This is a genomic window from Micromonospora sp. NPDC002296 (genome assembly GCF_040296145.1).
GTDB lineage: Bacteria > Actinomycetota > Actinomycetes > Mycobacteriales > Micromonosporaceae > Micromonospora.
The window spans coordinates 1-55,482 of the sequence record NZ_JBEOWQ010000023.1; the positions used below are offsets into that span (position 1 = coordinate 1).

General features: G+C 73.0%; 55 protein-coding genes and 2 pseudogenes (1 of these 57 only partly in view). 39 read left to right on the forward strand and 18 right to left on the reverse strand.

Annotated features, from left to right (window positions below; translation table 11 throughout):
• Positions 1-196 precede the first annotated feature (196 nt).
• Complete coding sequence (locus ABT023_RS18610; RefSeq protein WP_350887079.1) at positions 197-880, reverse strand: hypothetical protein; 684 nt, start codon at positions 878-880, stop codon at positions 197-199.
• A 69-nt stretch (positions 881-949) separates the two neighbouring features.
• Between ABT023_RS18610 and ABT023_RS18615 the strand changes: the two genes are divergently transcribed.
• The 3 genes from ABT023_RS18615 (at position 950) to ABT023_RS18625 (ending at position 5,330) form a co-directional block, all read left to right on the forward strand.
• Positions 950-3,568 (forward strand): valine--tRNA ligase, encoded by a 2,619-nt coding sequence (locus ABT023_RS18615; protein WP_350887081.1) that lies wholly within the window; start codon positions 950-952, stop codon positions 3,566-3,568.
• 95 nt (positions 3,569-3,663) lie between these two features.
• Positions 3,664-4,935: a bifunctional folylpolyglutamate synthase/dihydrofolate synthase gene (locus ABT023_RS18620; RefSeq protein ID WP_350887303.1), complete on the forward strand. Its 1,272-nt coding sequence runs from the start codon at positions 3,664-3,666 to the stop codon at positions 4,933-4,935.
• Positions 4,932-5,330, forward strand: coding sequence for a DUF4233 domain-containing protein (locus ABT023_RS18625; protein WP_350887084.1), 399 nt, complete (start codon positions 4,932-4,934; stop codon positions 5,328-5,330). Before ABT023_RS18620 ends, ABT023_RS18625 begins: the two co-directional genes overlap by 4 nt.
• A gap of 64 nt (positions 5,331-5,394) precedes the next feature.
• On the opposite strand, the gene ABT023_RS18630 is transcribed toward ABT023_RS18625, so the two are convergent.
• On the reverse strand, positions 5,395-6,753 hold the full coding sequence (locus tag ABT023_RS18630) for a VOC family protein (protein WP_350887086.1): 1,359 nt from the start codon (positions 6,751-6,753) through the stop codon (positions 5,395-5,397).
• A 144-nt stretch (positions 6,754-6,897) separates the two neighbouring features.
• Between ABT023_RS18630 and ndk the strand changes: the two genes are divergently transcribed.
• Entirely contained in the window at positions 6,898-7,323 is a 426-nt protein-coding gene (gene ndk, locus ABT023_RS18635) for a nucleoside-diphosphate kinase (RefSeq protein ID WP_350887089.1), read from the forward strand.
• Positions 7,324-7,348: 25 nt separating this feature from the next.
• Here the strand turns inward: ndk and sigJ are convergent, their stop codons facing one another.
• Positions 7,349-8,278, reverse strand: coding sequence for an RNA polymerase sigma factor SigJ (sigJ, locus tag ABT023_RS18640; RefSeq protein WP_350887092.1), 930 nt, complete (start codon positions 8,276-8,278; stop codon positions 7,349-7,351).
• Entirely contained in the window at positions 8,227-8,667 is a 441-nt protein-coding gene (locus tag ABT023_RS18645) for a carboxymuconolactone decarboxylase family protein (RefSeq protein ID WP_350887094.1), read from the reverse strand. Before ABT023_RS18645 ends, sigJ begins: the two co-directional genes overlap by 52 nt.
• 248 nt (positions 8,668-8,915) lie before the next feature.
• On the opposite strand from ABT023_RS18645, the gene ABT023_RS18650 reads away from it, so the two are divergent.
• Positions 8,916-9,611, forward strand: a complete 696-nt coding sequence (locus ABT023_RS18650) for a lysophospholipid acyltransferase family protein (protein WP_350887097.1) — start codon at positions 8,916-8,918, stop codon at positions 9,609-9,611.
• Positions 9,612-9,687: 76 nt separating this feature from the next.
• Here ABT023_RS18650 and ABT023_RS18655 read toward each other — a convergent pair whose 3' ends face one another.
• Positions 9,688-11,322 carry a hypothetical protein gene (locus tag ABT023_RS18655; protein ID WP_350887100.1) on the reverse strand — a complete coding sequence of 545 codons (1,635 nt, stop codon included), beginning with the start codon at positions 11,320-11,322 and terminating at the stop codon, positions 9,688-9,690.
• Between the two features lie 246 nt (positions 11,323-11,568).
• Between ABT023_RS18655 and ABT023_RS18660 the strand changes: the two genes are divergently transcribed.
• From ABT023_RS18660 to ABT023_RS18695, 8 genes are all read left to right on the forward strand, one after another.
• Positions 11,569-13,560, forward strand: coding sequence for a TIGR03960 family B12-binding radical SAM protein (locus ABT023_RS18660; RefSeq protein WP_350887103.1), 1,992 nt, complete (start codon positions 11,569-11,571; stop codon positions 13,558-13,560).
• Positions 13,561-13,732: 172 nt separating this feature from the next.
• Entirely contained in the window at positions 13,733-14,446 is a 714-nt protein-coding gene (locus tag ABT023_RS18665; RefSeq protein WP_350887305.1) for a TIGR03936 family radical SAM-associated protein, read from the forward strand.
• A 138-nt stretch (positions 14,447-14,584) separates the two neighbouring features.
• Positions 14,585-17,719: an Rne/Rng family ribonuclease gene (locus ABT023_RS18670; protein WP_350887105.1), complete on the forward strand. Its 3,135-nt coding sequence runs from the start codon at positions 14,585-14,587 to the stop codon at positions 17,717-17,719.
• A gap of 119 nt (positions 17,720-17,838) precedes the next feature.
• On the forward strand, positions 17,839-18,351 hold the full coding sequence (locus ABT023_RS18675) for a hypothetical protein (protein WP_350887108.1): 513 nt from the start codon (positions 17,839-17,841) through the stop codon (positions 18,349-18,351).
• Positions 18,352-18,588: 237 nt separating this feature from the next.
• Positions 18,589-18,903 carry a 50S ribosomal protein L21 gene (rplU, locus tag ABT023_RS18680; RefSeq protein WP_328419425.1) on the forward strand — a complete coding sequence of 105 codons (315 nt, stop codon included), beginning with the start codon at positions 18,589-18,591 and terminating at the stop codon, positions 18,901-18,903.
• A gap of 11 nt (positions 18,904-18,914) precedes the next feature.
• Positions 18,915-19,172 carry a 50S ribosomal protein L27 gene (gene rpmA, locus ABT023_RS18685; RefSeq protein WP_350887111.1) on the forward strand — a complete coding sequence of 86 codons (258 nt, stop codon included), beginning with the start codon at positions 18,915-18,917 and terminating at the stop codon, positions 19,170-19,172.
• Between the two features lie 96 nt (positions 19,173-19,268).
• On the forward strand, positions 19,269-20,744 hold the full coding sequence (obgE, locus tag ABT023_RS18690) for a GTPase ObgE (RefSeq protein WP_350887114.1): 1,476 nt from the start codon (positions 19,269-19,271) through the stop codon (positions 20,742-20,744).
• A 106-nt stretch (positions 20,745-20,850) separates the two neighbouring features.
• A complete protein-coding gene (locus ABT023_RS18695; protein ID WP_350887307.1) occupies positions 20,851-21,300 on the forward strand; it encodes a GNAT family N-acetyltransferase in 450 nt (149 codons plus the stop codon).
• Between the two features lie 21 nt (positions 21,301-21,321).
• Here ABT023_RS18695 and ABT023_RS18700 read toward each other — a convergent pair whose 3' ends face one another.
• Positions 21,322-21,792: a DUF4383 domain-containing protein gene (locus ABT023_RS18700; protein WP_350887117.1), complete on the reverse strand. Its 471-nt coding sequence runs from the start codon at positions 21,790-21,792 to the stop codon at positions 21,322-21,324.
• A 193-nt stretch (positions 21,793-21,985) separates the two neighbouring features.
• On the opposite strand from ABT023_RS18700, the gene ABT023_RS18705 reads away from it, so the two are divergent.
• Genes ABT023_RS18705 through ABT023_RS18715 form a run of 3 tightly spaced genes read left to right on the forward strand, consistent with a single transcriptional unit; the run spans position 21,986 to position 23,920 of the window.
• On the forward strand, positions 21,986-22,789 hold the full coding sequence (locus ABT023_RS18705) for a hypothetical protein (protein WP_350887120.1): 804 nt from the start codon (positions 21,986-21,988) through the stop codon (positions 22,787-22,789).
• A 31-nt stretch (positions 22,790-22,820) separates the two neighbouring features.
• Positions 22,821-23,273, forward strand: a complete 453-nt coding sequence (locus ABT023_RS18710; RefSeq protein ID WP_350887123.1) for a phage holin family protein — start codon at positions 22,821-22,823, stop codon at positions 23,271-23,273.
• A complete protein-coding gene (locus tag ABT023_RS18715; protein ID WP_350887126.1) occupies positions 23,270-23,920 on the forward strand; it encodes a DUF3618 domain-containing protein in 651 nt (216 codons plus the stop codon). Before ABT023_RS18710 ends, ABT023_RS18715 begins: the two co-directional genes overlap by 4 nt.
• 28 nt (positions 23,921-23,948) lie before the next feature.
• Here ABT023_RS18715 and ABT023_RS18720 read toward each other — a convergent pair whose 3' ends face one another.
• Positions 23,949-25,046, reverse strand: a complete 1,098-nt coding sequence (locus ABT023_RS18720) for a glycosyltransferase family 2 protein (protein WP_350887129.1) — start codon at positions 25,044-25,046, stop codon at positions 23,949-23,951.
• A 189-nt stretch (positions 25,047-25,235) separates the two neighbouring features.
• Here ABT023_RS18720 and ABT023_RS18725 point away from each other — a divergent pair, with 189 nt between their 5' ends.
• On the forward strand, positions 25,236-25,640 hold the full coding sequence (locus ABT023_RS18725; protein WP_350887132.1) for a hypothetical protein: 405 nt from the start codon (positions 25,236-25,238) through the stop codon (positions 25,638-25,640).
• Positions 25,641-25,731: 91 nt separating this feature from the next.
• On the opposite strand, the gene ABT023_RS18730 is transcribed toward ABT023_RS18725, so the two are convergent.
• Positions 25,732-25,950 carry a DUF397 domain-containing protein gene (locus ABT023_RS18730; RefSeq protein ID WP_350887135.1) on the reverse strand — a complete coding sequence of 73 codons (219 nt, stop codon included), beginning with the start codon at positions 25,948-25,950 and terminating at the stop codon, positions 25,732-25,734.
• A 67-nt stretch (positions 25,951-26,017) separates the two neighbouring features.
• Between ABT023_RS18730 and pepN the strand changes: the two genes are divergently transcribed.
• The 8 genes and pseudogenes from pepN to ABT023_RS18770 all read left to right on the forward strand — a co-directional run bounded on the left by pepN (position 26,018) and on the right by ABT023_RS18770 (position 34,733).
• Entirely contained in the window at positions 26,018-28,531 is a 2,514-nt protein-coding gene (gene pepN, locus ABT023_RS18735) for an aminopeptidase N (protein WP_350887137.1), read from the forward strand.
• 72 nt (positions 28,532-28,603) lie between these two features.
• On the forward strand, positions 28,604-29,200 hold the full coding sequence (gene nadD / locus ABT023_RS18740) for a nicotinate-nucleotide adenylyltransferase (RefSeq protein ID WP_350887140.1): 597 nt from the start codon (positions 28,604-28,606) through the stop codon (positions 29,198-29,200).
• Between the two features lie 110 nt (positions 29,201-29,310).
• Complete coding sequence (gene rsfS / locus ABT023_RS18745) at positions 29,311-29,721, forward strand: ribosome silencing factor (RefSeq protein WP_350887143.1); 411 nt, start codon at positions 29,311-29,313, stop codon at positions 29,719-29,721.
• A complete protein-coding gene (locus tag ABT023_RS18750; protein WP_350887146.1) occupies positions 29,718-30,347 on the forward strand; it encodes a histidine phosphatase family protein in 630 nt (209 codons plus the stop codon). The genes rsfS and ABT023_RS18750 overlap by 4 nt, the downstream gene beginning before the upstream one ends.
• A 47-nt stretch (positions 30,348-30,394) precedes the next feature.
• Positions 30,395-31,252, forward strand: a complete 858-nt coding sequence (locus tag ABT023_RS18755; RefSeq protein WP_350887148.1) for a DegV family protein — start codon at positions 30,395-30,397, stop codon at positions 31,250-31,252.
• 421 nt (positions 31,253-31,673) lie between these two features.
• The gene (locus tag ABT023_RS18760; RefSeq protein ID WP_502890716.1) at positions 31,674-32,513 is read left to right on the forward strand and encodes a ComEA family DNA-binding protein; all 840 of its coding nucleotides are present in this window, start codon (positions 31,674-31,676) and stop codon (positions 32,511-32,513) included.
• Positions 32,510-33,352: pseudogene (locus tag ABT023_RS18765) on the forward strand (ComEC/Rec2 family competence protein); the annotation flags it as partial. The gene ABT023_RS18760 and the pseudogene ABT023_RS18765, both read left to right, overlap by 4 nt.
• A 16-nt stretch (positions 33,353-33,368) precedes the next feature.
• Complete coding sequence (locus ABT023_RS18770) at positions 33,369-34,733, forward strand: recombinase family protein (RefSeq protein ID WP_350887153.1); 1,365 nt, start codon at positions 33,369-33,371, stop codon at positions 34,731-34,733.
• 221 nt (positions 34,734-34,954) lie between these two features.
• Here the strand turns inward: ABT023_RS18770 and ABT023_RS18775 are convergent, their stop codons facing one another.
• On the reverse strand, positions 34,955-35,296 hold the full coding sequence (locus tag ABT023_RS18775; protein WP_350887156.1) for a hypothetical protein: 342 nt from the start codon (positions 35,294-35,296) through the stop codon (positions 34,955-34,957).
• Positions 35,297-35,454: 158 nt separating this feature from the next.
• On the opposite strand from ABT023_RS18775, the gene ABT023_RS18780 reads away from it, so the two are divergent.
• Positions 35,455-35,670 carry a hypothetical protein gene (locus ABT023_RS18780; protein WP_161691828.1) on the forward strand — a complete coding sequence of 72 codons (216 nt, stop codon included), beginning with the start codon at positions 35,455-35,457 and terminating at the stop codon, positions 35,668-35,670.
• A 64-nt stretch (positions 35,671-35,734) separates the two neighbouring features.
• Here ABT023_RS18780 and ABT023_RS18785 read toward each other — a convergent pair whose 3' ends face one another.
• The 3 genes from ABT023_RS18785 to ABT023_RS18795 all read right to left on the reverse strand — a co-directional run bounded on the left by ABT023_RS18785 (position 35,735) and on the right by ABT023_RS18795 (position 37,864).
• Positions 35,735-36,895: a hypothetical protein gene (locus ABT023_RS18785; RefSeq protein WP_350887159.1), complete on the reverse strand. Its 1,161-nt coding sequence runs from the start codon at positions 36,893-36,895 to the stop codon at positions 35,735-35,737.
• Entirely contained in the window at positions 36,895-37,113 is a 219-nt protein-coding gene (locus ABT023_RS18790) for a hypothetical protein (RefSeq protein ID WP_350887161.1), read from the reverse strand. The genes ABT023_RS18785 and ABT023_RS18790 overlap by 1 nt, the downstream gene beginning before the upstream one ends.
• A gap of 292 nt (positions 37,114-37,405) precedes the next feature.
• Positions 37,406-37,864: a helix-turn-helix domain-containing protein gene (locus ABT023_RS18795; RefSeq protein ID WP_350887163.1), complete on the reverse strand. Its 459-nt coding sequence runs from the start codon at positions 37,862-37,864 to the stop codon at positions 37,406-37,408.
• Between the two features lie 459 nt (positions 37,865-38,323).
• Between ABT023_RS18795 and ABT023_RS18800 the strand changes: the two genes are divergently transcribed.
• The gene (locus ABT023_RS18800; RefSeq protein WP_350887165.1) at positions 38,324-38,533 is read left to right on the forward strand and encodes a hypothetical protein; all 210 of its coding nucleotides are present in this window, start codon (positions 38,324-38,326) and stop codon (positions 38,531-38,533) included.
• 496 nt (positions 38,534-39,029) lie between these two features.
• Here ABT023_RS18800 and ABT023_RS18805 read toward each other — a convergent pair whose 3' ends face one another.
• The 4 genes from ABT023_RS18805 to ABT023_RS18820 all read right to left on the reverse strand — a co-directional run bounded on the left by ABT023_RS18805 (position 39,030) and on the right by ABT023_RS18820 (position 42,020).
• A complete protein-coding gene (locus tag ABT023_RS18805) occupies positions 39,030-39,305 on the reverse strand; it encodes a hypothetical protein (protein WP_350887167.1) in 276 nt (91 codons plus the stop codon).
• A 61-nt stretch (positions 39,306-39,366) separates the two neighbouring features.
• The gene (locus tag ABT023_RS18810; protein WP_350887169.1) at positions 39,367-39,720 is read right to left on the reverse strand and encodes a hypothetical protein; all 354 of its coding nucleotides are present in this window, start codon (positions 39,718-39,720) and stop codon (positions 39,367-39,369) included.
• 517 nt (positions 39,721-40,237) lie between these two features.
• Positions 40,238-41,605, reverse strand: a complete 1,368-nt coding sequence (locus ABT023_RS18815) for an AAA family ATPase (protein ID WP_350887172.1) — start codon at positions 41,603-41,605, stop codon at positions 40,238-40,240.
• Between the two features lie 202 nt (positions 41,606-41,807).
• On the reverse strand, positions 41,808-42,020 hold the full coding sequence (locus ABT023_RS18820; RefSeq protein WP_350887175.1) for a hypothetical protein: 213 nt from the start codon (positions 42,018-42,020) through the stop codon (positions 41,808-41,810).
• Positions 42,021-42,374: 354 nt separating this feature from the next.
• On the opposite strand from ABT023_RS18820, the pseudogene ABT023_RS18825 reads away from it, so the two are divergent.
• From ABT023_RS18825 to ABT023_RS18835, 3 genes and pseudogenes are all read left to right on the forward strand, one after another.
• Positions 42,375-43,997: pseudogene (locus tag ABT023_RS18825) on the forward strand (ComEC/Rec2 family competence protein); the annotation flags it as partial.
• Positions 43,998-44,120: 123 nt separating this feature from the next.
• Positions 44,121-45,101 (forward strand): DNA polymerase III subunit delta, encoded by a 981-nt coding sequence (gene holA, locus ABT023_RS18830; protein WP_350887309.1) that lies wholly within the window; start codon positions 44,121-44,123, stop codon positions 45,099-45,101.
• On the forward strand, positions 45,098-45,727 hold the full coding sequence (locus tag ABT023_RS18835; protein WP_350887177.1) for a hypothetical protein: 630 nt from the start codon (positions 45,098-45,100) through the stop codon (positions 45,725-45,727). Before holA ends, ABT023_RS18835 begins: the two co-directional genes overlap by 4 nt.
• A gap of 245 nt (positions 45,728-45,972) precedes the next feature.
• Here the strand turns inward: ABT023_RS18835 and rpsT are convergent, their stop codons facing one another.
• Entirely contained in the window at positions 45,973-46,239 is a 267-nt protein-coding gene (rpsT, locus tag ABT023_RS18840; protein ID WP_350887179.1) for a 30S ribosomal protein S20, read from the reverse strand.
• Between the two features lie 118 nt (positions 46,240-46,357).
• Positions 46,358-47,374 carry a phosphotransferase family protein gene (locus ABT023_RS18845; protein WP_350887181.1) on the reverse strand — a complete coding sequence of 339 codons (1,017 nt, stop codon included), beginning with the start codon at positions 47,372-47,374 and terminating at the stop codon, positions 46,358-46,360.
• A gap of 6 nt (positions 47,375-47,380) precedes the next feature.
• Here ABT023_RS18845 and ABT023_RS18850 point away from each other — a divergent pair, with 6 nt between their 5' ends.
• The 9 genes from ABT023_RS18850 to ABT023_RS18890 form a co-directional block, all read left to right on the forward strand.
• Complete coding sequence (locus ABT023_RS18850; protein ID WP_350887184.1) at positions 47,381-47,842, forward strand: DUF4240 domain-containing protein; 462 nt, start codon at positions 47,381-47,383, stop codon at positions 47,840-47,842.
• 76 nt (positions 47,843-47,918) lie between these two features.
• Positions 47,919-48,452 carry a DUF4240 domain-containing protein gene (locus tag ABT023_RS18855; RefSeq protein WP_350887187.1) on the forward strand — a complete coding sequence of 178 codons (534 nt, stop codon included), beginning with the start codon at positions 47,919-47,921 and terminating at the stop codon, positions 48,450-48,452.
• Between the two features lie 122 nt (positions 48,453-48,574).
• Complete coding sequence (gene lepA / locus ABT023_RS18860; protein WP_350887189.1) at positions 48,575-50,455, forward strand: translation elongation factor 4; 1,881 nt, start codon at positions 48,575-48,577, stop codon at positions 50,453-50,455.
• Between the two features lie 307 nt (positions 50,456-50,762).
• Positions 50,763-51,050: a GlsB/YeaQ/YmgE family stress response membrane protein gene (locus ABT023_RS18865; RefSeq protein ID WP_350887192.1), complete on the forward strand. Its 288-nt coding sequence runs from the start codon at positions 50,763-50,765 to the stop codon at positions 51,048-51,050.
• Between the two features lie 320 nt (positions 51,051-51,370).
• Positions 51,371-51,652 (forward strand): GlsB/YeaQ/YmgE family stress response membrane protein, encoded by a 282-nt coding sequence (locus ABT023_RS18870; protein ID WP_350887195.1) that lies wholly within the window; start codon positions 51,371-51,373, stop codon positions 51,650-51,652.
• A gap of 211 nt (positions 51,653-51,863) precedes the next feature.
• The gene (locus ABT023_RS18875) at positions 51,864-53,153 is read left to right on the forward strand and encodes a sugar ABC transporter substrate-binding protein (protein ID WP_350887198.1); all 1,290 of its coding nucleotides are present in this window, start codon (positions 51,864-51,866) and stop codon (positions 53,151-53,153) included.
• The gene (locus tag ABT023_RS18880; RefSeq protein ID WP_350887201.1) at positions 53,150-54,136 is read left to right on the forward strand and encodes a carbohydrate ABC transporter permease; all 987 of its coding nucleotides are present in this window, start codon (positions 53,150-53,152) and stop codon (positions 54,134-54,136) included. The genes ABT023_RS18875 and ABT023_RS18880 overlap by 4 nt, the downstream gene beginning before the upstream one ends.
• Before the next feature lie 11 nt (positions 54,137-54,147).
• Positions 54,148-54,981 carry a carbohydrate ABC transporter permease gene (locus tag ABT023_RS18885; protein ID WP_350887311.1) on the forward strand — a complete coding sequence of 278 codons (834 nt, stop codon included), beginning with the start codon at positions 54,148-54,150 and terminating at the stop codon, positions 54,979-54,981.
• Positions 54,982-55,099: 118 nt separating this feature from the next.
• On the forward strand, positions 55,100-55,482 hold the 5' portion of the coding sequence (locus ABT023_RS18890) for an MOSC domain-containing protein (RefSeq protein WP_502890713.1). 262 nt of this gene lie beyond the right edge of the window; only the first 383 of its 645 coding nucleotides appear in the window; the start codon lies at positions 55,100-55,102; the stop codon falls past the right edge of the window.

A 55,482-nucleotide genomic window follows, 5' to 3' on the forward strand; every position in this document is an offset into this window, starting at 1 on the left:
GGTACTGCACTCGGGAGGGTGTGGGAGAGTAGGACACCGCCGGACATCTTTCGGTCAGGGCCACCCCTTCGGGGGTGGCCCTGACGCGTTTCCGTAACCATTTCCGAACCCGAACCCGAACCCGGCCGGGGCCGCTCCGGCCTGATTCGTTCCAAAGCGTGCACCGCCGGAACGTGGTCCCGGGGGTGTCACGGGCTCAGGAACGGGTCTGGACCTCCTCGCGGATCCGCCGCATCAGGTCACCGGCGGCGTCCACCGGGCGTCCCGGCAGCATCGCCATCGCGACGCTGCCGTGGTCCGCCCAGCCGCAGACGGCGAAGTCACCACCGTCACCGCTGGTGGTGCCGCACTTCATCACCCCGCCGAGCCGGCCGGCCGGCACCTCACGCAGTTCGGTGACCTTCCCGGTCTCGTCGGCCATCAGGCCGAAGAGGGTGTCCAGGTCGCGTTCGGGCTGCCACAGCAGGGTGGTGCCGCCGAAGAGCAGCACCGAGCGCTTCTCGTCCGCCGGATCGCGGTACACGACGCCGAGGCTGCGATCCAGGTCGATATCGGCGGACAGTCCGTCCCGCAGGTAGTCGGCGGTGCTGCGGGCCCGCTCGCTGTCGTCGCGTTGCAGGCCGGCGACGGTGGTCGGAGCGGCCAGCCGGGCGTCCTTCTGCTGCGCCACCCGCCAGCCGCCGACGCCCAGCGCCCCGACGCCGGCGAGGCCGGCCGCCAGGAGCACGGCGAGGGCGATCCGCCCGCGCCGGGACCGGGGACCGCGCCGCCGGGCCCCGTCCCGCGGGTCCCGGTTGCTGAGCCGGATCGGTTCCTCGGTGAGGTCGATCGGCTCGGGCTCGTCGGCGAGCGGACGCTCGGTGAGATGTGCGTCGGACATAGCCGACACCGTACGCGAAGGGCAGGTGGCGCACGTCGGGTCCGCGGAAGCGCTCCGTAGACTTTCAGGGTGACCGAGAGACTGGATGCCCGACGCCCCGACGCCCCTACCCTGCCCGCCCAGTACCAGCCGGGCGAGGTTGAGCAGCGACGGTACGAGCAGTGGGTAGCCGCCGGGCACTTCCGGGCGTCGGCCCGGAGCGACAAGCCGCCCTTCGCCATCGTCATCCCGCCGCCCAACGTGACCGGCTCGCTGCACATGGGCCACGCGTTCGAGCACACGCTGATGGACGCCCTGACCCGGCGCAAGCGGATGCAGGGCTTCGAGGCGCTCTGGCTGCCGGGCATGGACCATGCCGGCATCGCCACCCAGAATCTGGTCGAGCGGCAACTCGCCGGCGAGGGCCTGTCCCGGCACGACCTGGGCCGGAAGAAGTTCGTCGAGCGGGTGTGGCAGTGGAAGGCCGAGTCCGGCGGCGCGATCCTGGGCCAGATGCGCCGCCTCGGCGACGCGGTCGACTGGGACCGCGAGCGCTTCACCATGGACGCGGGGCTGTCCCGGGCCGTGCAGACCATGTTCAAGAAGCTCTTCGACGACGGGCTGATCTACCGGGCCAACCGGATCATCAACTGGTGCCCGCGCTGCCTGACCGCGCTGTCCGACATCGAGGTGGAGCACACCGACGACGACGGCGAGCTGATCTCGATCCGGTACGGCGACGAGGTCGTGGTGGCCACCACCCGCGCCGAGACGATACTCGGCGACACCGCGGTGGCGGTGCACCCCGACGACGAGCGGTACCGGCACCTGATCGGCACCGAGGTCGCGCTGCCGCTGACCGACCGGCGCATCCCGATCGTCGCCGACGAGCACGTCGACCCGAGCTTCGGCACCGGCATGGTGAAGGTGACCCCGGCGCACGACCCGAACGACTTCGAGATCGGCCAGCGGCACGACCTGCCCGCCCTGACGATCATGGACGAGCGGGGCATCATCACGGCACCGGGCCCGTTCGAGGGCCTGGACCGGTACGAGGCCCGGCCGGCGATCGTCGCCGCGCTGCGCGAGCAGGGCCTGATCGTGGCCGAGAAGCGTCCGTACGTGCACGCGGTGGGCCACTGCTCGCGGTGCAAGACCACGGTCGAGCCGCGGCTGTCGTTGCAGTGGTTCGTCAACACCGCCCCGCTGGCCAAGGCGGCCGGGGACGCGGTGCGCGACGGCCGGGTGAAGGTCGAGCCGGCCGAGCTGGCCAAGCGCTACTTCGCCTGGGTCGACAACATGCACGACTGGTGCATCTCCCGCCAGCTCTGGTGGGGCCACCGCATCCCGGTCTGGTACGGCCCGGACGGCGAGATCGTCTGCGTCGGCCCGGACGAGGAGCCGCCGACCGGCGATGGCTGGCACCAGGACGAGGACGTGCTGGACACCTGGTTCTCCAGCGGGCTGTGGCCGTTCTCCACCCTCGGCTGGCCGGAGCAGACCCCGGACCTGGCGAAGTTCTACCCGACCAGCGTCCTGGTCACCGGTTACGACATCCTGTTCTTCTGGGTCGCCCGGATGATGATGTTCGGTCTCTACGCCATGGACGGCCGGCCGCCGTTCGACGTGGTGGCCCTGCACGGCATGGTGCGCGACGAGCACGGCAAGAAGATGTCGAAGTCGTTCGGCAACGTGGTCGACCCGCTGGACTGGATCGATCGGTTCGGCGCGGACGCCACCCGGTTCACCCTCGCCCGGGGCGCCAACCCCGGCCAGGACGTCCCGGTCAGCGAGGACTGGTGCCAGGGCTCCCGCAACTTCTGCAACAAGCTGTGGAACGTCTCGCGCTTCGCGCTGATGAACGGCGCCCACACCGGCGGGCCGCTGCCGCCGGCCGAGCAGCTCTCCACCGTCGACCGGTGGATCCTGTCCCGGCTGGCGCACGTCACCGCCGAGGTCGACGAGCAGTTCGAGGCGTACGAGTTCGCGAAGGTCTGCGACCTGCTCTACCACTTCGCCTGGGACGACGTCTGCGACTGGTACGTGGAGCTGAGCAAGCCGGTGCTCGCCGAGGGCGGGGCGGCGGCCGACGCCACCCGGCGGGTGCTCGGGCACGTGCTGGACCAGCTCCTGCGGCTGCTGCACCCGGTGATCCCGTTCGTCACGGAGGAACTGTGGATCGCGCTGACCGGCGGGGAGACGGTCATGACGGCCACCTGGCCGGTCGCCGACCGTACCGGGATCGACGACGCCGCGGAGGGCGAGGTCGGCACCGTCCAGCGGGTGGTGACCGAGATCCGGCGGTTCCGCTCGGACCAGGGCCTGCGGCCCACCCAGCGGGTGGTCGCCCGGCTCGACGGCCTGGCCGGCGCGGGCATCGCCTCCCACGAGCGGCTGATCCGCTCGCTGGTCCGGCTCGACCCGGCCGGCGACGACTTCCAGGCCAGCGCGACCCTGGCCATGCCCGGCGAGGTGAGCGTCGCGCTGGACACCCGGGGCTCGATCGACGTGGCCGCCGAGCGGGCCCGGCTGACCAAGGACCGCGCCGCCGCCGGGAAGGAGGTCGCGCAGGCCCGCGCGAAGCTGGACAACCCGGCGTTCGTGGGGAAGGCCCCGGAGCCGGTGGTCGCCAAGATCCGCGATCGGCTCGCCACCGCCGAGGCCGACCTGATCCGCATCGATGCCGCTCTGGAGGCGCTGCCCTCGTGACCGAACGTAACGACCGTGCCCACCGTGCCGCTCGCGGCGTCGACGGCGACTTCGCCGCCGTCGACGGCGAGCTGGCCGCGCGCGGGTTCACCCGTATGCACTTCGAGCTGGACCGGATCGAGACGTTGCTCGACCTGCTCGGCAGCCCGCAGCGGGCGTACCCGTCGATCCACCTGACCGGGACCAACGGCAAGACCTCGACCGCCCGGATGATCGACTCGCTGCTGCGGGCGTTCGGGCTGCACACCGGCCGGTACACCAGCCCGCACCTCGAGACCGTCCGGGAGCGGATCAGCCTGGACGGGGAGCCGGTCAGCGAGGAACGCTTCGTGGCCACGTACCGCGAGGTGGTGCCGCTGGCCGAGCTGGTCGACCAGCGCTCCGCCGAGCCGTTGACCTACTTCGACCTGACCACCGCGCTGGCGTTCGCCACCTTCGCGGACGCCCCGGTAGACGTCGCGGTGGTCGAGGTGGGGATCGGCGGGGCGGAGGACTCCACCAACGTGATCCAGGCCGGCGTCGCGGTGCTCACCCCGATCGGGCTCGACCACACCGAGTGGCTGGGCGACACCCTCCAGGACATCGCCCTGCACAAGGCGGGGATCATCCACAAGGGGGCCACGGTCGTCTGCGCGGCGCAGGAGGAGGAAGCCGCCCGGCCGATCCTGGAGCGGTGCGCCGAGGTCGGCGCGACGATCGCCCGCGAGGGGGCGGAGTTCGGCGTGCTGCGCCGTTCGGTGGCGGTCGGCGGTCAGGTACTCAGCATCCAGGGCCTCGGCGGGGTGTACGAGGACATGTTCGTCCCGCTGCACGGCGCGCACCAGGCGCAGAACGCGGCGGTGGCGCTCGCCGCCGTGGAGGCGTTCCTCGGGGCGGGATCGAATCGGCAGCTCGACGTGGAGGCGGTCCGGGAGGGCTTCGCCGCCGTCAGCTCGCCCGGCCGGCTGGAGAAGGTGCGGAACGCGCCGACGATCCTGCTCGACGGGGCGCACAACCCGCACGGGATGGCGGCCACGGTGACCGCCCTCCAGGAGGAGTTCGCGTTCAGCAAGCTGGTCGGCGTGCTCGGCGTGCTCGGCGACAAGGACGCGGTGAGCCTGCTGGAGCTGCTGGAGCCGGTGCTCGACTCGCTGGTGGTCACCCGCAACAGCTCGCCGCGGGCGATGCCGGCCGACGAGTTGGCCGAGCTGGCCCTGGACGTCTTCGGGGCGGACCGGGTTGCGGTGGCCGAGGCGATGCCCGACGCGATCGAGGCGGCGGTGGCCGAGGCCGAGGCCGACGTCCCCGGCGAGCTGTCCGGGGTCGGCGTGCTGATCACCGGGTCGGTGGTGACCGTGGCCGACGCCCGCAGGCTGTTCAAGCGATGACCGCCCCGGACCCCGACCGCCCGGCGGAGGACGCCGGCGACGGGTCGGGTCAGCGGCGCTCCGGGCTGCGCAACCCCGAGGGGGCGGTGCGCGGCCTGGGCGCCGGGACGCTCGGCCTGGAGGCCCTGGTGCTGCTGCTCGCAATCCAGCCGATCCGGGTGCTCGGCGGGGAGCTCAGCGGCGCGGCCGTCGCGGTCATCGTGGCGTTGGCCGTGGCGGCGATCGTGCTCGCCGGGATGATGCGCCGGCAGTGGGCCTGGTACGCCGGAACGGTGCTCCAGGGGGCGCTGATGCTCGCCGGGCTGCTGCACTGGTCGCTGCTGGCGGTGGGGATCATCTTCGCCCTGGTCTGGGGGTACGCCCTGCACGTGCGCCGGGTGATCCTCGGCCGCTGAGTCGCCGCCTGCGGGACGGCCCGCTGCGGCGTGGAGCCGGTGCCGGCGGGCCGTCCCCACACGTTCAGGCGTCGGCGCGGGTGCGCCACTGGGTGAGGGCGACGCCGTGGCCGTCCGGGTCGCGGAAGGCCGCCGCCCAGACCTCCAGTTTGGTGCCCCGGTTCACCACCCTCGGGGCGTACGTGAAGCGGACCCCGGAGTCGCGCAGCCGCTCGTACGCGCCCTGGATGTCGTCGACCTCCAGGTTCACGTGGACCAGGCGGCGGCTCATCGGGGCCGCGCCGGTGACCTCGCGCAGCACCAGCCGGGTCGCCCCGGAGGCGAGCACGGCGTTGCCGGCGCCCCGGTCGACCTCCTCGAAGCCGAGGGTGTCCCGGTAGAACTCCAGCGACCGGTCCAGGCCGGTGACCAGCAGGGTGATGCCGACCCCGCTGATCGGGGCCGCCGCGTCGGCGGGCTCGGCCTCCGGGTCGTAACCGAAGATCGCCTCGTCCAGTTCGTGCTGGTCGGAAGCCGGCCCGGTGCGCGGGACCGGGTCGTCCAGCGGCACGTCGATGGGGTCGGCCGGGGCACCCGCGTCGATGGTCTCGACGGGGACGGTCGGGTCGAAGCGTTCGTCGGCCGGCGGGCGGGGGGCCGGGGTGGCCCGCCGGGGCAGCGGGCCAGAGGCCGGGTCCACCAGCGTCCCCTCCAGCACGACCGGGCCGCCCGGCCGCTGGTGCATCACCACCGGCTCCCGGCCCTCCGTCAGCGGGCCGAGGTCGTCGTCGCGCAGCGGGTCGGGCCCGGGCTGGTCGCGCAGATCGTCGCGGAAACCGGACGAGCCACGCAGATCGTCGTGGAAGCCGGGCAGGTCGCGCAGATCGTCGCGGAAGTCGTCGTCCGGGACGCGGTCGGCCCACGGCGGCGCCTCCTGCTGGATCAGCACCTCGTCGACCGGGTCGGCCCCCGCGTACTCGGGCGGGAGGTCGGCCATCGCCGCCGCGGCGGTCTCCGCGTGGGTTGGCACCTCGTCCCAGAGGACGCGGACGTGCCGCTGGTCGTCCAGGGCCACCCGGATCGGCAGGGCCTGCCCGATCGAGGGCCACTTCGCCACCGGGACCCGCGGCTCGATGATCTTCTTCGACCGGGGCGGCAGGCCGGGCGCGTCGATGACGAGCTGCAACTCGCAGCGGCCGAACGCGTACGCGTTCGGCGGCTCGGAGGCGCTGTGCACGTGGCCGACGCCGACCACCCAGGTCCGGCCGCCGCCGCGCACGGTGGCCATCGCGATCGCCAGCACCAGCAGGGCCACCCCGAGCGCCACGATCGCCCAGCTGGTCATGCCCAGCCCGAACAGGACCACGAAGGTCGCCACGGTGCCCAGCACCGCCGCGATGAGCTTGCGTACCGGCGCGATGGGTCGGTTCCCGCCATTCGCCACTGTGGACCTCCCATGGGTCAAGGGCCAGGCTAGGCCGGATCGGCGACCCAGGGAATAGCGCAGCCGCCGCGCCGGTGCCGGCACCGGGTCGCTAGGCTGACCGTACCCAGCCGAGCCGTCTTCCGCGCACAGGAGGAACCCAGCGTGTCCAGCAGCAGCCCGGACGAGCGTTCTCTCGTTCTGATCAAGCCCGACGCGGTCGGCCGTGGCCTGGTCGGTGAGATCCTCTCCCGTTTCGAGCGCAAGGGCCTGCGGATCGACGCCATGGCTTTCCGGACGATGGACGGCGACTTCGCCGACCAGCACTACGCCGAGCACGTCGACAAGGCGTTCTACCCGCCGCTGAAGGGGTTCATGACCAGCGGCCCGCTGGTGGCCCTGGTGCTCTCCGGCGATCAGGTCATCGAAGTGGTGCGCGGCATGATCGGCAGCACCGACGGCCGCAGGGCCGCCGCCGGCACCATCCGCGGCGACTACTCCCTGTCCAACCGGGAGAACCTGGTGCACGCCTCCGACTCCACCGACAGCGCCAAGCGCGAGATCGCGCTCTGGTTCCCCGAGCTGGACTGACGGCTTTCCGACGCCGGGCGCCGACTCACCCCGCCAGCCGGGTGAGCTTCTCCGGGTTGGCGACCACGTACAAGCCGGTGATCCGGCCGCCGGCGGCGGACACGGTCAGCGCGTACCGCCGGCCGGGCCAGTGCACGACGTACCCGGGCCGGCCGTTGAACTCGACGGGGACCGCGCGCTGGGTCGGCCGCCGGGGCCCGAGGACCCCGGCGCAGAAACGGGCCACCCGGTCCGCCCCGCGTACCGGGTTGCGGGCCGCCCTGGCCCGGCCGCCCCCGTCGGCCCACAAGGTGACGTCGGTCGCCACCAGGTCCGTCAGCCGGGCCAGGTCGCCGTCGCGGGCCGCGGCGAGGAACGCGTCAAGCAGCCGCCGTTGCTCGCCCGGGTCGGCCGCGAAGCGTCGGCGTTCGTCGGCGACCCGGGCCGCCGCCCGGTGGTGCAACTGCCGGCAGTCCGCTGCGGACCGGTCCAGGATCTCGCCGACCTGGGCGTACGGCAGGTCGAAGGCGGTGCGCAGCACGTAGACCGCGCGCTCCGGCGGGGTCAGCCGCTCCAGCAGGTGCAGCAGCGCCAGGGAGAGCGAGTCGCGCAGCTCCGCGTGTTCCGGCGGCCCGAACGGCGAGGGCGCGGTGGGCACCGGCTCAGGCAGCCAGGGCCCGACGTACGTCTCCCGGGTGGCCTGCCGGGCCCGGAGCCGGTCGATGGCGAGCCGGGTGACCACCCGGGACAGGTAGCGGCGCGGCTCGGCCACCGCCGCCCGGTCGACGCCCAGCCACCGCAGGTACGCGTCCTGGAGCACGTCCTCGGCGTCGTGCAGGCTGCCGAGCATCCGGTACGCCAGGCCGAGCAGCATCGGCCGGTGCACGTCGAGCGCACCGGCCTCCTGCGTCGTCCCGGTCGTCGTCACCCGTCCGTCGGCGGCCGGCGCCGGGTGGCTGCCACGATCCGATTCCACACGTTGATTGTGGCAATCGCGACCGTCAGGTCCGCCAGCTCCTTCTCCGACCAGACCTTCGCGGCGGCGTCCCAGACCTCGTCGGGCACCCCGTGCTCCCCGAGGCGGGTGAGCGCGTCGGTGAGCGCGAGCGCGGCCCGTTCCCGTTCGTCGAAGAAGGGCGCCTCCCGCCAGGCCGCCACGGCGAACAGCCGCCGGCTGGACTCGCCCGCCGCGAGGGCGTCCCGGCTGTGCATGTCCACGCAGAACGCGCAGCCGTTCAGTATCGACGCGCGCAGCTTCACCAGTTCCAGCACCGTGTGGTCGAGGTTCGCGCGGGTGTACCGCTCCAACCCGGCCACCGCCCGGTACGCCTCCGGCGCCACCGCCTCCAGATCGATCCGACTCATCGTGTTCTCCCGTCCTCGTCGGTACAACAGGACGACGGGCGGCGGGGGCGTGGATGTGACGGCGGCGGGTGTGACGCCGGTCATGCCGCCGCCGGCCGACCTTCGAGGCGGGTGGGGGCCTTTCCGGAGGGAGTCTCCGCCCGGCCGTCCTCCGCCACGCAGCGGGCGGCCCGGCCACCCGTTCGGCCCGGCGTGACAGCGTCGGCTAACGTGACATCGCCCCGTTCAGCACGACCGCCGGAGGACCAGTGCCGCTGCTCTACACCATCGGCAAGCTCACCGTGGCGCCCGCGCTCCGGTTGGCCTTCCGACCGACCGTGGAGGGTTTGGAGCACATCCCGCAGACCGGTGGCGCCATCTTCGCCGGCAACCACCTCTCGGTCGCCGACGAACTGTTCCTCGGCACGGTCGTGCCCCGGCACCTGGCGTTCTGGGCGAAGTCGGAGTACTTCAAAGGGACCGGCCCGAAGGGCGCGTTGTCGAAGTTCGTGCTCACCGGGCTGGGGGCCATCCCGGTCGAGCGGGCCGGCGGCAGGGCCGCGCTGTCCGCGTTCGACGCGGCGATCCCGGCGCTGCGAGCCGGTGACTTCGTCGCCGTGTACCCGGAGGGGACCCGCTCGCCCGACGGGCGGCTCTACCGGGGCCGCACCGGGGCCGCCCGGCTGGCGGTCGCGGCCGGCGTCCCGATCATCCCGGTCGGTATGACGGGCACCGACAAGGCGCAGCCGATCGGCACCAGGGTGCCCCGGCCGGGGCGGGCGAACATCGTCGTGCGGTTCGGCAAGCCGCTCGACTTCACCGGCCGCCCGGACGACCGGACCTCGCTGCGGGAGATGACCGACGAGGTGATGAGCGAGATCCAGAAGCTCACCGGCCAGGAGTACGTGCCGCGCTACGCCCCGCCCCGCGCGCTTCCGGAGGCCGGGGGCGCGCCGCCGGCCTGACCGGCCCGCCGCCCGCCCCGGTTCCTCACTCCCGGTCCCTGGCTGCCGGCCTCGGCCGACCCCACCCCGTCGTGCCTCAGCCCGTCGCGCCCGGGTCCTGGTCGGGCGCGACGATCTGCTCGCGCATGGTCTCCAGCAGCCGGGCGCTGTCGTCGACGGAGAGCTGGGTGAACACGCCGGTGGTGAGGCTCCCGTGGTCGACCGAGGTGCACACCACCACGTCGGTGCCGTCGAGGGCGCCGACGGCGCAGCGCTCGAACCGGCCCCGGACGCCGGTCTCCACCACCTGCTTGTCCCCGAGCCGGTACGGCTCCGTCAGCCGGGTCATCTCGTCGTCCGCGTCGCTCTCCGGGGTCAGCCGGAACCCGGTGCCGCCGAACACCGCCACCGGCTTGCCCGCCGACGAGGCGTACACGCCGGCGAAGGTGTCCTCGGTCAGCAGGTGCGCCTTGCGTACCTCCTTCTCCAGTTCCTTCGCGGTGGCCTGGCTTCGGGCGTCCTCGCGCAGCGACAGGTCGGAGATCTGCTGCGGCAGCGCGGCGCTCGCCGGGTACTGCTCCCACATCGGCTTCACCCAGTAGGCCGGGCAGCCGCAGCAGCAGGCGATGCTGAGCAGCAGCACCCACGGCCAGCGCCGACGGCGCCGGCGGGGGGCCCTCGGCGGGGTCGGCGTCGCCGGCGGCGGCGGGGCGGGCTGGTGCTGCTGCGGCGGCCGGGACGGCGCGACCGGCAGAGCCGGCGGCGGCACGTGGCGCGGCGGGGCGGTCGGTGACACCTGGCGCGGCAGGGCCTGCGGTGGCATCTGGCGGGTCGGCGCCGGTGGCCGGGCCACGGGCGGCGGCGGGCTGACGGGCCGGGCCGCGGGCGACACCGGCCGGGCCCCCTGCGGTGGGGTGGCCGGTTGGGCCACCGGCGGCGGGGTCGGGGGCCCGACGACGGGTGCCGAGCCGGCGACCGGCCCCGGATACCGCCGGCTGGCCGGCGGCGTCGGGTACGACAGCGTCGGCGGCAGCGGGGGCAGCTCGGCGGAGTGCAGGTCCCAACTTCCGGTGTCCACGCCGGCCCACGGGTCCACCGGCACCTGGCTCTCCGGGGGCGGCAGCGGGCCGTGCCCGACCGGGGCGGGTGGCGGCGGGGTGGGCTCCGCCGACTCGCCCCAGTTCCTCCTGCGTTGCGGCGGCGGTGGGACCGGCGCGGAGCCGGTCCACCGGGGCGTCGGGGGCGCGGCAGCGGCAGCGGCAGGGTCGAGGGTGGTCCGGTCCGGCCGCGCGTCGACCTTCGTCGGATCGGGGGCGGGGATCGCCGGGGTCGGCCCACCGTCGCCGAGAGCCGGGTCCGGGCCGGTTCGTCCCGGGGCGGCCTCGATCCGGGTCGGGTCCGGTCCGGTGCGTTGCGGGGCAGCCTCGACCCGGGTGGGGTCCGGGCCGTTCTGTTCGAGAGTCGCCTCGGCCGCGGTCGGGTCCGGTCCGGTCGGCTGCGGGGCGGCCGGGTCGGGGGCGTCGTCCGCCGGGGTGGCGGGCGTGCCCTCCGGGTCCGTGGCCGGCACGTCCGCGGCGGCGGGCGGCGCGGAGGTGCCGCGTGAGCCCGGCGCAGCGGGCGGTGATCCGGGGGAGGGGGTCGACTCGCCGGCGACGGCCGGACCCTGGTCCCGGTCGTTGGCCGGGGTGCCCCCGTCGGCCGGTCGATCTGCTCCCGGCTGCGGGTGCGGCATCGCGGCAATCTCCTCTCGCGCCGGTCCGAGGTTAGTACCGGCGTGCCACCGACGGCGATTCGCCCACGTCCCGGGGGACGTGGGCGGGCGCCGGCAACCGGACCGGCTGAGGCCGGGCTCCTGGGCGAGATAGGCCAGCCGTGGCCCTGATCAGCGTGGGCGCGACCGGTCCTTTCCGGGGGCAGAGCCGGGCGTGCGGCGGATGCGACGCGGCGGCCGGCGGGCGGACGCGTACCCTTGGGCATCATGAGCGTCCCGTCCACCACCCCGCGCCCCGCCGCGGCCAACTCCGTCTGGCCCCGGCTGGAGCCGCTGCTGCCCCAGGTGACCAAGCCCATCCAGTACGTCGGTGGCGAGCTGGGCGCGGTGGTCAAGGACTGGGACACGGCGACCGTCCGCTGGGCGCTGATGTACCCGGACGCCTACGAGGTCGGGCTGCCCAACCAGGGCGTGCAGATCCTGTACGAGGTCCTCAACGAGCTGCCCGACGTGCTCGCCGAGCGGACGTACGCGGTCTGGCCCGACCTGGAGAGTCTGATGCGCACGCACGGCGTGCCGCAGTTCACCGTCGACGCCCACCGCGCGGTTCGCGACTTCGACGTGTTCGGCATCTCGTTCTCCACCGAGCTGGGCTACACCAACCTGCTCACCGCGATCGACCTGGCCGGCATCCCGATGCTCGCGGCGGACCGCACCGACGCCGACCCGGTGATCGTGGCCGGCGGGCACGCCGCGTTCAACCCGGAGCCGATCGCCGACTTCGTCGACGCCGCCGTGCTCGGCGACGGCGAGGAGGCGGTCCTGGAGATCACCGCGATCGTCCGGGAGTGGAAGTCCGAGGGCTCCCCCGGCGGCCGGGACGAGCTGTTGCTGCGGCTGGCCCGCACCGAGAGCGTCTACGTGCCGCGCTTCTACGACGTGGACTACCTGCCCGACGGGCGGATCCAGCGGGTCGTGCCGAACCGGGCGGACGTGCCGTTCCGGGTGCACAAGCGCACGACGATGGACCTGGACGCCTGGCCGTACCCGAAGAAGCCCCTGGTCCCGCTCGCCGAGACCGTGCACGAGCGGTACGCGGTGGAGATCTTCCGGGGCTGCACGCGGGGCTGCCGGTTCTGCCAGGCCGGCATGATCACCCGGCCCGTCCGGGAGCGGTCGATCACCACGGTGGGGCAGATGGTGCAGCAGGGGCTGGAGTTCTCCGGTTTCCACGAGGTGGGGCTGCTGTCGCTGTCGTCGGCCGACCACTCCGAGATCGGCGACATGTGCTCCGGCCTGGCCGAGCAGTACGCGGGCACCAACGTGTCGCTGTCGCTGCCGTCGACCCGGGTGGACGCGTTCAACATCGACCTGGCCCAGGAACTGTCCCGCAACGGCCGGCGTACCGGCCTGACCTTCGCCCCCGAGGGCGGGTCGGAGCGGATCCGCAAGGTGATCAACAAGATGGTGTCGGAGGAGGATCTGATCCGCACCGTCGTCACCGCGTACACCAACGGCTGGCGGCAGGTGAAGCTGTACTTCATGTGCGGCCTGCCCACCGAGACCGACGACGACGTGCTCCAGATCGCCCGGATGGCCCACGAGGTCATCAAGGCGGGCCGGGCCGCCACCGGCTCGAAGGACATCCGCTGCACGGTCTCCATCGGCGGGTTCGTGCCGAAGCCGCACACCCCGTTCCAGTGGGCGAAGATGGAGCGGCCGGAGGTCATCGACGGTCGGCTGAGGCTGCTCAAGCAGGAGATCAACTCGAACCGGTCGCTCGGTCGGGCGATCGGCTTCCGCTACCACGACGGCGAGCCGTCGCTGATCGAGGGCCTGCTCAGTCGTGGCGACCGCCGGGTCGGCGCGGTGATCCGCCGGGTCTGGGAGAACGGCGGCCGGTTCGACGGCTGGAGCGAGCACTTCTCGTACCAGCGCTGGGTGGACGCCGCCGCCGCGACGCTGCCGGCGTTCGGCGTGGACCTGGACTGGTACACCACCCGGGAGCGCGACGAGCTGGAGGTCCTGCCCTGGGACCACCTGGACTCGGGTCTGGACAAGGACTGGCTCTGGAAGGACTGGCAGGACTCGACGTCCGAGTACGAGCAGGACGACTGCCGGTGGACCCCGTGCTTCGACTGCGGGGTCTGCCCGTCCATGGACACCGAGATCCAGATCGGCCCGACGGGCCAGAAGCTGCTCCCGCTCACCCCGCTCAACGGCGCCGGCCTGAAGGTGCCCACTCCTACCCAACCCTGACCCACGGCCGGCCACCACCGCCCGCTGCGTTGATCAGGCAGGTGTCGTCACGGTCACGGCATGTCGGCGACGGCACCTGCACGACCAACCGGTTCTGAGTCCGAGGAGCACGACGATCAGCAGGAAACCACAGCCGGAGGGCGGGCAGGCCCCGATCGTCCAGCGTGTCCGGATCCGGTACGCCAAGCGTGGACCGCTGCGGTTCACCTCGCACCGCGACTTCGCCCGTGCCTTCGAGCGGGCGTTGCGTCGGGCGGGTGTGCCGATCGCCTTCTCGCAGGGCTTCACCCCGCATCCCAAGATCTCCTACGCCAGCGCCGCCCCGACCGGGGTGGCCAGTGAGGCGGAGTACCTCGAGATCGGGCTCCGCGAGCCGGTCGACCCGGAGCAGTTGCGGGCCGCCCTGGACGCCGCCCTCTCGCCCGGCCTCGACATCCTGGAAGCTGTCGTCGCCTCCGGCGGTGGTCTTGCCGACCGGATCGAGGCGTCGCACTGGCGGATCGAGTTGCCGGAGGTCGAGCCGGCCGTGCTGGATCGCGCGGTGGCCGCCTTCGCCGCCGCCGAGGAGGTCCAGGTCGAGCGGATGACCAAGCAGGGCCGCCGTACCTTCGACGCTCGCGCAGCAGTCATAAGCATCGATGTGGTTGCGTCTCCGCAGACGCCTTCCGGGGCCACGGCCGTACCGTGTGCGATACTCGAACTGGTCGTCCGGCAGGTCACCCCGTCCGTACGACCCGATGACGTCCTTTCCGGCCTCCGCGCGGTGGCCGACCTGGAGCCGCCGGTCGCCCCGAGGGTGATCCGGCTGGCTCAGGGCACGTTGACCGCGCAGGGCGCGATCGTGGATCCGTTGGACGCGGACCGCGTCGGGGCAGCCATCGTATGAGCGTTGACCGTCGGTCAACGCTCGGGCAGGCAGACTTCGGCGGTCGCGCACCTCGCGCGCCCGGCGGAAACACTTTTGCGGCAACCCTGCGTGGCAGCGCTCAACCGCGCCCGGGGCAGCCAGAACTGGAGAACCTCCATGCTCGAGAACGAGCCCGAGGGCGGCGAACGGACCGGTTCACAGCCGGCCGGTGAGACCGCTGACCGCACCACCGACGCCGGCGGCGGTACCGCCACCGGCGCAGCGGAGGGCACCGCCCCGGTCGGCGGGTCCACCGCCGCCCAGCAGGCGTCCGGTGGGGAACCGGCCGCCGAGGCGCCGCCCGCCCCGCCCCGCAAGCGGGCCACCCGGCGGCGGGCTGCCCCGCTGAGCCAGCCGGAGCAGACCGACGCGCCTGCGGAGGCGTCCACCTCCGCCGGCTCGACCAGCAGCGAGTCCCCCCAGGCCGAGGTCTTCGCCCCGATCGCCGGTGAGCTGGAGGAGGCCCCGAAGACGCCGCGCCGCCGCCGCAAGGCGACCACCGCGAAGGCGGCGGAGGAACCGGTCGTCGCGGCCGGCGTGGAGGAGGCGTCCGCCGAGGTCGTACCCCCGGTGAAGGTGACCCGGACCCGCCGCCGCAAGGCCACCGCGCCCGCGGTGGAGGCCCCGGCCGAGGCCGGCGAACCGACCGTCACCCAGCCGGAGGCGTCGGCCACGCCCGCCGCCGCCCAGACCACGTCCGGGCCCGCCGCCCAGCCGGTCGACGGCGCTGCGACCGAGGACGAGGAGGCCGACCAGGCCGCGGAGGCCGCCCGGGCCGCCGAGGCGCAGGCCGGCCTGCCGGCCGCCGCCGGCACCAGGCCCAGCGGCGCGGAGGACCGCGCCGGGGAGGTCCCGCCCGGGGTGGCCGTACCCGCCGTGTCGCCGGCCGAGCCCGTCGAGCCGGCCGAGCCGGCCGAGCCGAAGACCCGGCGGCGTCGGGCTGCGCTCTCCGCGCCGACCGTGCTCTTCATGGCGCCCCAGCCGGAGGAGGCCCCGGTCGCCCGGGTCGTGCTGCCCGTCGTGGTCGAGGAGGAGCCGGCCGAGGAGCAGCCCGAGCCGACCCGGCGACGTCGCCGCGGTCGCCGCGAGGTCGAGCCCGTCGAGGCGGTGGAGCCCATCGAGGAGCCCGTCATCGAGGAGGCCGCCGAGGACGACGAGGATGAGGACGAGGACGAGGACGAGACCGCCGCGGCTCGCCGGCGGCGCCGGCGTGGCCGCCGTGGTCGGGGCCGCGGCAAGGGTGGCGCGGACGACGACGCCGACGAGGACGCCGAGGAGACCGCCCAGGCCGAGGAGGAGACCGCCGAGGCCGAGGGGGACGAGGACGAGGGCGAGGAGAGCGGGGACGGGCTGACCCGCCGCCGCCGTCGTCGTCGTCGTCGGGGCGCCGGGGACAGTGACGGCGGTGCCGACGACGGCGTGCCCACCGTCGTGAAGATCCGCGAGCCGCGCAAGGCCGTCGACGAGGTGCAGGGCGTCTCCGGGTCGACCCGGCTGGAGGCGAAGCGGCAGCGCCGCCGCGACGGCCGGGAGCAGCGGCGGACCCGTCCGCCGATCCTCAGTGAGTCGGAGTTCCTGGCCCGCCGGGAGGCGGTCGACCGGGTGATGGCGGTACGCCAGCGCGGCGACCGCACCCAGATCGCCGTCCTGGAGGACGGTGTGCTGGTCGAGCACTACGTCACCCGCAACTCCTCCGGCACCATGGCCGGCAACGTCTACCTCGGCAAGGTGCAGAACGTCCTGCCGAGCATGGAGGCGGCCTTCGTCGACGTGGGCCGGGGTCGCAACGCCGTGCTGTACGCCGGCGAGGTGAACTGGGACACCACGGGCCTGGAGGGCCGGGCCCGCTCGATCGAGCACGCCCTCAAGTCCGGCGACTCGGTGCTGGTGCAGGTCACCAAGGACCCGATCGGGCACAAGGGCGCCCGGCTGACCAGCCACATCGCCCTGTCCGGCCGGCACCTGGTGTACGTGCCGAACGGCAACGCCTCCGGTATCAGCCGCAAGCTGCCCGACAACGAGCGCAAGCGGCTGCGTGACGCGCTAAAGAAGCTGGTCCCCGACGGCGCGGGCGTGATCGTCCGGACCGCCGCCGAGGGGGCGAGCGAGGAGGACCTGGCCCGCGACGTCGAGCGGCTCCAGGCCCAGTGGGAGGACATCCAGGCCAAGGCGGCCTCCGGCGGCGCCCCGGTGCTGCTCTACGGGGAGCCGGACCTGGTCATCCGGGTCGTGCGGGACCTGTTCAACGAGGACTTCCGCGAACTGGTGATCGAGGGCGACGAGTCGTACGGGATGGTCGAGTCGTACCTCTCGCACGTCTCGCCGGACCTGGTCGACCGGGTGCGCCGGTACGTCGGCACCAGCGACGTGTTCGCCGAGTACCGGATCGACGAGCAGATCCTCAAGGGTCTCGACCGGAAGGTCTTCCTGCCCTCCGGCGGTCATCTGGTGATCGACCGGACCGAGGCGATGACCGTGGTCGACGTCAACACCGGCAAGTACACCGGTGCGGGCGGCAACCTGGAGGAGACGGTCACCCGCAACAACCTGGAGGCGGCGGAGGAGACCGTCCGCCAGCTCCGGCTGCGCGACATCGGCGGCATCGTGGTGATCGACTTCATCGACATGGTGTTGGAGTCGAATCGTGAGCTGGTGCTGCGCCGGCTCACCGAGTGCCTGGGCCGGGACCGCACCAAGCACCAGGTCACCGAGATCACCTCGCTGGGCCTGGTGCAGATGACCCGCAAGCGGATCGGCGCGGGCCTGCTGGAGGCGTTCAGCGAGACCTGCGACTGCTGCAAGGGCCGCGGCGTGGTCATCCACACCGAGCCGGTGCCGGAGAAGCCGCGCGCCGCGGGTGCGGGGGAGAAGGTCAAGGCGGTCGCCTCGGCCGTCACCACCCCGGCCCCGGCCGAGCAGGTCGGTGGGGCATCGCCGCGGCGGCGGGCCCGCAAGAGCGCCGCGCCGGAGCGCGCGGCGGTCGAGGTGGCCGAGGCACCCGAGACGCCCGAGGCGCCGGGCGGGAGCGCGGTCGTCGAGTACCACGACACCATGGGCTACGACCTGTCCCGGTACGAGGCGGACACGGCTGCCGCGCCGGCCGTGACGGACAGCCAGCAGGGCGAGTCCGCCCGGCTTGCCGGGGCCGACGACCCGGACGCCCTGGGCGACGAGGCCGACGGCGACACCGAGGGCGGCGCCGGCCGGCGCCGGTCCCGCCGGGGCGGCACCCGGCGGCGCACCCGCCCGTGACCGGCTGACCACCCGCGCGTCCCGCAGGGCCCCCTCCCCGGCAACAACACCGGTGGCCGGGGCCCTGTCGGCCGTCCCGGCCCCGGTTAGGATCGGCCACCCCGGTCAGGAGAAGAAGAATGCGTCGTCTGCTCGCCCTCGCCGCCGCCATGGCGGTCCTGTCCGCCGGGGCGGCCTGCTCCGCCGAGCGCTCCGGTTCCGACCCGGTACCGAGCGGGTCGCCGCCCGCGGCGGCCGGGGCCACCCCGGGGGCGGGGGGAGCCGGCCCCGGCGCGGCCGGCGGGTCGCTCGGGCCGGCCGGGGGGAACGGCCCGGAGGTCTGCGCGGCAGCCCAGCAGGCCAGCGGTGCGGCGGTCCGCACGTACGTGGCGGAGCTGGGCCGGATGATCGGCGCGGTCGGGGCCAACGACAGCGCGACGGCGGAGGCCGCCCGCAAGCGGGCCGAGGCCGCGTTGGCCGGCTGGCGCACCGCCCTGCGACAGCAGTCCGCCCGGGCCACCGATGCGCAGCTCAAGACGCTGCTGGCCGACCTGGCCAGCGAGGTGGGCACCCTGGGCACCGACGTGGACGCGATCGACGAGGAGGAGCTGGACGAGCTCCAGCAGCGCCTCGACCAGCTCTGTGCCCGCTGACGGGGCGAGGCCCCCGCCGCACCGGGAAAAGGGGCCGCCGAGCCCGTCTCGGCCCCGGCGGCCGTGCCGGGTACGGGGAGCCCGGTTTGGGCGTCAGCCCACCGATGGCGTAGGCTATCTTGCGGCGCACTTTGGTGTGCCGAGTTCCCGCGTGCCCACGCCGCCGTGCCTCTGCTACCCGGTGAGCCGCCGAGGGAACGACCGCCAGCAGCCTCAACGACAGGGAGTCCGCCTCCGATGTACGCGATCGTCAAGACCGGCGGCAAGCAGTACAAGGTCGCCGAGGGCGACGTGATCGAGGTCGAGAAGCTCACCGGTGCCCCCGGTGACGCGGTGAAGCTCACCGCGGTGCTCCTCGTCGACGGTGACGACCTGGTGACCGACGCGACGAAGCTTGCCGAGGTCGCAGTGTCCGGCGAGATCGCCGCGCACACCAAGGGCCCGAAGATCAAGATCCACAAGTTCAAGAACAAGACCGGCTACCACAAGCGCCAGGGTCACCGCCAGCCGCTGACCCAGGTCAAGGTGACCGGCATCTCCAGCGGGAAGTAGGTCGTCCTCAAATGGCTCACAAAAAGGGTGCGTCCAGCTCGCGTAACGGCCGCGATTCCGCGGCCCAGCGACTCGGCGTGAAGCGCTTCGGTGGTCAGGTCGTCAGCGCCGGTGAGATTCTCATCCGGCAGCGTGGCACCAAGTTCCACCCCGGTGACCTGGTCGGCCGTGGCGGCGACGACACGCTCTTCGCGCTGACCGCCGGCTCGGTCCTGTTCGGCACCAAGCGCGGTCGCAAGACCGTCAGCATCGTACCGGCGCAGCAGTAGTTCGAAGGCGTAGCGGGCCGGGGACCGGTAGGTCCCGGCCCGCTACGCCTTTTCTCGTACGCGCGCGGGGCGCATCCCGCTGGAAGGATTGACGACGTGACGATGTTCGTGGACCGGGTCGTCCTGCACCTGCAGGCCGGTGACGGCGGGCACGGCTGTGTCTCGATCCACCGGGAGAAGTTCAAGCCCTTCGGCGGCCCGGACGGCGGCAACGGCGGGCACGGCGGCAGCGTGACCATGGTCGTCGACCCGCAGGTGCACACCCTGCTCGACTTTCACTACCACCCGCACGTCAAGGCCGAGAACGGCAAGGGCGGCGCGGGCTCGAACCGGGACGGCGCGAACGGGCGTCAACTGGTACTCAAGGTGCCCAACGGCACCGTCGTGCAGACCCCGGACGGCGAGGTGTTGGCCGACCTGGTCGGCGCCGGCACCACCTTCGAGGTGGCCCGGGGCGGCCGGGGCGGCCGGGGCAACGCCTCCTTGGCCAACTCCCGACGCAAGGCCCCCGGCTTCGCCGAGCTGGGCGAGCCCGGTGACCAGCTCGACGTGGTCCTGGAGCTCAAGAGCGTCGCCGACGTCGGCCTGGTCGGCTTCCCGTCGGCCGGCAAGTCGTCGCTGATCTCGGTCATCTCGGCGGCCAAGCCGAAGATCGCCGACTACCCGTTCACCACGCTGGTGCCCAACCTGGGCGTGGTCCAGGCCGACAACCACATCTTCACGGTCGCCGACGTGCCCGGCCTGATCCCGGGGGCGGCCACCGGCAAGGGCCTCGGGCTGCAGTTCCTCCGGCACATCGAGCGCTGCGCGGTGCTGGTGCACGTGATCGACACCGCGACCCTGGAGCCCGGCCGGGACCCGCTGGCCGACATCGACGCCCTCGAGGCCGAGCTCGCCGAGTACGGCGGGCTCGTGGACCGGCCCCGCCTCGTCGCCCTGAACAAGGTCGACGTGCCGGACGGTCGGGATCTCGCCGAGATCGTCCGCCCCGACCTGGAGGCCCGTGGCCTGCGGGTCTTCGAGGTGTCCGCGGCGACCCGCGAGGGCCTCAAGGAGCTGATGTTCGCCATGGCGGAGCTGGTCGAACAGGGCCGCACCGCCGCCCCACCGGCCGAGGAGACCCGGATCATCATCCGCCCGAAAGCGGTCGACGACACCGGCTTCACCGTCGAGGCGGAGTCGGACGGGTCGTTCACCGTCCGGGGTGTCCGTCCGGAGCGCTGGGTGCGGCAGACGAACTTCGACAACGACGAGGCCGTGGGGTACCTGGCCGACCGCCTGGCCCGCCTCGGGGTCGAGGACAAGCTGGCCAAGGTCGGGGCGAACCCCGGCGACCTGGTGCGGATCGGCGAGCGCGAGTTCGACTGGCAGCCCACCCTCTACGCGGGAGTCGACTTCGTCCCGGGCAACCGGGGCACCGACGTGCGGCTGGAGGAGAAGTCGTCCCGGGCCTCGGCCGCCGAGCGGCTCGCCGCGCGCAAGTCCCGCCGGGTGCGCTCGGACGACGAACTGGGGGCCGACGCGACGGACGACCAGTCGGACGACGAGTCGGACGCCGACCTCGACGAATAGCTCCGGCGGCCCGGCGGGCGGCCCTACGACGAACCGCCCGCCGAGCTCCGCCGTCGGGTCGCTCGCCGGAAACCTGGGGGAAACCCGGGTGGCCTACGTTCTCGGGATGCTGATCGAGTCGCGGCCCACCACCGACCCGGAGATCGCCACCCTGGTCGCGGCGCAGCAGCGGGAGCTGCGGGAGGCCGACGGCGGCCTGGACGGGCAGGCGACCGTCACCCACGACGACATCCGCTACCTCGCGTTCGTGGACGTCGACCGGGCCGTCGCCTGCGGCGGCATCCAGGAGCTCGACCCGCGCACCGGCGAGCTGAAGCGGATGTACGTCCGGCCCGCGTACCGGGGGCGGGGGATCGCCCGGCAACTGTTGGCCGTGCTGGAGGAGCTGGCCTTCCAACAGGGGTACGCCGAGATCCGGCTGGAGACCGGCAGTTACCTGCCGGCGGCCATCGGCCTCTACACGTCCTGCGGATACGCCCCGATCCCGGTGTTCGGCGAGTACGTCGCCAACCCGTACAGCCGCTGCTTCGCCAAGCGCCTCCCGGTCGCGGCCTGACACCCCACCCCCGGTGCGGGGTCAGGGGCGGTCGAACGGGTCGTCGAGCCGGCCGCCCGTGCCGGCCCGCTCGGACAGCAGCAGACCCAGGGCGAGCATGCCGAAGCCGAGCGCCAGGTGCAGCCAGTTGTCCGCGCCGTTGAGCGGGATGAAGTTGACCGCGCTGTGCTCGGCGGAGAACTCGATGGCGAACCCGTAGAGCCAGAGCCCGAGGTAGATCGCGCCGCCGCCGGCCAGGAAGATCCGCGCGCCGCCGACGCTGCGGGCGAGGACCAGCCCCGCCAGGCCGAAGAGCAGGTGCAGGGCGTTGTGCAGGACCGACACCTGGAACAGGCCGAACAGCTTCGCGCCGGAGGTGTGCCCGGCGAAGGCCATGTCGTGGTACCCGGTGGTGATGCCGGGGACGAAGCCGAGCACGCCGAGCAGGAGGAACAGCGCGGCCACCGCGGCGGCGGCCTGCCGCACCCGGGGCTTGGGGGTTCCGTGCGCCATCGCTGTCACCTCCGTGGATCAGCAGCTCCCGACGATCCTCCATTCTGTGTGGGCGCTCACACTTTCCGCAGAGAAATCAGGAATCAGGTATGGAGCGCCGGACCGAGGGTAGGTCAAAAGACGCCGGCGGTATGAATGCCAGCGAATCTCAATGAAGTGCTACCGCGACGACTTTTCGAGCGGAAGGGGCATCATGACCTACGATCTGTCACCCACGACCTCCACGTACGGACCGGATTCGAGCAACGGCGTCCGCGAGCAGGCCCGCCAGGTGGGCTCCGAGGCCGCGAACGCCGGCGGCGCGGTCGCCCAGACCGCCAAGGAGCAGGGCCGGGAGGTGGTCGGCGAGACCAAGCGCCAGGCCCGCAACCTCTACGGCGAGGTACGCGACCAGCTCGCCGGCCAGACCGGTGAGCAGCAGCGCCGGGCCGCCGGCGGGCTGCGCTCGCTGGCCGACGAGATGCGCTCGATGGCGCAGCAGGGCGGCCAGGCCGGCCCGGTGACCGAGCTGGCCCACCAGGCCGCCGACCGGGTCAACGGCGTGGCCGGCTGGCTGGAGGAGCGGCAGCCCGGCGACATCGTCAACGAGGTCAAGGGCTACGCCCGCCGCAACCCGGGCACCTTCCTGGTCGGCGCCGCCGTGCTCGGCGTGCTCGCCGGCCGGCTGACCCGGAACCTGTCCGCCGCATCCGGCGGCACCGGCGGGGCGTACGGCTCGACCGACGGCTACGACCCGGAGCGGACCGCCGTCATCCCGACCCCGCCGGCCCCCCGCGCCGTGCCGGACCAGATCCCGCCGGGCGGCTACCTCGACCCGACCCCGGGCACCTACGCCGGGTCCGACGCCGGCTACTCCGGCCAGGGCGCGGCCTACCCCGAACCGGGCACGACCACCGGGTACGCCGACCCGGTCGGCGGCACCGCCCAGCCGCTGCCCCCGGTGACCCAGACCGACCCGCTGCCGGGCGTGCCGTCCAGCGGCACCATCCGTCCGTGACCGCGCGAGCCATCCGAAGGGAGGCGACGGGATGACCGTGCCGACGCAGGACCCCGGGTACAGCCCTTTGGGCACGCCGCACACCGCGGACGAGGTCAGGGGCAGCTCCATCGGTGAGCTGATGCGCCAGGTGACCAGCGACCTCTCCACGCTCATGCGCCAGGAGGTCGAGCTGGCCAAGGCCGAGATCCGCCAGGAGGGCAAGAAGGCCGGCAAGGCCGCCGGCCTGTTCGGCGGCGCCGGCTTCGGCGGCTACATGGTGGCGCTGTTCCTGTCGATCGCCCTCTGGGCCGGGCTGTCCAACGTCATGGACGCCGGCTGGGCGGCGCTGATCGTCGCCGTGATCTGGGGCGGGATCGCCGCCGTCCTCTACTCCATGGCCAAGAAGAACGCCCAGCGCGTACGCGGCTTCAGGCAGACCAGCGAAAGCGTGCAGCGGATCCCCGACGCGCTCAAGCCCCACCCGGAGGGAGTCACCCGATGAGCACCGATCCCGACCAGATCCGCCGGGAGATCGAGGCCACCCGCAACAGCCTCAGCACCGATGTGGACGCGCTGGCGTACAAGGTCAGCCCGGGCCGCATCGTCGACGACCGTAAGCAGCGGGCGCGCAACGCGCTGCAGAATGTGAGGGACAAGGTCATGGGCACCGCTTCCGACTACGGCCACAGCTCCAGCCAAGCCGCGCACTCGGTGGCCGACCGGGCCTCGTCGGCGGCCTCCACCGTCTCCGACAAGGCGCACTCGGCGGCCTCCACCGTCGGCGACGCCGCGCAGCGGGCGCCGCAGGTGCTGCGGGAGAAGTCCGAGGGCAACCCGCTGGCCGCCGGCCTGATCGCCTTCGGCGTCGGCATGCTGGCCTCCTCGCTGATCCCGGCCACCCGCCGCGAGCAGCAGGTGGCGACCCAGGTCAAGGACCGGGCCGCCGAGCACGCCGGCACGGTGAAGGAGAAGCTCGGCGAGGTCGCCAACGAGCTGAAGGAGGAGCTGCGCGAGCCGGCCCGGCAGGCCACCGAGTCCGTGCGGTCCACCGCCCAGGACGCCGTGCACGCGGTCAAGGACGACACGAAGTCGGCCGCGCACGACGTGCGGGACCAGGCCCAGCAGTCCCGCGAACAGGTGCGGTACTGAACAGGGCACCGTACTGCGCAGCTCGCGGTCACTTCCGGCGTAGGCCGGGCAGTGGCCGCGAGCTGCGTCGGTCGGGGGCCCGCTGCGCCTCGGGTGCCGACCGGACGTTCCGCCTCGCCCGCAGGGCGCCGGGGGAGTTGGCGGCACGGGCGATGCGGGCACCGGCGTAGGGCACGCCGCCCAGCACCCGGTGGGCGACGGCGAGCCACGAGCAGACGCCGCGCTCGAGCAGCCACAGCGGGGCGGCCAGCGCCGCCGTGCGGGGGAAGACCCGCGCCCCGCCGGCCCGGCGGCGGCCCACCTCCGCGAGCGCCACAACGGCCGCCGCCGCACCGAGCAGCAGGCCGGGGCGGCGGGCCGCCAACGCGGCCAGCACGGCGGGCAGCACCGCCAGCGAGGTCGCCAACCGCGCCGGCTGGGCCAGGTCGTCGTACGCCTGGCGGATCCGCTGCCCGCGGAAGTGCGCGCCGTCCGGTGGGAGCCGGCGGACGTACAGCCCGGGCGGGGCCGCCTCGGTACCCCCGTACGCCCGCACGGTGCGGACCAGTTCCAGGTTCTCGAAGAGCACGTCCGGGTCGTACCCGCCCATCGCGACGAAGGTGCTCCGGCGCACGGCCAGGGTGCCCGGCCAGTCCGCGCCGAGGGCGCGGTTGAGCAGGGTCCGGCCGGTGTCCCACCAGGCGTGCCAGGGCACCGGGTCGAAGTGGTTCTGCGGGCGGACCAGGTCGACGCCGCCGAGCAGCCGGTGCGCGGCGCGCAGCCCCGCCTCGTCGTAGCGGACGTCGTCGTCGGCGATCACCACGTGCTCGTGCCGGGCCGCCGCCACCCCGGTCAGCACCCCGACGACCTTGCCGTTGCCACCGCGCACCGCCGGATCGGGGGCGAGGTGGCGCACCACGCCCCGCCACACGGCGGCGTGCCGGGCGAAGACCTCCGGGGCGGAGCCGTCGACCACGGTCACGTCGACGAGGCGGCCCAGTTCGCGCAGGTAGCCGGTCAGCTCGGCCAGCCCGGCGTCGCCGGACCAGCGCAGCGGCAGGACGTACTCGACGGGGAGCCGGCGGCGGACCGGGGCGACGGTCGCGAGCTTCCCCGGCCGGCCGGCCGCGTTGACGTCGAAGGGCACCGGTGCCTCCCGTGGTGTCGATCGGCCGGGCCGCAGCGGATGCCCGCATTTCGGCTGGTCAAACGCTCGCCCGGGGTCGGCGGGCGGATCCGCGCCCGGCTGGCCCCTCCCTGGGCGGCGGAAACCTGGTTCGCTGGGTCGCACGGGCCGACCGGCGGCCCGCCGGTCGGCGAGGACGGGGAGGACCGCATGCGGGAGAACGGGTCGTGGCGCTGGCGGGAGCGTCGGGCGGTCAAGGGGCTGGGCGCCGGCCCGGCTGGTGGCGGGATCGGTGGACCCGATCGCCCGCTGCTCGCCCCGCCCCGGCGGCAGGTGCCGCCGCGCTACTTCACGGTGCACCTCGGGTTCACGGCCGACGGCGCCGACCTGGCCCGCGAGCTGGCCGTCACGTACGCCGAAGGGCTGAGCCTGCTCCGCCCCGAGCTGGCCCTCGGGGCCGCCGCGTTGTCGCCGGCCGACGCCTGGCACCGGGCCGAGCGGCTGTTCTGCGGTGCGGTCGGCCCGGACGGCGAGCGGTGTGTCGACGTGGCCGGCCACCCCGGCTTCCACCACGGGCCGGGTCCGGGCGGCCTTGGCTGGGGAGACGGCGACTGAGCGGGCGGGCCCCCGGGCCGGCGGCGGGACGGCATCCCCGATCGGGTGTGCCGCCCCGCCGCCGACGAGGGCCGACGTCGCGTCGACCGGCTCAGTCCAGGTCGAACTCGCCGTCCTGGGCCCCGGCGACGAAGGCGTCCCACTCGGCCTGGGTGAAGACGAGCACCGGACCCTCCGGCTCGGCGGAGTTCCGCATGCCGATCAGATCGTCGACGAAGGCCACCTCGACCGCGCTGTCCGAGGTGTCGCCCTCGGCCCGTTGCCAGATCGCCCGGGACAGGTCGAAGTCGCCCTTGGGGTGCTGACCCATTGTTGCTTCCTCCATCGCAGAACGTGATGGGAAACGAGTGTGGTTTCCCATCGGGCAGGATAAGCGGATGCCGAGCCTGAGCCATGTAGAGGCGACCGCGCGTGGCGCGCTGATTACTGTCGAGTCCTACCAGGTGGACCTCGACCTGACCGGTGGCGGCGGGCAGTTCCGCTCGCACACCACGATCCGCTTCCGGGCGACCCCCGGGGCGGAGACGTTCGTCGAGGTCAACCCCGCGAGGCTGCTGACCGTGCGCCTGAACGACCGGGACCTCGACCCCGGGGTCCTCACGGGCAACCGGCTACCGCTGGCCGGGCTGGCCGGGGCCAACACGCTCGTCGTCGAGGCCGAGATGGCGTACTCGAACACCGGCGAGGGGCTGCACCGGTTCGTCGACCCTGCCGACGGCGAGACGTACCTGTACGCCATGTCCTTCCTGGACAACGCCCAGCGTGTCTTCGCCGCCTTCGACCAGCCCGACCTGAAGGCCCCGGTCACCCTCGCCGTCACCGCCCCCGCGGAGTGGACGGTCGCGGCCAACGGCGAGCCGGTCGCCACCCCCCGGCCGGGGCGTTGGGAGTTCGCCCCGACGGCCCCGCTGGCGCCGTACCTGGTCACGCTGATCGCCGGGCCGTGGCACGTGCGCCGGGCCGAGCACGACGGCGTCCCGCTGGGCATCTGGTGCCGGCGGTCGCTGGCGGAGCACCTGGACGCCGACGCCGAGGAGATCCTCACCATCACCCGGCAGTGCCTGGACCGGTTCCACGAGCTGTTCGCCGAGCGCTACCCGTTCGGCAAGTACGACCAGGCGTTCGTGCCGGAGTTCAACGTCGGCGCGATGGAGAACCCCGGCCTGGTGACCCTCCGCGACGACCTCGTCTTCCGTTCGGCGGTCACCGACAGCCAGCGCGAGCAGCGGGCCACCACGATCGCCCACGAGATGGCGCACATGTGGTTCGGCGACCTGGTCACCATGCGCTGGTGGGACGACCTGTGGCTGAACGAGTCGTTCGCCGAGTACCTGGGCACCCGGGTCACCGCCGAGGCGACCCGGTTCGACCAGGCGTGGACCACCTTCGCGCTGCGCCGCAAGGGCTGGGGGTACGCGGCCGACCAGCGCCCGTCCACCCATCCCGTCGCGCCCGAGGGGGTCGCCGACTCGGCCCTGGCGCTGCTCAACTTCGACGGCATCTCGTACGCCAAGGGCGCCAGTGTGCTGCGTCAGCTCGTGGCGTGGGTGGGCGACGAGGCGTTCCTGGCCGGGCTGAACGCGCACTTCGCGGCGCACCGGTTCGGCAACGCCACCCTCGCCGACCTGCTCGGCGCCCTCTCCGCCGCCGGCGGTCGGGACCTGTCCGGCTGGGCCGGGCGCTGGCTGCGCCGGGCCCAGGTGAACACCCTGCGGGCCGAGGTCACCGTCGACGCCGACGGCCGGTACGCGCAGGCGGCGATCGTGCAGACGGCCCCGGCCACCCACCCGGTGCTGCGCCCGCACCGGATCGGCGTCGCCCGGTACGACGCCGACGGCTCGGTCACCCGGGACGAGGTCGACCTCGACCCGGACGCCGACGGGGGCCGCACGGTCCTTGCCGGGCTGGTCGGGCAGCCGGCCGCCCGGCTGCTGCTGCCCAACGCCGGGGACCTCACCTTCGCCAAGATCCGCCTCGACCCCGCCTCGGCGGACGCCGTACCGCTGGTGCTGCCGACCCTGACCGACCCGCTGGCCCGGGCCCTGCTCTGGGGTGAGGCGCTGGACGCCGCCACCGACGGCGAGCGGCCGGTCGCCGGGCTGGTGGGGCTGGTCGACGCCGCGCTGCCCGGCGAGACCGAGCTGCGGGTCGTGGAGGATGTGCTGCTGGCGGTCCGGCCGCTGGTCGACCGCTACCTCGACCCGCCGGCCCGGGAGGCGGCGCTGCTCCGGCTCGCCGGGGCCTGCGAGCGGATGCTCGCCGACGCAGGCCCGGGTGGGTCGCGGCAGTTGGCCGCCGCACGGGCCCTGATCGGCGCGACCACCGACATCGACCTGCTGACCGGCTGGCTGGCCGGCCGGGGCGTGCCCGACGGGCTGGCCGTGGACACCGAACTGCGCTGGTCGGTGCTCGGCCGGCTGGTGGTGCTCGGCGCGGCCGGGGAGACGGAGATCTCCGCCGAGGCGGCGGCCGACCTGAGCGCCGCCGGCGCCGAGCGGGCCGCCGGCTGCCGGGCCGCGCTGCCCGACCCGGCCGCCAAGGCGGCGGCGTGGGAGGCCGTGGTGCGCAACACCGCGCTGTCCGTTCGGCTGGTCGAGGCCGCCGCGGAGGGCTTCTGGCGGCCCGAGCAGGCCGAGCTGACCGCGCCGTACGTGTCCCGCTACTTCGCCGAGATGCCGGCGGCGTGGCCCCGGCGCACCCCCTCGGCCGCCGAGTCCGTCGCGCACCTGGCCTTCCCCCGGTACGCCGTGGCACAGCCCACCCGGGACCTGGCCGCGGCGTTGCTGGCTCGCGACGACCTTCCTGCCGGCCTGCGGCGGGTGGTCACCGACCTGGACGACGACCTGCGCCGGGCCCTGGTGGCCCGCGCGGCCGTGGCCGCCGCCGCCTGACCCGGGCCCGTTCCGCCCGGCCCGGTCGGAGGGCCCGGGTCGGGCCGGACGGGCCCGGCATACGATCTCCGGATGGAGGAAGACACCCGCCGGGTCGGGATCATGGGCGGCACCTTCGATCCGATCCACCACGGTCACCTGGTGGCCGCCAGCGAGGTGGCGGACCGGTTCGGGCTGGACGAGGTCGTCTTCGTGCCGACCGGGCAGCCGTGGCAGAAGGCGGACCAGTCGGTCACCCCGGCCGAGGACCGCTACCTGATGACGGTGATCGCCACCGCCTCCAACCCCCGGTTCCAGGTCAGTCGGGTGGACATCGACCGGGGCGGGCCGACGTACACCGTCGACACGCTGCGCGACCTGCACGCCCAGTACGGCCCGAAGGTGCAGCTCTACTTCATCACCGGGGCCGACGCGCTGGATCGCATCCTGTCCTGGAAGGACCTGGGCGAGATCTTCGAACTGGCCCACTTCATCGGGGTCACCCGCCCCGGGTTCGAGCTGTCCGCCAAGCACCTCCCCGCCGACACGGTCAGCCTGGTGCAGGTGCCCGCGATGGCGATCTCGTCGACCGACTGCCGGGACCGGGTGGCCCGGGGGGAGCCGGTGTGGTATCTGGTGCCCGACGGTGTGGTGCAGTACATCGCGAAACGACGGCTCTATCTCGGCTGATCGCGCCGGATATGGACCCTATTGTCCGGGAAATCGACCAGAACTGACAGGTCGTCGTGTCGCCGGGTGTGAGACGCTTGGAGCGTCGCACGGTTGATCGAAGGAGAACGGTGACAGTTTCCGAACGCGCACACGAGCTGGCGATGGCCGCCGCCCAGGCCGCGGCCGACAAAAAGGCGCAGGACATCGTCATCATCGACGTGGGTGAGCAGCTCGCCATCACCGACGCGTTCCTGCTCGCCGCCGCCCCCAACGAGCGTCAGGTGCTGGCCATCGTCGACGCCATCGAGGAGCGGCTGCTCGAACTGCCGGAGAAGGCCAAGCCGCTCCGGCGCGAGGGCGAGCGGGGCGGCCGGTGGGTCCTGCTCGACTACGTCGACATCGTGGTGCACGTCCAGCACACCGAGGAGCGCGAGTTCTACGCCCTCGACCGCCTGTGGAAGGACTGCCCGCAGATCCCGTTCGTCGACCGGGACCTGGTCGAGGCCGAGGCCTCCACCGGATCCACCGCCGGCGAATGACCCGACTGATCGTCTGGCGGCACGGCAACACCGACTGGAACGCCACCGACCGGGTGCAGGGACAGACCGACGTACCGCTCAACGACCTCGGCCGGGAACAGGCCGTCGTCGCCGCGCAACTGCTCGCGGCGCTGCGTCCCGACGCGATCGTGGCCAGCGACCTGAGCCGCGCTGCGGACACCGCCGCCGCCCTGGCCGCGCTCACCGGGCTGCCGGTGCGCGCCGACGCCCGGCTGCGCGAGCGGCATTTCGGCCAGTGGCAGGGGCTCGCGCGCACCGAGGCGGCCGAGCGGTACCCGGACGAGTACTCCCGTTGGCGGGCCGGTGACCCGGACCCGGGGGCGGACATCGAGAGCCTCGACGACCTCGGCAAACGGATCGGCACCGCCCTGCAGGACGCGGCCGACGTGGCACCCGGCGGCACGATCGTGGTCGCCACCCACGGCGGTGGGGCCCGGCAGGGCTGCGGGTACCTGCTCGGCTGGGACCACACGGTGCTGCGGGCCATCGGCCCGCTGCAGAACTGTCACTGGACCGAGCTGCGGCACAGCGAATCGCGGGGTTGGCAGCTGCTGGCCCACAACGTCGGCCCGGTCACCCTGCCGGCTCCCGCCGAGGCGGTCTGACCACACGGTCCCGGGCGGTCGGGACCGACATCGGCTACCGTGCCGGCATGCCCGTCGCGGTCGTCACCGACTCCACCGCCTACCTCCCGTCCGAGCTGGCGCAGTCGCACCGGCTCACCGTCGTCCCGCTGACCGTGGTGCTCAACGGCGCGGAGGGGCTGGAGGGCATCGAGACCTTCCCCGAGGACGCCACCCGGGCGCTGGGTGGTCGCCGGGTCTCCGTCAGCACCTCCCGGCCGTCCCCGGAGCAGTTCGTCGGGACGTACCGGGAGCTGCTCGACGCGGGCGCGGACGCGGTGGTGTCGGTGCACCTGTCGGCCGAGCTGTCCGGGACGGTGGAGGCGGCCCGGCTGGCCGCCGCCGAGGTCGGCGAACAGATCGTGGTCGTCGACAGCCGCTCCACCGGCATGGGCCTCGGCTTTCCGGCGCTCGCGGCGGCCGAGGCCGCCGCCGGGGGCGCCGACCTGGCCGGGGTACGCCGGGCGGCGGTCGACGCCATCGACCGCACCAGCATCTTCTTCTACGTCGACACGCTGGAGTTCCTGCGCCGGGGCGGCCGGATCGGCGCCGCAGAGGCGCTGTTCGGCACAGCGCTGTCGGTGAAGCCGATCATGCACATGCCGGACGGGGCGATCGTGCTCATGGACAAGGTGCGCACCGCGAGCCGGGGGGTGGCCCGCCTGGTCGACCTGGCGGTCGGGGCGGCCGGCGACGCCGACGTGGACCTCGCCGTGCACCACCTCGCCGCCCCGCAGCGCGCCGAGCAGCTCCTCACCGCGCTCACCGAGCGGCTCGGCGGCCGGCTGCGCTCCGCGTACGTCACCGAGGCCGGCGCCGTGGTCGCCGCCCACGCCGGCCCCGGGCTGGCCTGCGTCGTCGTGCACCGCCGCCCCGGCGCGGCCTGATCTTCGCCTGACGTTGTGGGGACAGGCGCTCAGCCGGGGTCTTCTCCGGCTCTCGCCCTCCATCTTCCGACCCGTCGCCATAGCACACGACGGACATGATCAGGTGTTTGTCCACAGTGGCCTCCGTTGTCCACAGGCGTCAGTCGGAGGGCGGCTGGTCGTACGGGTCCAGGCCTAATCTCGCGTCGTGTCAGACGACGAGGAAACGGTCGTGCGACGGCTGCGGTGGCTGGTGACCGACCCGGCGCCGGCCGAGGCCCCGGAGCCGCCGATCGTGCCGATCGGGTCGGCCGCGCCACCCGAGGCGGCGGTCGAACGGCCCGGGGTGTCCGCACCACTGCTGGGGCGGGTTCCGGTGGGCGGGCCGGCGGCTGGGCGGCCTGCGGTGGCGCTGCCGGAGGACCGGTGGCTTCCGGCCGGCGTGCCGGCGGTCGAGCGGCCGGTTCCCTGGCCGGGGGAGGGGCGGCCCGGCTCGGGGCGGCGGGCCGCAAGGGCCGCCGCGTCATCCCCCGTCGGCGGCTCCTTCCGGGGCGACGCTCCGGAGCATCCCGGGGAGCCCGCCCCCAGCGCCGACGCCGGGTCCGAGGACGAGCCGACGCGCTCGCCGCGACCGTCCCGACTGCCCGGTCCCGGCGCGTTCGACCCCGGGCGGCGGGGGGTGCGGGCGCTGGCGGTGGTCGCCGTGCTGGTGGTGATCGGCGCGGGCTTCTGGGCGTGGCAGTCCCGGCCGCAGGCCGAACCGGTCGGGTCCGCCCCGTCCGTCGCCCCGGGTTCCGAGGGGCCGGAAGAGGTCCAGCCGGTGGCCGGCGGGCCGACGCCGGGCGGTGAACTGGTGGTGGCGGTCGCCGGCAAGGTCCGTCGCCCGGGGCTCGTCCGGCTGCCGGCGGGCTCCCGGGTAGCCGACGCGGTGCAGGCGGCCGGCGGTGCGCTCCCCGGGGTGGACGTGGCGCTGCTGAATCCGGCCCGCAAGGTGACCGACGGGGAGCTGATCCTGGTCGGCGTGCCCGCCCCGGCGGGCCAGCCCGGTGCCGCTCCCGACGCGCCCGGCGGGGACCCGGCGGTCGCCGGGGGCCGGATCAACCTGAACACGGCCACCCTGGCGCAGCTGGACGGGTTGCCCGGGGTGGGGCCGGTGCTCGCCCAGCGCATTCTGGCCCACCGTGACCAGCACGGTGGCTTCCGCTCGGTGGGCGACCTGCGTCAGGTGGAGGGCATCGGCGACGCCCGGTACGAGCAGCTCAAGGAACTGGTGACGGTGTGAGCGGGAACGCGCGCCCGCCCGCCGCAGGTGCGCCCGCCCCGCCCGGCCCGGTCACCCCGCCAGCCGCCCCGCCCGGCCCGGTCACCCCGCTCGACCTGCGGCTGGCCGGGCTGGCGGTGGCCGCCTGGCTGGCCGCGTTGGCCGGTCTGCATCTGGGTCCCCGGGCGACGGTGCTGCTCGCGGCCGGTGCCGCCGGGCTGTCCGCGCTGACCGCAGCACACCTGCTCGGCGCGCTGGGCCGCCCGGTGCCCCTCGTGCGCCGGTACGGGTGGATCGCGGTGGCCGTACTGCTCGGTGTGGTCTGTGGCGCGGCGGCGACCGCCGCCCGGATCGTCGTCCGGGACGCGCCCGCCGTCCGGTCCCTCGTCGACGACCGGGCCATGGTCGACGCCGAGCTGGTCGTCCGGGAGGATCCGCGCCCGGTCCGGGGCGTATCCGGGCGGCCCGCCACCCTGCTGGTGCGGGCCGACCTCGTGGCCCTGACCGGCCCCGACGGGGCGCGGGTCGCCGCCCCGGTGCGGGTGCTGGTGCTCGCCGCCGACCAGGCCTGGCGGGGCCTGCTGCCCGGGCAGCGGCTCACGGCCGAGGGGCGGTTGGGCGCACCGCGCGGCGGTGACCTGACCGCCGCCGTGCTCACCGTGCCCGGCCCGCCGGTGCCGCACGGTCCGCCGCCGTGGTCCCAGCGCGCCGCCGGCGTGCTGCGCGCCGGCCTGCAACGGGCCTGCGCGCCGCTGCCCGACGAGCAGGGTGGGCTGCTGCCGGGCCTGGTGGTCGGCGACACCAGCCGGCTGCCGTCGGCGGTCGAGGAGGACTTCCGGGACACCGGCATGACGCATGTCATGCCACGATCAAGGCGTGATTAGCGCAGCGATCTACGTACGGATCTCCTCCGACTCCACCGGGGAGGGCCTGGGCGTCGCCCGCCAGGAAGCGGACTGCCGCGCGCTGGCGGAACGCCTGGGCTGGACCGTCACCGAGGTCTACCGGGACAACGACATCAGCGCCTACTCCGGGCGGACCCGGCCCGACTACGAACGCCTCCTGGCCGCCGTGGACGCCGGGACCGTGCGGGGCCTCATCGCCTGGCACCCGGACCGCCTCCACCGCTCCCCGAAGGAACTGGAGCGCTTCATCGACCTGGCGGAGCGCACCGGCCTCCAGGTCCAGACCTGCCAGTCCGGGGCCGTAGACCTCAGCTCCCCGTCCGGCCGGATGGTGGCCCGGATGCTGGGAGCCACCGCCCGCTACGAATCGGAGCACAAGGCCGCGCGCATCCGGCGCAAGCTGGCGGAGAACGCCGCCGCTGGCAAGCCGCACGGCGGGCACCGGCCGTACGGCTGGGAGGTGGACCGGCTCACCATCCGGGAGTCGGAGGCCGCCGTCCTCCGGGACGCCGCCCGCCGTGTCCTGGCCGGGGAGCCGTTGCGCTCCATCTTCCGGGACCTGAACGCCCGGGGCCTGAACAACGCCAGCGGGAAGCCCTGGACGCATCCGACGTTCCGCAACGTCCTCCTCCACGCGCGCCACGCCGGACTCCGGGAGTACAACGGCCAGGAGATGGGCCAGGCCGCCTGGCCCGCCATCATCCCGCCGGAGACCTGGCGCGCGGTCCGGCGCATCCTCACCAACCCGGAGCGGGTCACCACCCCTGGCCGCGCGGGACGCCTCCACCTTCTGTCCGGCATCGCCCGGTGCGGCGTGTGCGGGTCCCCGCTCCGGGTCGGGCACAGCAGGGCCACGGAGGCGTACCGGTGCACGGCGTCCGCGTGCGTCAGTCGGCGGCGGGACCGCCTGGAGGAGTACGTGGAGGCCGTGGTCATCGCTCGCCTGAGCCGTCCGGACGCCGCCGCCCTGCTCACCCCGGAGGACGACGGGGGAGAGCGTGAGCGGGCCGTCCAGGCGGCGGAGCTGGTCCGCCAGCGCCTGGACGACGCCGCCGCCAGCTTCGCGTCCGGCATCATCACGGCCCGGCAACTGGCCACCATCACGGGTCAGCTCCGGCCAGAGCTGGCCACCCTGGAGGCCGCCGCCGCTCCGCCCCCGGACCGGGCTGGCGTCCTGGGGGAGTTGGTGAGCGCGGGGGACGTAGCGGCGGCCTGGGAGGCCCTGAGCCCGGACGCGCGCCGCACCGTGGTCCGGCTCCTCCTGGAGATCACCGTGGACCGGGGCCGGCGCGGCCCCGGATTCTCCACGGAGGGGATCACGCTCACCTGGCGGTGAGGTTTCCCAGCGGCGTAGTGGCAGGTGTCAACGCGCCACGAAACAACCAGGGCGTACCGGGAGGGTTCCCCGGTACGCCCTGAGTCGTTCCCGCGCCCAGGTCAGCGACGGGCACCCGTCGTGCCCGCAGCGCTGGCACCCGCCGTCGGTCCAGTGCTGCCGGATGATCCGCTTCGCCAGCCAGGGAACCCAGACCTCCCGGGGGACCTCCTGGGGCAGGCTCACGGGTGCCGTCCGCCGTCCGCCGCGCGCTCGAAAGCGGCCAGTTGGTCCCGGGCGTAGTCGTTCAGCCAGCACCCGCTTCCCCGGCAGAACGGACACGGCCTGCCGTGGCCGTGCCAGTACCCGTGCCGGTGGCGCACCTCCCGCCACCGGGCCAGCACATCCGTCCCGTGCTCCTCTGCGACCAGGGCGGCCAGGTGCGCTTCCGCCCAGCGCCACTGGCGGCACCCGCCGTGCCCGGTGCACTCCGAACACCGCTTGCCGTCCCGGTGCACTTCCGCGCTCCTCCTGGCCGCCAGGAACAGGTCCGTGCGGCTGGGCGGTCCGTAGTCGATCGCCATCCCCACCTCCAGAGACAGGCAGGTCCGACCACCGATCCCCGATCAGGTGGCCGGACCGCTACCAGTTGCGATTGCCACTACAGCCTCCCCTGCAACGTGGGCACCGTCAAGGTTGCAAGTGGCAACGTGTACGGGTTGCACGTGCATACGGTCAGCGCGTGAGACTGGTGGCCCTTTCCGATATCGCCGAGATGCTTGGCGGCGTGTCGCGCACCCGGACCACAGAGATCACGAACCGCAGCACCTTCCCGGAGCCCGTGGACACGGTCGCCAGCGGCAAGGTGCGAGTCTGGGACCGCGCGGCCGTGGAGGCCTGGATCAGGACCTACCGGCCCCACCAGGCCCGGGACGCCGCATCCGACGAAGAGAGCTGAGCGGCCAGGAGAGAGCACACGAAACGGCCCGGACCACCACGTCCGGGCCGTTGTCCGTGACGGCTCAGGCGGCGGCCTTCACCTTCTTCCTGGCCGTCTTCTCCTGGCCGGTGCCGACGTGGCGGGACAGCGGGGCCAGGGTCTCCGCCGCCTTCGTCCGGACCTCCTGAGCGGCGGCCAGGTAGGAATCCGCCGGAGCGCTGAGCGTGGAGCCCTGGGCGAAGACCTGATGACGGGCGTGGAGCGGCTTCTCCACGTTGGCCCGCATGGCGTCCACCGCCACCAGCTCCGCCAGGGCAGCGTCCATCGCGGTCAGCGCGGCGTCCACGCGCGTCAGGGCGGTCCGCCCCTGGCCGGCGAGGTACGCCAGCCACTCCGCCCGGTTGTCCTCCACCGCCTTCACCACGGCGGCCTGAGTCGCCTCCAGGGCGTCCTCCGTGCCGTCCGCTACCGCCCTTGCGGCGTCCGCCTCCAGCTCCAGGTCCCGGAGGCTCTGGGCGGCCATCGCGGCGTCCGCCGTCCGGCCAGAGATGGCGGCCTGAGCAGCCTCCCGGCGCAGCTCCCGGGGCGCGTTCTCCGCCCGCTGGCGCGCGTCCCGGGCGGCCCGGTTCAGTTCCCCCGCCTTCAGCGCCAGGTCCCGGTATGCGCTCAGGGAGGGCTGAACGGCGGGGTGAACGTGGCGACCCGGGACGCTCACCTGAAGGCCAGCGGCCCGGAACCGGACCGGCTCCGACTCCCAGACCTCCGGGACATCCTCAGCGACCGTGAGCGCGGTCAGCGGACCGGCCCCGGCGGGGAAGGCCACGGTGAGGCCGTACAGCTCCGTCAGGCCACCGTCCCCGCGCTGAACCAGCGCCGTCGCCCGGTGCTCCCCGGCCACATTGCGGAGCGGGCACGGGTTGCCCTGGACCTCCTGACCGGACATCTGGGCCGTGCGGGTCCGGCCACCGTGCCCGACCACCACGAGTCGGCTAGCGTGGCCCTCCGCCTGGGCCACTTCGTGGCCGTAGGGGGTGGTGGGGACCCGGAGCCGGGGGCCGTCCCAGTACTGGTCTCCCGGGTCGCACGCGCAACCCTCCAGCGCGGTCCCCGCCTCCCGGGCGTGGAACATGGCCCGGCCCAGGATGTGTTCCGTCTGGCCCGGGGTCACGGCGGTCATGCCGGTCATGTCCACGGTCCAGACGCCCAGCTCCGGGGAGTAGCGAACCCGCTCATCCGTGATCATCAGTTGCTCTCCTTCAGGTTCAGGATCATGGCCCGGCGGCGGGCCGTGGCCGTGTTGGTGATTGGTGGCAAGGTGCCCATCAGGGCACCCCTCCGGGGGCGGGCCGTGCGCTTCGCCTTCGGCTCCTCCTGGCCGCCCTCCTCGGGCGGGCCGGCGAGCATCGCCCGGCGGCGTGCGGTGGCCACCATGGCGGCGGCCAGCTCCTGGGCTACGTTCATCGGTCCTCATCTCCGTTCAACCGGGCGACGGCGGCCAGGGTGGACACCTGGACGCACTCCGGGCACCGGGCCTGTCGGTCGGTCATCGGGCGGACCCGGGGGAGCGGGACCCCCGCTTCCCTCAGCCGGGCGGCGGCCTCAGCGGCCAGGCGGTAGGACGCCTCCGCCTCCCCGGGGACCTCCTGGACCCGGACGGGACCCAGCGGGACCCGGTGGGTCCTACAGCGGTCCCGGGTCCCTTGTCCCCTCAGGACGCGGGAGGACCCGGACCCGGGACCGAACGCGAGGGGGCTCACCGTGAGGTCCCGTCGGGACCCAGCGGAACAAGATCCTGATCGCGGAGAAGGTCCAATGACCCGGGACCCCGGGGACCCTGAGGACCTCCGGGTCCTACTTCGTGCTGGATCACGAAGGCCGCCGGGAGCCGGAGCCCGTAGAGCTGGACCCGCTCGCGCTCCAGGGACAGGAGGAGGTTCAGGACCTTCACCGTGTCCGGGAGGGACAGCTCCGGGGAGTCCAGGAGGACGTTCGCGCGCCGCATCCAGCCGTTGAAGCGTGTTTCCGACTGGCGGCGGAGGGTGTCCGCCTCCTGTGCGGGGATGCGCTCCAGGGCGGCCTGAACGCGCCGTGCGGCGGTCCTCCGGCTGATGTCCAGGCGCTCAGCGATGGTGTCGATGGAGTGGCCGGCGTTGCTCAGCTCCAGGGCGGCCAACCCCTGTTCGTGTCGCTGGCCGGCGGTCATTCGGCTCATGTTTGGACCGTATACCCGCAAAGTGCCAGATACTAGTCCAAAGTGCCACTGGTAGAGCACCATAATGACACTTATGTTGTTCTATTTAAGTTAGACCCTGCGGGTGTACATCGTTTTGGTGCACCAGAAACGCAACGCGTAGTCAACTAGCTCACAGTGTCGAAGCACTTCGCGCATAACCGGGTGCCCGTCAGGGATCCTGGTTGGACGCGAACGGCCGACAGGCAACGTGGAGCAAGCTCTCAGCTTTTTCTAAGCCGTGTCGGTTTGGCTCTTTACAGTCACCGGTGTCCCTAGCGGACGTCGGACCTGAAAAGGCTGGTAGCCCCTGGGGTCGCATCCCAGGGGCCACCGAAGGGTCCGTTCACCGAAATGTCCCCGTGAAGGATCAAGAAGGAGAAACACAACCCCGTGGCAACCGTAGCTACCACTCCTCCCCCTCACCAGCGTCAGGGCGGAGTGAGTCCTGACACTGCCCTGCTCATCGGTCTCGTCGTGGTCACCGTGATCTCGGTCGGAGCCATCCTCTGGATCGTGCTGGCCAGCGGCCAGAACATCGGCACCGTGGCCCAGGCGGCCATCACCGCTATCAGCGCGGTGACGGTGGCCTCCATCGGCGCGATCGCGGTGGCCATGCGCAAGAGGCGGAACCGGACCACTCGGTCCTGACTCTGGGTGCCGGTGCTGGAGTTCATCTCCGGCCCGGCTTCACCAACGTCATCATCAAGACGGGCCTACCCGGGCCGGAGACAGACTTCTTCTCTGGTCCGGGTGGCCTCTCGCCTAGCCCCGCCCAACCAGGCCCAACCAGCCGTACACGGCCCTTGGCCTGGGGATTTCGTTGGGCGACCGCCTAGCCCCGCCCAACCAGAGGCGGTCGTACAGGAGGCCCCCGCTGCGGCGGGGGCCTCCTCGCTTGGTGGGTCACGCGGTCAGCTTCACGGGCTCCCGTGCGCTCCGTGCGGCCAGGAGGACATCCAACCTGGCCGCTCCAGGACCTCAGCGGTGGACCCAGGTCCTGGACGTGGGTCCTTGCTGAGGTCCCCCGGGGTCCCTGCCGGGTCCCATGTCCAGGACCTCAGCGGGACCCGGGACCCGGCGGGGCCTCTGGGTCCTCAGGTCCAGGACCTCAGCGGGACCCGGGGGTCCTCCGGGTCCAAGTCCTTCAGGCGGCCAGGGAGGAGGACCCGGCGGCGGGGACACAGGACCGGTGCTGGCCGGACCCGACTGACGGGAATCCGGCGGCCTCCCGGCGGACCCGGAGCGCCATGTTCGCCATGAAGTAGCTGACCCAGACCCCGTTCAGCTCCAGGCGGCACCGGGCGGAGGCCGCCGTGGCGTCCAGCGGGACGCCGCACAGCTCCAGTTCCTCCACCACGGCGGCCACCCCGCGCGGCGTGATCCAGGCCCCGTCCGGCCTCGGCTCTCTCCACTCACCCATGCCTTCACCATACGGGCGGGGGGTATTCCTGTCCGGCCGTCTCAGGCGGCCAGGGGAGGGCTCAGTCCCGCCGTGCCAGCTCCTCCTGGATGCGGGCCGCCAGGCTGGCCCGCATCCTCTGGCCCTTCTCCATGGCTTCTTCCGGCGTCTCGCCCAGGGCGTACAAATCCTCCTCAGAGATCAGGCCCTTCTGCGTGATGGGCCGGGGGAGGTTCTGTGAGTCGTCCATCCAGAGGCCGTACACCACCTCCGCCTCTGCGTCCTCCGCCGCCTCCTCCATGAACCTGAGGTCTTCGTGGAGCTGGTCCGTGGACCGCATGGCCAGCCCCTGGCGGCTCATCCTGGTTAGCTTCCGGTCCGCCCCCCAGGCCGTCCAGAGGGGCTTGGCTACGGAGATCACGATGGGCTCGGTCATGCGGTCTGTCTCCTTCGGATGGTGCTGGCACAGGCGGCCAGGGTATGGCTGCCTGTGCGACTGAGCGGCCAGGGGAGGGCTCCTCCTGGCCGCGTGTCGGAATGGATCTTTGGGTTTCATTTGATCTTGAAGTCTTCTGCTACCTCTGCCCCGGACGGAGGGGGGAGTACTACGTAACTCCCCCTCCTCCCGGACAGGTGCAACTGTCCGGGACAGGTGAAACGGGGTGTGAACTGGAGTTTCTCTCCTGGCCGGGTAGCCTGCCCGGACAGCTCTGGACAGGCCACCTGTCCGCACCTGTCCGGGCACCCTTCCTGACCTGCGAAAACGTAACGGCCATCCATCGACGCGGACAGGTGCGGACAGGCGGGGTGCGGACAGGTCGCATGTGCTCTGACCTGGCGTTTCTCTCCTGACCGCCGTTCCCTGTCCGCGAACCGGCGGACAGTCCTGGACCGTTTCCGGACAGGAAGCGGCCCCGCCCGGATAGTCCGGACGGGGCCGCATGGCAGGCCGGTCAGTCCTCCAGCTCCGCCTTCCGGAGCCGGATGGCGGCGGCCAGGATGTTGTTACCGATGCTCACCCCGGCGGCCTTCAGGGCTTCCCTGGCCGCGTCCCTTCCCGCCGCCAGCGGCACGCCCGCCTTCTCCAGTTCACGGAGCGCGCCCAGGATCTCCGGGTCTACGCGGTTGCCGGTGGTGTGGGTGAGGACCGGCTCCGTGACCCGCTGGAGCGTGATCGCGTCGTCCCCCGGGTAGTGCAGCCGGTTCTTCACCCGGGTCAGCGTGAGCGTGCCCGCCTTGGCCGCCGGCATCAACCCGTAGGCCACGGACACGTTGTCCCGCTTCGCGCCGGAGTCACGCTCTCGGGTCTGGTTGCTCAGGCCGGTGTGGTCAAGCTGGATGACGGCCGTCCCGCCGGCCAGGAGGGGCGTGAAGCTGATGTTGTACATGGTCGTCCAGCGGTCCGTCTGGCTGGCCTGCCCCACCTGGCTGAACTTGCTGATGGTGTCTAGGACCACCACGTCCGCGCAGTGCTGGTGAGACATGTCCGCCAGGGCCTGGGCCCCCGCCGGGGTAGCCAGGTCCGGGAGGTCCACGAACGGCATGACCGCCAGGCGGCTCATGTCCTCCGGGGTGGCCCCCATCGCCTTCAGCCGGGCCCGGATGGCCCTCTTCGGGTTCTCCTTGTCGAGGTAGAGCACGCGGGCACCACGGCGGACCATCCGGAGTGACCAGTCCAGCATCAGCAACGACTTCCCGACGCCGGAGGGGCCGAACAGCGACACGTAGTCACCGCGCGCCACGATGCCATCCACCAGCCAGTCCTGGTCCCCCTCCTCATCCTCTTCGTCCAGGCTGAGCGCGCCGGCTGGCACCGCCGGGGCGGTGGCGACCCGGGGCGGGGGGTTCGTGGGGAGCATCGACACGTTGATGTCCGGGCCGTAGCGCCCGGTCAGCGGACAGGAGCCGCTGTAGTTCTCCCATCCGTACAGCGCCCCGGACTTCAGCGTGTGCGTCACATAGAACGACCCACCCTTACTCAGGAAGGCCGCCGCCGGGCCGTCGCACTCCGGGCACGTGAAGTTGAAGCCGCCGCCGGGCCGCGCGGTCAGCCCCAGCGCCTTGTCATGGGTGGCGATGAACGTGCGCAGCTTGGCCCGCTCCGCATGCCGCTTCCGCAGCGCTTGCGCAGCCTCCTTGCGCCACCTGTCGTACCGGAAGTCCCGGGGGTCCACCGGCTGGTCCAGCGCCCGGAGGAGCCGCCAGACATCCATGCCGTCCAGGGCGTCCAGCGCGGCCAGGGCCTCCGCCTCGGTCTCCATCTCCAGGATGTCGAGCACATGCCGCTTCTGGTACCACTTGACTCCGGTCTTCGGAATCATCCAGCACGCCGCCCCTTCGGGGTGCCGGGGAGGCTCCATTAGGAAGGGGTCCGTCAGGAGCCTGGTCCCGCACTCCGGGCACCTGCGGGGCCAATCAGTGTGGATCTCGACTGGCGGGGTGTTAAGCTGAGTCACGAGTCAGTACCTTTCTCCGCTGAGGCCAGGGATTCCGCCCCTGGCCTTCGGCATGTCTGGGGACAGTTCAGGCGGCCCGCTGGCCGGTGGTGCCGGCGGCGGTACCGAAGATGGCGCGGAGCCGGGCCACCTGCTCAGGGGTCAGCTCCGGGGCCCGCTCCACCACGGCCTTCACGGCGGCGGCCAGGTGAGCCTTCCGGGCGCGCTCCCGACGCCATTCCGGCGTGGTGCGCTGGGTGAGGGTGCGCGCGGCGCGCTGGGCTCGTGTCTCGACAGACATGGCAAGGCTCCAGGAAAGTTGCTTCCTGGTGGCCCCGCCTGGCTAGGCTCCCACCCTCTGCGTCCCGGTGCCGTCCGGGCCCATCGCGCGCTCCTACAGTTGCTGTCGTCAGCGCGCATCGCTACTCATCAGGACCTATCGACCCCCGGTAGCCAACCGGTTTGTGTCTGGGGCCGTCGTGCGGACCTTGCGCCGGGTGGCGCTGGTTTCTCGCCCGTGCCTCCACTGTAGCGCTTCATCGATTGAAGCGCTATTCAGTTGATCTATATTTTCCCAGCTCAGCCCCCATATCCAGTCCAGATCAGGACTGACTGGAGAGTTTGCGCAGGTCACGGCAGGAAGATTTATACCTGCCTTACTTGCGCACTGACACACCTGAACGCGGTGTCCGGTTCCAACGTCGCGATCGTCGTGGGCGCGGTGCTGCTGCTGGCCCGCTGGTCCCGGGCCGGTCCCCGGGTGGCCGCCGGGCTGTGCGCGCTGGCCCTGGTCGGCTTCGTCATCCTGGTCCGCCCCTCGCCCAGCGTGGTGCGCGCCGCCACGATGGGCGCGATCGGCCTCGCGGCATTGGCCGCCGGGCGGCCCCGGGCGGCCCTGCCGGCGCTCGCCGCGGCGGTGGCCGGGCTGGTGCTGCTCGACCCGGACCTGGCCGGTGATCCCGGGTTCGCGCTGTCCGTGCTGGCCACCGGCGGCCTGCTGCTGCTCGCCCCGGGGTGGCGGGACGGCCTGCGGCGGCGGGGCGTGCCGTCGGGGCTCGCCGAGGCGCTGGCCGTGCCGGCTGCGGCGCAGGTCGCCTGCGGCCCGGTGGTGGCCGGGATCTCCGGGACGGTGAGCCTGGTCGCCGTGCCGGCGAACCTGCTGGTGGTGCCGGCGATCGCGCCCGCCACGGTGCTCGGGGTGGCGGCGGCGGTGCTCTCCCCGGCCTGGCCGGCGGGCGCGGAGTTCGCGGCCTGGCTGGCGAGCTGGCCGGCCTGGTGGCTGGTCACGGTGGCCCGGTACGGGGCGCGGCTGCCGGCGGGCGCGTTGCCCTGGCCGGGCGGGGTCCCGGGGGCGCTGCTGCTGGCCGGGCTGACCGTGGCGCTGCTGATCGCCACCCGCCGGCCGCTGGTCCGCCGGCTCGTGGCGGTGGTCGCGGTCGCCGTGATCGCCGGCACCCTGCCCGTACGCCTGGTGGCCGCCGGCTGGCCGCCGCCCGGCTGGGTGGTGGTGGCGTGCGCGGTGGGCCAGGGCGACGCGCTGGTGCTGCCGGCGGGCACCGGCCGGGCGGTGGTGGTGGACGCCGGGCCGGACCCGGCGGCCGTGGACGGCTGCCTGCGCCGGCTGGGCGTGCGGGAGGTCCCGCTGCTGTTGTTCAGCCACTTCCACGTCGACCACACCGGCGGGGTCGCCGGGATCTTCCGGGGCCGGCGGGTGGCGGCGGTGCGCACGCCGCAGTGGCCCGAGCCCGCCGCCGGGCGGGAGCTGGTGCGCGCCGCCGCGACGGGCGGGGCGGGGACGGCCGCGGCCACGGCAGGGTGGACGTACCGGGTCGGCGGGCTGGAACTCGTCGTGCTCGGTCCGCCGTACCCGCTGCGGGGGACCCGGTCCGACCCGAACAACAACTCGCTCGTGCTGCGCGCCACGGTGGCCGGGGTGCGGATCCTGCTCGCCGGGGACGCCGAGACCGAGGAGCAGCGGGTGCTGCTCGACCGGGTGCCGCCCGGCGGCGTACGCGCCGAGGTGCTGAAGGTCGCCCACCACGGGTCGGCGTACCAGGAGCCGGCGTTCCTGGACGCGGTCCGGCCGAGGGTCGCGCTGGTCCCGGTGGGCGTCGGCAACTCGTACGGGCACCCGAACGCCGCCGTGCTCGCCCGGATCGCCCGGGGCGGAGCGCGGGTGCTGCGTACGGACACCGACGGTGACGTGGCGGTGGTGCTGGGGCGGGACGGAATGGCCGTGGTGAGTCGGGGCCTCGCTCCGGGACGACACCAGCGCTGAGGAGCGAAGGTCATTGGCGGCATTGGCGGGGGATCAACGTAAATGTCTGGATTTGCGCTGAGTGCGGGCTCCGCCTTCTGCGGCCTCGACGAGCAGGCACGATCCCGGGGGCGGCGTGCGAATATGGGCGGCGTGACCGCCGCCGACCTCGCTCCCATTCTGCTCGTCCTCGGCGACGAGGAGCTGCTCGCCACGCGTGCGGTGGCCGAGACCGTGGCCAGGGCCCGCGGCGTCGACCCCGACGTCGACGTCCGGGAGTACCAGGCCGGGGCGCTGACCGTCGGTGAGATCGCCGAGATGCTCAGCCCGTCGCTGTTCGGCGGCCGGCGGGTGCTGGTGCTGCGCTCCGGCCAGGACGTCCGCAAGGACCTGGCCGCGGCGCTGCTGGCGTACGCGAAGAACCCGGACCCGGACGTCCAACTCGTCGTGCTGCACCTCGGGGGAGCCAAGGGCAAGGCGTTCGCGGACGGGCTGCGGGCGGCGGGCGCGACGGTGGTGCCGGCCGCGAAGCTCAAGGGGCACCGCGAGCGGGTGGCCTTCGTCCGCGAGGAGATCCGCCGGGCCGGCGGCAAGTGCACCGACGACGCGGCCGAGGCGCTCATCGCGGCGGTGGGCAACGACATGCGCGAGCTGGCCGCCGCGTGTTCCCAGCTGATCGCCGACACCGACGGGCGGATCGGGGCCGACACGGTGGCCCGCTACTACAAGGGACGGGTCGAGGTGAGCGGCTTCACCGTCGCCGACGCCACCCTGATCGGCGACGTGCCGGCGGCGCTGGAGGCGCTGCGCTGGGCGCTGCACGTCGGCGTCGACCCGGTCCCGATCGCCGACGCGCTCGCCGACGGCGTCCGCACCGTCGCCCGGGTGGCCGCGGCGGGGCGGGGCGACCCTTACCAGCTGGCGGGCACCCTCGGCATGCCGGCCTGGAAGGTCAAGAGCGCTCAGCAGCGGGCCCGGGGCTGGACGCCGGAGGGCCTGGTGCAGGCGATGCGGGCCGCCGCCGAGTGCAACGCGGCGGTCAAGGGTGGCGCGGACGACCGCGCGTACGCGCTGGAGCGGGCGGTGTTCTCGGTCGCGGCGGCCCGGCAGGGCGGCGCACGGTGAACCGGCCGGTCCGGGTGTCGTGGGCGACGGTCCCCTCCGCCCAGGAGCGGTACCGCCCCCTCTACGCCCGGGCCCTCGGTCTGCGCTTCGTCAACCCCGGCGGGGTGCTCTGCTTCCTGTTCTTCGAGGGGGCCGTCGCGCTGGCCGTCCTGCTCGCCCTGGCCGAGCTGGTGACCTGGTGGGCGGTGCTCGTGCTGCCCGCCGCCGTGGCGGCGATGGTCAAGCTGAACGACATGGTGGCGGAGGCGGTGGTCCGGACGGCCGCGCTCGTGCCGGAGCAGGAGCGGGACCGGTTCCGCCGGCAGATGGAGCCCGTGGTCGGGCGTGCCACGGTCCGCGGCGTCGGTGACCGTCCCGGGGCGGCCGGTCACGCTGACCGGGGCGCGGCCGGTGGCGCGGGCACCGGTCAGGCGGGCGCTGGTGGCCGGGGCGCGATCGGTGTCGCCGGCTCGCCCGGTGCCGGCCCGCGCGGCGCTCCGGGTTCGGCCCCGCGGGCCATCCCGGGCGTTCTCGTCCGTCCCGACCCGACGGGACGCGCGGAACGGCCCCGCCACGGCCTCCGCCGTGCGGAGCCCGGCCTCCCGGAGCCCACCCGTCCGGATCGCATCCCCGGCCCCCGCCCCTGAGCCGGGCACGGGCCGCCGAGGGCGAGCACGGGCACCCCGACGGTGCGGCGGTCGAAGCCGGTCAGGCCGGCCCGGGACATCGGGCTGCGGAGGTGGCCGCAGCACGGGAACCGGATCGGGCTACGTAGCGAACCATCGGGCTACGTAGCGAACCGGAGCCGGCGCGCGGGGAGGCCGGCCCGGACACACAGAAAGCCGGAAGCCCCGGTCGACCCGGGGCTTCCGGTCAGGTCTGTGGACGCCGATCAGGCAGCGAGCGAGATCACGCGCTTGGCGATCGCCGACTTGCGGTTCGCCGCCTGGTTCGAGTGGATCACGCCCTTGCTGACAGCCTTGTCCAGCTTGCGCGAGGCGTCCTGCATGAGGACGGCGGCCTTCTCGGAGTCACCGGCCTCCGCAGCCTCGTGGAACTTGCGGATGGCGGTCTTCAGCGACGACTTGACCGACTTGTTGCGCAGCCGGCGCTTCTCGTTCTGCCGGTTGCGCTTGATCTGGGACTTGATGTTCGCCACGCGACAGCCTCGTCTTGATAGCTCGGTATGGTCTGCATTCCGCTGCGACGAGCATGCGTCATCGCTGCGCGAATAGCCAGGTTACCAGGTCCGCCCGGACGAGCCAAAACGGCTCACTTCAGCGTCCCGGGGCGGTCGGCTCCCGGCCCTCCGCCGCCCAGCCCTGCCGGACGGCGAGCCAGCCCAGCGCCTGCCCGCCGCTCCACCGCTGGTGCGCCCGGATGTGCGGGGACGCGCTCGTCGGCCCGGCGGTGGCCGAGGTGAGCAGGTAACCGGAGAGGGCGGCGAGGGTCACGTCCAGGGCGTCCGGGGGCGCGTCGGCCGCCGCCGGGTGCCCGGCGAAGAGCCCGTCGGCGTCCAGGCCGCCGGCGTGGGCGGTGATCAGCAGACTGACCAGGTCGAACCAGGCCGGCCCGTGGCAGATCCAGGTCCAGTCGCAGAACCACGCCCGGCCGGTCGGGTCGACGAGTACGTTGTCCAGCCGCAGGTCGCCGTGGGCCAGGCCGCCGCGTTCGGCGTACCGGGGCAGGCGCGACTCCAGCGCGACCAACTCGGGCAGCCGGTCCCGCGCCGAGGGCGGCAGCTCCGGGGCCGGCTCCCGGCCGGCGGCCACCTCGCCCCACCAGAGGATGTCCTCCCGTGCCAGGTCGGCGAGCCGGGGCAGGCCGAGCTCCGCCAGCTCGGGGGGCGGGTCGGCCAGGGCGGCGGCCACCTCGGCGTACCCGGCGAGGGTCGCGTCGAGGTCGGCCGGGGTCCATGGCAGCGCGGGCGTGCGGCCGTCGATCGCGTCCAGCCCGAGCGCGTACCAGCCGGCCGTCGCCACCGCCCAGCGCGGGCGGGGGACCGGCAGGCCCGCGGGGAGCCGGTCCAGGACGGCGGCCTCATGGGCGTACCAGTCGACGAGGTGCCGCTGCTCGGTCAGCGACGCCGCCTTGACGAAGGTCCGCCGCCCGTCGGCGGTCTCCAGCACGGCGGCGAAGCCCCGGGTGAACCCGGCGCCGGCCACCCGGGCCGCCGCCACCGGACCGCCCAGCCGGGCGGTCACCGCCGCCCGCAGGCCGGCCGGCAGCTCCGCCCAGCCGGGGCGCAGCGCGGTCGCGTCGTACGGCACCGGCGGGAGTGAGTTCGGGACCATCCGGCCATGCTGCCCCACCCGCGCCCGGTGCGCCGTTCGCCGCTCGCCGTTGAGCAGGCCGGGGATGTCGTACCGCCGCGCGACGATGCCGCCGTGGACACCGAGGGATTCTGGGCGCTGGTGGAGGCGTCCGCCCGGGCCTGCGGCGGCCCGGACGAGCGGCTGACCTGGCTCACGGACCGGCTCGCCGGCCTCCCCGCGACGGAGGTGGTCGACTTCCAGCTCCGGCTGGACGAGGTCCACGACCGGGCCGACACCACGCTCGACTACGTGGCGGCCGAGGCGCACGAGCGGATCACCGGCGTCGCCGAGGGCCTGGAGGACGCGGTGCTTCCGCGCGACGACGAGCCGGGCGACGACCCGCCGGACACCGGCGACGAGCCGGAGGAGTCGGACACCCCGGCCGAGTTCGCCCGCCGGTACCCACGCCTGGCGGCGATGTTCCCGCCCGTGCCCGCCCGCCGGTGACCCGCGGTGCGGCGCGGGACCGCCGCGCCCCGCGCGACCGCCGTGGCGGCGGCCGGCTCTGTCAGACTGCCGAGTCATGAGGACCGACGACTTCTGGCAGTTGATCGACCGGGCCCGGGCCGGCGGGGGCGGGGCGGCCGGCCCGGTCGCAGCCCGGGCCGTGGCGCTGCTGGCCGAGCGCGACGCCGCCGACATCGTCGGGTACGCGCAGCACCAGCGCCGAGTGATGGCGGCGTCCTACCGGGCCGACCTCTGGGGCGCGGCGTACCTGATCAACGGGGGCGCGTCCGACGACGGGTTCGAGTACTTCCGGGGCTGGCTGATCACCCAGGGCCGGGAGGTTTTCGCCCGCGCGGTGGCCGACCCGGACTCGCTGGCGGCGCTGCCGCAGATCCGCCAGGCGGCGCTCACCGGCGAGGAGTTCGAGGCCGAGCGGATGCTCACGGTCGCCGAGGAGGCGTACCGGAAGGCGACCGCCAGCGAGTTGCCGGCGGTGCCGAAGACGCCCTACCCGGAGCTGGGCGAGTTCTGGGACTTCGACGACGAGGAGGAGGCCCGCCGCCGGCTGCCGAAGCTCGCCGCGCTCTTCGTCGAGCCGCCCGAGGAGTGAGCCGCCGGCCCCGCCCCGGGCGGCGGGAGGAGTGATCCGACCGGGCCCGGGGCGACGTGGGAGCATAGAGGGGGCCGGCGTTGCGCCGGCCCGCTCACGTCAGCCGACCAGAACGGACCGCTGTGCCACCGACGCTCGATTCCGGCGCGAACGCTCCCGGTGCCACCGACCCGGCGCGCATCCGGAACTTCTGCATCATCGCCCACATCGACCACGGGAAGTCGACCCTGGCCGACCGGATGCTGCAGCTCACCGGCGTGGTCGACCCCCGGCAGATGCGCGCGCAGTACCTCGACCGGATGGACATCGAGCGCGAGCGCGGCATCACCATCAAGAGCCAGGCCGTCCGGATGCCGTGGACGATCCGCGAGGGCGACCGGGTCGGCGAACAGGCCGTGCTCAACATGATCGACACCCCTGGCCACGTCGACTTCACCTACGAGGTGTCCCGGTCGCTCGCCGCCTGCGAGGGGGCGGTCCTGCTGGTGGACGCCGCCCAGGGCATCGAGGCGCAGACCCTGGCGAACCTCTACCTGGCGCTCGAGAACGACATGCGGATCATCCCGGTGCTCAACAAGATCGACCTGCCGGCCGCCCAGCCCGAGAAGTACGCCGAGGAGCTGGCCCACCTGATCGGCTGCGACCCGGCGGACTGCATCAGGGTCTCCGGCAAGACGGGCGTCGGCGTGCCGCACCTGCTCGACGAGATCGTCCGGCAGTTCGACCCGCCGGTCGGCGACGCCGACGCGGCCGCCCGGGCGATGATCTTCGACTCGGTGTACGACGTCTACCGGGGCGTGGTCACCTACGTCCGGGTGATCGACGGCCGGATCGGTGCCCGGGACCGGATCAAGATGATGTCCACCGGCGCCGTCCACGAGTTGCTGGAGATCGGCGTCATCTCGCCGGAGATGGTGAAGGCCGACGCGCTCGGCGTCGGCGAGGTGGGTTACCTGATCACCGGCGTGAAGGACGTCCGCCAGTCCCGGGTCGGCGACACGGTCACCATCAACGCCAAGCCGGCGACGCAGGCGCTCGGCGGCTACAAGGACCCGAAGCCGATGGTCTACTCCGGCCTCTACCCGATCGACGGGTCCGACTACCCCAACCTGCGCGAGGCGCTGGACAAGCTCAAGCTCAACGACGCCGCACTCGACTACGAGCCGGAGACCTCCGGCGCCCTCGGCTTCGGCTTCCGGTGCGGCTTCCTCGGCCTGCTGCACCTGGAGATCATCCGGGAGCGGCTGGAGCGGGAGTACAACCTCGACCTGATCTCCACCGCGCCGAACGTGGTCTACCGGGCCATCACCGAGGACGGCCAGGAGATCGTCGTGACCAACCCGAGCGAGTACCCCGCCGGCAAGATCGCCGAGGTGTACGAGCCGGTCGTGCGGGCCACCGTGCTCACCCCGAACGACTACGTGGGCGCGGTGATGGAGCTGTGCCAGGGCCGCCGGGGCAACCTGCTCGGGATGGACTACCTCTCGGCCGACCGGGTGGAGCTGCGCTACACGCTGCCCCTCGCGGAGATCATCTTCGACTTCTTCGACCAGCTCAAGAGCCGCACCAAGGGCTACGCCTCGCTGGACTACGAGCCCTCGGGCGAGCAGGCGTCCGACCTGGTCAAGGTGGACATCCTGCTGCACGGCGAGCCGGTGGACGCGTTCAGCGCCATCGTGCACAAGGACAAGGCGTACAACTACGGCGTCACCATCGCCGCGAAGCTGCGCAAGCTGATTCCCCGGCAGCAGTTCGAGGTGCCCATCCAGGCTGCGATCGGCAGCAGGGTGATCGCCCGGGAGACCATCCGGGCGATCCGCAAGGACGTGCTCGCCAAGTGCTACGGCGGCGACATCAGCCGCAAGCGCAAGCTGTTGGAGAAGCAGAAGGAGGGCAAGAAGCGGATGAAGATGGTGGGCCGGGTGGAGGTCCCGCAGGAGGCCTTCATCGCCGCCCTCTCCTCCGACGACGGCGACGGAGGAAAGGCCGCCGGCAAGAAGTAGCCGCCCCATCGCCCTCTGGGGGGCAGGTCACCGTGGGTGAGCGCGACGGACGCCCCAGGCCGGCCCGGGACCGGGCGTCCGGTCGTACCGGAAGGAATTTTCCGGGCCCGGCAGCGCGCGCCGCAGGGGCGGTGGGAGCCCTTCCACCTGGCCTTTTCCCGCCTCGCGGGTGGGTGGAGGGGGTGGCGACATCGATGTGCGGCAGCAGATCGGCGGCGAACCCGGTTTGGATTTTCGGGCCCTCGGGAACTTAGCGGTCACGACAGCAACAACACCGTTGTGACACATCTTTAGGAGGAGGGCGACCGTGGAGCTCACCGTTTGGGGCATCATCACCGCACTCATTGTTGGTCTCATCATCGGCGCTCTGGGCCGCCTGGTCGTCCCGGGCCGGCAGAACATGCCGATCTGGCTGCACATGCTGATCGGTGTGGGCGCCGCGCTGCTCGGCACCGTGCTCGCCCGCGCCATGGGCATCGCCACCGAGACGGCCGGGATCGACTGGACCGAACTGCTGGTGCAGGTCGTGCTGGCCGCCGTCGCCGTGGCCCTGGTCGCTGGTGTCGGCCGTCGCCGGAGCGTCAGCCACCGGTAACGACACGTCGTTCTCTCCCGAAGGGCGCCCGACCACAGCGGTCGGGCGCCCTTCGCGTGCGTCCGGCCTTTCCGTGCCCGCGCCAAAGGCGTGGGGAAAGTGTGCGCGAGCGTCGCTCGTGAATGTGTGTCCCGGTGTGCCCGGACGGGAACGGGAGCGTCCCGAAGGGCTGCCGCCTGCGACCCTGTGCTGCTCAGACGTCCCGAGTGGGGTTCATCCACCGCAATGTCCGGAGGGTGGGTTTGGATTTCCGGTGGGTCGGGAACTTAGTTGTCGCCACAGCGAACAATAACTTGTGAAGCTTTCTGAGGAGAACGACCATGACCGTTACCGGAATCATCACCGCGCTCATCGTCGGTCTGATCGTGGGCGCCCTGGGCCGCCTGGTCGTCCCGGGCCGGCAGAACATGCCGATCTGGCTGCACATGCTCGTCGGCGTGGGCGCCGCCCTGCTCGGCACCGTGCTGGCCAACGCCGTCGGCATCTCCACCGACACCGCCGGGGTCGACTGGGCCGAGCTGCTGGTCCAGGTCGTCGTCGCCGCCATCGCGGTCGCGATCGTGGCCGGCGTGGGTGGTCGCCGCAGCGTCACCCACCGGTAACAACCACCGTTCCGCCAACGGGCGCCCGACCTCTCCGGTCGGGCGCCCGTTCGTCTGCGTCCCGCCCCGGTTCGGTCCATGTCGGACTGCCCCCGCGCCCCCGCTGCGGTACGGTCGCCTCGCTTCCAAGTCGCCCCTGTCGTAAAGGAATTTTTCCTACTAAGGTGCGGCGGAGAAGGTTAGTGCCAGGATGGCGCGAGGGAGATGTGGCGTGAACAGGTGGAAACGGCTGGTCCCGGTCACCGCCGTGGTGGCGTCGGCCGCGATGGTGCTCACCGGTTGCGGTGGCTCGGGGGACGACAAGGCCGCTGACAACAGCAAGCTGACGGTCTGGATGATGGGCGAGGGCAGCGAGGCGCAGACCGCGTTCCTCGACGGCATCGAGACCGAGTTCAAGAAGAAGCACCCCGACACCGACGTGGTCGTGCAGTACATTCCCTGGCTCGAGGCGCCCAAGAAGTTCCAGGCGGCGCTCGCCGGCGGCGAGGGACCCGACGTCACCGAGCTCGGCAACACCGAGACCCAGGGCTGGGCCGACCAGGAGGCGCTGGCCGACGTCACCGGCAAGTTCGGCGGCTGGGCCGAGGGCAAGGACATCCTCCCCGACCTGGTCAAGAACGCCCAGCTCGACGGCAAGCAGTACGGCGTGCCGTGGTACGCCGGCGTCCGCGCGCTGTACTACCGCACCGACTGGTTCGCCGAGGCCGGCGTGAAGCCGCCGACGAGCTGGGACGAGCTGGTCGCCGCCGCGAAGGCCGTCCAGGCGAAGAAGCCGGGCACCTACGGCATCGCCTTGCCGGGCAACTCGGAGCTGCCGTTCTACTCCTTCCTCTGGGGCGCGGGCGGCGAGATCGCCACCAAGCAGGGCGACACCTGGAAGTCCGGCTACAACACCCCGGAGGCCCAGAAGGCGGTCAAGTTCTGGACCGACATGGTCACCGTGCACAAGGTCGCCCCGCCCGCCGCCGCCGGCTGGAACGAGATCGACGCCCGGACCCAGTTCGCCACCGGTAAGGCGGCGATGGCCTTCGGCGGCAGCTGGCAGGCCGGCGCCATCAAGAAGGACAACCCCGACATCGAGAAGGTCTGGGGCACCTTCCCCATCCCCGGCCCGGACGGCAAGCCGGCCCCGGCCTTCGCGGGCGGCTCGGACATCGCCCTGTGGAAGGACAGCAAGAAGCAGGACCTCGCCTGGGACTACCTGACCGTGCTGCTGAGCAAGCAGAAGGACAAGGAGTTCGCCAGCAGCCTCGGCTTCTTCCCGGTCTACTCCGACCTGGTCAGCGGCGGCGAGTACGCCAACGACAAGCTCATGGCGGCGTTCGCCACGACGCTGCAGAACACGAAGTTGACCCCGATCACCCCGAAGTGGGTCGAGGTCAGCCGTACCAAGACGGTGACCCAGGCCATGAACAGCTCGGTCATCAAGGGTCAGAAGACGGTCGAGAAGGCCACCGCCGAGGCGGCTGCCGAGATGGAAAGCATCCTCAACGCGAAGTGACCACGCTGACCAAGGCGTCGGAGACGTCCGCCGCGCGGGAGAACCCCGCGCGGCGGCGTCGCCGGGTGGACCGCCTGCCCTACCTGCTGCTCCTGCCCTGCCTGGTGATCATCTGCGTGCTGCTGCTGTGGCCGCTCGGCCAGGTGGTGGCGATGTCCTTCTTCCGGCTGAACAACGTCCGGCAGCTGCGCGGCGACCGGGAATGGCCCTGGGTCGGGTTCGGCAACTACGCCGAGATCCTCGGCGACCCGTTCTTCCTGACGGTGCTGCGCAACACGGTCCTGTTCGCCCTGGCCAACGTGGCGCTGACGATGATCCTGGGCACCCTGGTCGGGCTGCTGCTCAACCGGCTGGGCAAGCGCATGGCCACCTTCGTCGCGAGCTGCGTGATGCTGGCCTGGGCCACCCCGGCGCTGACCGGCACCATCGTGTGGAAGTGGATGTTCGACGACACCTCCGGCCTGGTGACCTGGCTGTTCAACGCCCTGCCGGACGGGCTGTCGAACGCGCTGTTCGGGCGCACCGACTGGACCGGCTACGGCTGGTTCAACTCGCCGCTGCTGTTCTTCTCGATCCTCACCCTCGTGGTGGTCTGGCACTCCTTCCCGTTCATCGCGGTCAGCGTGCTGGCCGGGCTCAAGAGCGTGCCGAGCGAGCTGCACGAGGCGGCCCGGGTCGACGGGGCCGGGCCGTGGAAGGTGTTCTGGAAGATCACCTTCCCGCTGCTGCGCCCGGTCTTCGGGATCCTGGTGGTGCTCTCCACCATCTGGGACTTCAAGGTGTTCACCCAGCAGTTCGTGCTGGCCGGCGGCACCCAGGACCGGCCGACGTTCATGTTGTCGATCTACTCGTACGCCGAGGCGTTCTCCCCGCCCCCGAAGTACGGCCTGGGCGCGGCGATCGCGGTCATCCTCACGCTGATCCTGCTCCTGGTGACCGGGTTGTACGTGCGGATGGTGCTCAAGCAGGAGGAGGAGTCGTGAGGCGCGGCGCGGTGGTGAAGCGGTTCGCCCTCAACGGCGCGGGCCTGCTGGTGGCGCTCTTCGCGGCGTTCCCGGTCTACTGGATGATCGCGACGTCGCTCAAGCCGAACCGGGAGATCTTCTCGGCCACGCCCCGGCCGGTGCCGGCCAACCCGACGCTGGAGCACTACCGGGAGATCCTGACCGGGAACCTGATCCCCGGCGTGACGTTCGCGGACTTCTTCCTCAACAGCGTCCTGGTGGCGGTCTCGACCGTGGTGCTCAGCAGCCTGGTCGCGCTGCTCGCGGCGACCGCGGTGGCCCGGTTCCGGTTCAAGCTGCGGACCAGCTTCCTGATCATGCTGCTGGTGGTGCAGATGATCCCGCTGGAGGCGCTGGTCATCCCGCTGTTCCTGATGATCCAGCGGCTGGGCCTCTACAACACCCTGCCCAGCCTGATCCTCACCTACCTCGGCTTCTCGCTGCCGTTCGCGGTCTGGATGCTGCGCGGCTTCGTGGCCGCGGTGCCCAAGGAGTTGGAGGAGGCCGCGGCGATCGACGGGGCGACCCGGTTGCAGATCTTCCGCCGCATCCTGTTCCCGCTGGTCGCACCCGGTCTGGTGGCGACCAGCATCTTCTCCTTCATCACCGCCTGGAACGAGCTGATCTTCGCGCTGACGTTCATCAACGATCAGGACCGGTACACCCTGCCGGTGGCGATGACGTTCTTCTTCGGCCGGGACGACACCGCGTGGGGGCCGGTGATGGCCGCCTCGACGCTGTTCACCCTTCCGGTGATCATCTTCTTCCTGCTGGTGCAGCGCCGGATGGTCTCCGGCCTGGTGGCGGGCGCCGTCAAGGGCTGAGGTGCGGGCCGGGGCCGGCCGGGCGCGTGGCGTCCGGGGCCCCTGCCCGTCGCCCGGCGGCGAGGTCTCCGCCGTTGCGGGGGCGGCGGTCGCCGGCGCTCGGCCGTAGGCTGACGCCATGACGGGCAGGCTGGTGGCGGTGAACCTCGGCATGGTGACCGAGGCGGAGTGGGCGGGCGACGCGACCGGCCGCAGCGGGATCGACAAGCGACCGGCCGACGGGCCCGTGCTGCTGCGGGCCGACGGCGTCGAGGGGGACTTCATCGCCGAGCGGGCCCACCACGGCGGTCCCGACCAGACGGTCTACGCGTACGCCGAGGAGGACGCCGCCTGGTGGGCGGCCGAGTTGGGCCGCACCGTCCGGGAGGGTGACTTCGGCGAGAACCTGACCACGTACGCGGTGGACGTGACCGGGGCGGTGATCGGGGAGCGGTGGCTGATCGGCTCGGCCCTGCTCCAGGTGACCAAGCCGCGCACGCCGTGCACCACGTTCGCCGGGTT

Bases quoted from the DNA above. Each gene is read 5' to 3' on its own strand.
- ABT023_RS18610 (WP_350887079.1), bottom strand. From the start codon at position 880: ATGTCCGACGCACATCTCACCGAGCGTCCGCTCGCCGACGAGCCCGAG.
- ABT023_RS18620 (WP_350887303.1), top strand. From the start codon at position 3,664: ATGCACTTCGAGCTGGACCGGATCGAGACGTTGCTCGACCTGCTCGGC.
- ABT023_RS18625 (WP_350887084.1), top strand. From the start codon at position 4,932: ATGACCGCCCCGGACCCCGACCGCCCGGCGGAGGACGCCGGCGACGGG.
- ABT023_RS18645 (WP_350887094.1), bottom strand. From the start codon at position 8,667: ATGAGTCGGATCGATCTGGAGGCGGTGGCGCCGGAGGCGTACCGGGCG.
- ABT023_RS18655 (WP_350887100.1), bottom strand. From the start codon at position 11,322: ATGCCGCACCCGCAGCCGGGAGCAGATCGACCGGCCGACGGGGGCACC.
- ABT023_RS18660 (WP_350887103.1), top strand. From the start codon at position 11,569: ATGAGCGTCCCGTCCACCACCCCGCGCCCCGCCGCGGCCAACTCCGTC.
- ABT023_RS18670 (WP_350887105.1), top strand. From the start codon at position 14,585: ATGCTCGAGAACGAGCCCGAGGGCGGCGAACGGACCGGTTCACAGCCG.
- ABT023_RS18675 (WP_350887108.1), top strand. From the start codon at position 17,839: ATGCGTCGTCTGCTCGCCCTCGCCGCCGCCATGGCGGTCCTGTCCGCC.
- rplU (WP_328419425.1), top strand. From the start codon at position 18,589: ATGTACGCGATCGTCAAGACCGGCGGCAAGCAGTACAAGGTCGCCGAG.
- rpmA (WP_350887111.1), top strand. From the start codon at position 18,915: ATGGCTCACAAAAAGGGTGCGTCCAGCTCGCGTAACGGCCGCGATTCC.
- ABT023_RS18695 (WP_350887307.1), top strand. From the start codon at position 20,851: ATGCTGATCGAGTCGCGGCCCACCACCGACCCGGAGATCGCCACCCTG.
- ABT023_RS18700 (WP_350887117.1), bottom strand. From the start codon at position 21,792: ATGGCGCACGGAACCCCCAAGCCCCGGGTGCGGCAGGCCGCCGCCGCG.
- ABT023_RS18705 (WP_350887120.1), top strand. From the start codon at position 21,986: ATGACCTACGATCTGTCACCCACGACCTCCACGTACGGACCGGATTCG.
- ABT023_RS18710 (WP_350887123.1), top strand. From the start codon at position 22,821: ATGACCGTGCCGACGCAGGACCCCGGGTACAGCCCTTTGGGCACGCCG.
- ABT023_RS18715 (WP_350887126.1), top strand. From the start codon at position 23,270: ATGAGCACCGATCCCGACCAGATCCGCCGGGAGATCGAGGCCACCCGC.
- ABT023_RS18725 (WP_350887132.1), top strand. From the start codon at position 25,236: ATGCGGGAGAACGGGTCGTGGCGCTGGCGGGAGCGTCGGGCGGTCAAG.
- ABT023_RS18730 (WP_350887135.1), bottom strand. From the start codon at position 25,950: ATGGGTCAGCACCCCAAGGGCGACTTCGACCTGTCCCGGGCGATCTGG.
- pepN (WP_350887137.1), top strand. From the start codon at position 26,018: ATGCCGAGCCTGAGCCATGTAGAGGCGACCGCGCGTGGCGCGCTGATT.
- nadD (WP_350887140.1), top strand. From the start codon at position 28,604: ATGGAGGAAGACACCCGCCGGGTCGGGATCATGGGCGGCACCTTCGAT.
- ABT023_RS18750 (WP_350887146.1), top strand. From the start codon at position 29,718: ATGACCCGACTGATCGTCTGGCGGCACGGCAACACCGACTGGAACGCC.
- ABT023_RS18755 (WP_350887148.1), top strand. From the start codon at position 30,395: ATGCCCGTCGCGGTCGTCACCGACTCCACCGCCTACCTCCCGTCCGAG.
- ABT023_RS18775 (WP_350887156.1), bottom strand. From the start codon at position 35,296: ATGGCGATCGACTACGGACCGCCCAGCCGCACGGACCTGTTCCTGGCG.
- ABT023_RS18785 (WP_350887159.1), bottom strand. From the start codon at position 36,895: ATGATCACGGATGAGCGGGTTCGCTACTCCCCGGAGCTGGGCGTCTGG.
- ABT023_RS18790 (WP_350887161.1), bottom strand. From the start codon at position 37,113: ATGAACGTAGCCCAGGAGCTGGCCGCCGCCATGGTGGCCACCGCACGC.
- ABT023_RS18795 (WP_350887163.1), bottom strand. From the start codon at position 37,864: ATGAGCCGAATGACCGCCGGCCAGCGACACGAACAGGGGTTGGCCGCC.
- ABT023_RS18805 (WP_350887167.1), bottom strand. From the start codon at position 39,305: ATGGGTGAGTGGAGAGAGCCGAGGCCGGACGGGGCCTGGATCACGCCG.
- ABT023_RS18810 (WP_350887169.1), bottom strand. From the start codon at position 39,720: ATGACCGAGCCCATCGTGATCTCCGTAGCCAAGCCCCTCTGGACGGCC.
- ABT023_RS18815 (WP_350887172.1), bottom strand. From the start codon at position 41,605: ATGATTCCGAAGACCGGAGTCAAGTGGTACCAGAAGCGGCATGTGCTC.
- ABT023_RS18820 (WP_350887175.1), bottom strand. From the start codon at position 42,020: ATGTCTGTCGAGACACGAGCCCAGCGCGCCGCGCGCACCCTCACCCAG.
- holA (WP_350887309.1), top strand. From the start codon at position 44,121: ATGGGCGGCGTGACCGCCGCCGACCTCGCTCCCATTCTGCTCGTCCTC.
- ABT023_RS18845 (WP_350887181.1), bottom strand. From the start codon at position 47,374: ATGGTCCCGAACTCACTCCCGCCGGTGCCGTACGACGCGACCGCGCTG.
- ABT023_RS18850 (WP_350887184.1), top strand. From the start codon at position 47,381: ATGCTGCCCCACCCGCGCCCGGTGCGCCGTTCGCCGCTCGCCGTTGAG.
- ABT023_RS18855 (WP_350887187.1), top strand. From the start codon at position 47,919: ATGAGGACCGACGACTTCTGGCAGTTGATCGACCGGGCCCGGGCCGGC.
- ABT023_RS18870 (WP_350887195.1), top strand. From the start codon at position 51,371: ATGACCGTTACCGGAATCATCACCGCGCTCATCGTCGGTCTGATCGTG.